Genomic DNA, 57,671 nt, shown 5'->3' on the forward strand with positions numbered 1-57,671 from the left:
AAAACAAAACAAAACAAAACAAAACAAAACAAAACAAAACAAAACAAAACAAAACAATAATCAGATAATTAAAATTCGCTAACAATAAGGTGCTCAGCCCTAATCAATAAGAGCTTTACCGACAATACGTAAAATACCCCACCACTCCAAAACGGTCACACACGAATAGGCAGCACACTTGCCATTAATACTTAGTTGCTCAGTAACTCATAGACCACCCTCTTGCTGCTATAGCTTATGTTTATATTATTCAGCATAGTTTAATTTTATTCAATATTTTCTATGATAAGCTTTGTAAATTTTAGCCAATTTATTTTGATAATGCATAAAAATAAATTATCAAAAGCTTGCGTTGCATCGTCGCAATTAGCTTTCGTATAAGATGCAATATCTTGAGATTTTGTTCTGGACAATGGGGAGTACCTTAATTATCCACGTACAGCGCAAAAATCACCCGATTCGGCACTTCCATCTGCATTACCTCCAACGCACTCGCAGTTCGGCATGTAAGAATATTGGAATATAACGAATAATTGATATTTATCACGCTTTCGTTAATTAATAAATTTATTTGATTTGCAAATCAATAAAAGCACCTATCCCTATCAGGGTACACGCTAGAATCCGGCGCATAAAATATAGTATGCTGCTTGCCACTTTAGGAGTGCACCACCGTCCAATCCGTACACCTTGGGCTAAACAACGGTGCATCTCACAGGATTCCAAAATGTCTTTGACGGAGGAGCCTCAATGACGGATGTCGTTGCAACCAACCAGACCATTATCGTCGTCGGCGGCGGTATCAGTGGCATGACCACTGCACTCGAAGCAGCCGAAACGGGTAAGCAGGTCATTTTGCTAGAAAAACGCCCTTACTTAGGGGGACGTGTTTCCCAGCTTTACAAATACTTCCCTAAAATGTGTCACCCGACCTGCGGTCAAGAAATCAATCAACGCCGCATTAAGATGAACAAAAATCTCACGGTGATTACGCAGGCGGAAGTTTCCAACATCAGCGGTGAAAAGGGCGATTACACGGTTTCCGTGACCATTACCCCGCGTTACGTCAATAGCAATTGCACCGCTTGCGGCGACTGCGCCAAGGCTGCCACGACTGAATTTGACGACGAATTCAACTACAACCTCGGCAAGCGCAAGAGCGTTTACCTGCCTAACGCAATGGCATTCCCGCAGCAATACGTGATTGACCAGCGCATCATTGGCACTGCCGAAGCCGACGCTGCCAAAGCTGCCTGCAAATACGGCGCAATCGAGCTGGATCAGCAAGTCGAAACCCTCGACCTGAAAGCCGGTGCGGTGGTGTTTGCGACAGGTTGGAAGCCTTACGACGCGAACAAGATTCAGCCTTACGGCTACGACCGTTTTGCCAACGTCATTACCAACGTCGAATTTGAACGCTTGATGGATCCACATGGCCCCACCAACGGCAAATTGCTGCGCCCTTCCGACGGTAAAGAAGCGAAAAACATCGCCTTCATTCAGTGCGCGGGTTCGCGGGATAAAAACCATCTGGCGCATTGCTCACGCATTTGCTGCATGGCCTCCCTCAAGCAAACCAACTACGTGCAAGAAAAGTTTGGTGACGACGGCAAATCCACGATTTACTACATCGACATGCGGGCGATTGACCGGTTTGACGATTTCTACCAAAACGTGCAAGCCAACCCGAACGTCAGCTTCATCAAGTCCAAAGTCGCCAAGATTGAGGAAGACAAAGCGACCGGCAACCCTGTCCTGCACGGCGTGAATACCGAAGGCTACCACCGTTACGCCAACCAACACGATCTCGTGGTATTGGCAACCGGCATGGAACCCAGCGTGGATTTCAAAGGTTTCCCGATCAAGATTCTGGTCAACGATGAAGGCTTCATCGAACATGACGACAGCAACGGCGGCATTTTTGCGGCTGGGGTTGCCTCCGATGCGCTGGACGTAAACCGCGCAGTTCAACACGCCACGGCTGCGGCCTTGCGTGCGGTGCAAGTCGTCAATCAGGTAGCAGGAGCATAAGATGAAAATTGGTGGTTATCTGTGTACGGGTTGCGGCATTGGCGACCGTCTTGACACTAAATCCCTCGAATCAGTAGCCGTGCGCGAAGGTCGGATTGGCTTCTGCAAGACCCACGACTTCCTGTGCAGTCAGGCAGGCGTGGACATGATCAAAGCCGACATGGCAGCGGAAGGCGACGACAAAGTAACCAAAGCGGTCATTATGGCGTGTTCGCGCCGTGCCAAAACCGAAAGTTTCAACTTCGGGGCAGTGCCAACCGCGCGCGTCAACTTGCGTGAAGGTGTCATCTGGATTCGTCCTGAAGGCAGCGAACACGACGAAACCACGCAGGAAATGGCAGCCGACTACATCCGCATGGGTTGCGCCGAAGTCAAAGCGATGCAACAAGCCGATGCCAGCGGTGAGCAAGGCAAAAACAACCACATTATGGTGGTCGGCGGCGGCATTACCGGCATGACGGCGGCACTCGAAGCCTCCAAAGCCGGTTACTACGCCAGCATTATCGAAAAATCCGACCGTTTGGGCGGCGTGATGGGGCAACTCAAGCAACGCCAGCCGGAACATTCCCCGTTCCAAAACCCGCAAGATACCGGCGTTGCCGCGTTAATTGCAGCGGTGGAAGCGGATGACAAAATCACGGTTTACCTGAATTCTACCATTGCCAAAACAGCGGGTGCACCGGGTCGTTTCGAGGTGGATATTGCCTCTACCGTAGGCGCAGGCACGCACGCTGAGTTTGGCGCGATTGTGCAAGCCACCGGCTTCACCCCTTACGATGCTAACAACCTGCCAGAATTCAGCTACGGCAAATCGCCGAACGTTGTGACCCAACTGGAACTGGAAGCACTGGCTCGCGCCGCAGGCGATGGCCCAATCAAACGTGCTGACGGCAAAGTGGTCGAAAACGTGGTATTCGTGCAATGCGCGGGTCAACGCAGTACCAAGGAAGGGCATTTGTCCTACTGTTCGGGTCATTGCTGCGCTACCAGCATCAAGCAGGCGATGTATTTCAAAGACAGTAACCCTGACATTGAAACCACCGTATTGTTTGACGACATCCGTACACCGGGTGTAGGCGGCGAAAACTTCTACCGCAGTGCGCAAGACAAGTTTGTGACTTTCCGCAAAGGCAAAGTTTCCACGGTTGACGTGAAGGGCAATGAGCTGCAAGTCAATTTCAAGGATTTGATCCTTGACGAAGACGCGCAGATGGGTGCTGATCTGGTGGTATTGGCGACGGGTATGTTACCCAACTCCGGTACTGACATCGACACCATGAAGGACAAGGATGCCAACGGCGAAGTGAAAGTTTCCGTCGAATCCATCCTCAACCTGAACTACCGCCAAGGGCCGGATATGCCGCAATTGGTGAACGGTTTCACCGATTCGCATTTCATCTGCTTCCCGTATGAAACCCGCCGCACGGGTATCTACAGTGCAGGCCCGGTACGCCGCCCAATGGATGCCGCGCAAGCGCAAACCGACGCGATGGGCGCGGTGATGAAAGCGATTCAAGCGATTGAAAACTCCGCGATTGGTCGCGCTGCCCACCCACGTTCCGGTGACTTGAGCTTCCCGTCATTCCGTAAAGAAGGTTGTACCCAGTGCAAACGCTGCACGGTGGAATGCCCGTTCGGTGCGATTGACGAAGACGAAAAAGGCTACCCGAAATACAACGAAGCGCGTTGCCGCCGTTGCGGGACGTGCATGGGTGCTTGCCCGGTACAGGTTATTTCCTTCAAGAACTATTCCATCGAAACCGTCGGGGCGCAATTGAAAGCTGTCGACGTGCCAGATGAGTTCCAAGAAAAGCCGCGTATTTTAGTACTGGCGTGTGAAAACGATGCCTACCCCGCCCTCGACATGGCAGCGATGAAACGCAACGAATCCAGCGCGTTTATCCGCGTGATTCCAGTGCGTTGCCTCGGTTCGACCAACACCATCTGGATCAAAGATGCACTGGGTAGCGGCTACGACGGCGTGGTGATGATGGGCTGCAAAAAAGGCGCAGATTATCAGTGCCATTTTGTCAAAGGCTCGGAAATGGCGCATGTTAGGATGGCGAAAATCGGCGACACCCTGTCTACCATGAACCTCGAAGCCGATCGCGTCGCGGTGCATGAAGTCGCCATTACCGACATCGACCGCGCACCCAAACTGCTGGATGAGATGGTTGAAGTGATTAACCGTGTCGGCCTCAGCCCGTTCAAGTTCTAAGGAGGATGCTGGAATGACTACTGCTGTCAATCAAGCGATGGTTGAAAAATACAAAGGCAACTTCCTCAAAGAAGTGACGGATAACGTCGAGGAAGGCAACTGGGTCAAAATGTGTATGCAATGTGGCGTATGTTCCGGTTCGTGCCCGCTGGGGCCGCACTGGGATCACCCGCCGCAAGAACTATTCATGATGATCCGCGCCAACAAGCGTGAGGAAGTGCTGTCGTCCACCTCGATGTGGATGTGTACCTCGTGCTACAACTGCGTGGCACGTTGCCCGCGTGGTCTGCCGATTACGCACATCATGCACGGCTTGGCGCACTACGGTAAGCGCATGGGCATGAAACCCAAGAACCAGCCGACGGAAAAATTCGGGCAAATGTTCTGGGACAACCTGATCAAGAAAGGTCGTGTCAACGAGCTGAAACTGGGTCTGGGCTTGTACTTCAAAGACGGTTTCGCCGAAGGCGTGAAAGTGTCGATGGGCAAGCAAAAACTGGGTATGAACATGATGAAAGCCAAGCGTATGTCACCGATGGAAATTCTCGGTGGGCATGGCGTTAGCGATCTTTCTGGCTTCCACGCCATGCTGAAAAAAGCCGAAGAGCTGGAAGCAGCACGTGTCGGCGCAAACACTGACGCGAAATGAGGAGGATGAGGTAACAATGGCAAAGCATGAATATTCTTACTACCCCGGCTGTTCTTCCCAGAAGGGAGCATCGTCTTCCAACCTGGAAAAGTCGGTGGAAACCCTGTGCGAAGAGCTGGACATCAAGCTGAATCCAATCCCGGATTGGAACTGCTGCGGCGCATCCATCGGTTATGCTGGCGGTGGCGAATTGCCACGTATGACGCTTTCCGCGCGTAACTTGGCCTTGTCCGAAAAGCATCACCCGGATCAGGACGTGGTAGCCACTTGCGCGGCTTGCTGGCTGAATACCCGCGAAGTGCAGGAACGCTTGAACCACAACCCGACCCTGAAAGCCGAAACCAATATTGCGCTGCAATCGGTGAAGCTGGAATACAAGGGCAACAAAAAAGTCCGCCACATGGTGGAAGTGTTGATCGAAGACATCGGCTACGATGTGCTGGGTTCCAAGGTTAAAAAGCCGCTGGAAGGTCTGAAAATCGCCGGTTACGTCGGTTGCCAAACCAACCGTCCGTTCGGGATTGCCGGTGAATCGTTCGAGAACCCGATGTATCTGGACAAGATGGTCGAAACCCTCGGTGCGGAAGCCCTCACCAAGTACGACAAAAAAGTCGCTTGCTGTAGCGGTGCGCTGATGTTCTCCGAACCCGAAAAAGGTCAGGCATTGGTCAAGGACATCATCGAATCCGCTTACGACAGCGGCGCGAACATGATTGTGACCCCTTGCCCACTGTGCCAAGCCAACGTTGAAATCTACCAAGATGACATCAATGCGCGTTACAAGACCAATTTCGATATGCCGGTCATGTACTACAGCCAGTTGATGGACGTGGCATTCGGGCGTTCCGCATTGGATGCAGCACTGAATGGCAATATCATCCAGTCCAAGAAACTGCGTGAAATTGCTGACAAATAAGCGATAACTAACCGTTTATCGCACGTTTAGGGAAAAGGGGGCATAATGCCCCTTTTTTCTTGCCAAGGAATTGATAAACATGAAAACCACCACATTATTAACGCTGGCTGTGGCACTCTCCGGCAGCGTTTTTATGGCAGCATGTTCGGACAAAACTGCCACGACGAGTACCACTGGCACTTCTTCCCCACAAGCAACGGATATTAAAATGGTCGATTTAGTTAAAACGGATGTAAAAGTAGGCGACGGCGCAGAAGCTACCGCTGGCAAGATGGTTTCTGTGCATTACACCGGCTGGTTGTATGACGAAGCCGCTGCTGACAAACACGGCAAGAAATTTGACAGCTCCCGTGATCGTGGGCAGCCTTTCCAATTCCCACTGGCTGGTGGTCAAGTGATCAAAGGCTGGGATGAAGGCGTACACGGCATGAAAATCGGCGGGCAACGCACCCTGATTATCCCACCTGAAATGGGCTACGGGGCACGTGGCGCGGGCGGCGTGATTCCACCGAACGCCACACTGGTATTTGACGTTGAGCTGCTCGGCGTTCAGTGATTTAGCAAAAAGGGGGCTTAAAGCCCCCTTTTTTTAATCCACCACGACTTCGTAGAACACTTCACCGCTGGAACCTGCTTTGAGCTTGCCAGTGAACGACCAATCCAATGCTGTGCCGTTTTGGGTCGGCGTGCAAGCCGTCAGTTCTGGCGGGGTTGTGCCGCAACCCTGCCCTGCACCACCAAGCTGGGTGAACGCTGGAACAGTGTCGTTGACCACCAGTTCGTCCAGTTCGCCATTACCGATATTTTCGTAGGCAATGGTGTAACGCAGGGTTTCACCCGGCAACGCTACACTGCCGTCGATATCGCGCGTGGTATTCCAGACAGACTTTTGCAATGACAGTTTGCCTTCACCACCCACTGGCTCAGACGATGTGCCGGAGGAGGTTTTGGTGATATCGGTGCGGGTTTGTTCTACTACAGCAAGTCCGCTACTACCGTCACCAAACACAAAGCTGCTGGTGATGTCGAGCGTGTGGCTTGCGCCGGAAGTGGCATTCGCCGGGGCAAGCACTTTTGCCAACAGACACAACTTGTCACCTGCGGTCACGTTGATACTGCCAGTAATCACCGTATCAGCGTTATCCAGTTGCGCATCACAGTTGTTGTCGAGCAATAAGCTAACACCCCATTCCAACCCTGTGGGTTTAGCCGTTTCCGCCAAACTGAAGCTGACGCTACCGTCGGTTTTGGCCTGGAAAATGTGCGGGTAAGCCACCGTGGTGTACGGCAAAATCACCTGTGTATTTTCCAGCGTGAACGTCGGCAGTTTGGCATCCCCGAAATCCTGATCCGTTACATCCGCATTTGTGACTGTTACGGTCAGGGTGTTATCCGTGGTGGAAACATAACCATTCGGGTCATTAACCTCTGGCGGGCAAACGGTCGGTGCCTGGTGGTTTTCCTTGGCGGCTTCGTACAACACATAATTGTCCGCCGCAGCGGGTTGTACGTTGTCGAAGTGGTAACTGCCATCTGCCCCGGTTTTGGTGCTGCGGCAACTGCCTGCGGCGGTATCCTGCAAGACAATGGTCACATCCTTGATACCTTTCTCCGCTGCATCGTTAATGCCGTTGACATTGGTATCGTTATAGACCTTGCCCGACAGGGTAAAACCGCTATCGCCAATGGTGATGGCGTAATCCTCCACCTCACCGTCCTGAGCTGTACCGGTTGGCACGCTGGTGCTGGCAGTGCCGGTGGCAATGCTGCTATCCGTGGTCAGACGCAGGCGCAGGTAACTGTTGCCCGGTGTGGTATCGGCTGGCAGGTTGTTCCAGGTCAACGCTACGATCTTGTTGCTTGCGCCAGTGGGAACATTGACCGTTGCGGCCTCGCTGGTATCGAATACGCCATTGCGATTGAAGTCGAGCCAGCCGACCAGTCGCGCCGGGCTGCCGCTGGTGTTGTTGACCGTAACGTTGAGGCTGTAGTCTTGCGCACCGTTTGCCAGTACTGGGAAATTGGCAATGCCGTCTTCATCATCGCTTCCGGCAGTATCATCACCCGTGCCATCCGCCCCACCGTTGGCAGTGTTCTGGCTCTGGTTTTCCTTGTCAGGGGCAGTCGTCCCCAAATACGCCTTGGGTGTCATTGCCAACCAATGGCTGGCATCGCCGTAGCTGGCAGGAGCGTCGCCAAAGTCTTCCTGAACAATGTCCATCCCGATAAAACTGAGTAGTTCCGTACCCGCGTCATCACCGAAATCATCATCACCGACGATGACCACCACATGCTTGATACGGGCTGAGGTGGCACTATCCACAAAACCAACCCAACGGCTGGATTGGTTGCCACAGGCGGTATCTGTACCGGGCGTGGTACTGCCGCACAGATTCTGGTTCACGGCGGTGGTTGTCGTGCCGTTATGCAGGTCAGTGGGTGTAACCGGAATATCACCACCGATCCGGTTGCCGCTGCTATCCAGTAAGCGCAGCCAGGCAGGGCGGGCATAACCATCGGTACGGGTTTCCAGATCGCCGAACCATGCGCCGAAACTTTTCACCGGCGTTGCAAAGGTAAATCTCACCGCATTGGGGGTCTGGTTGTCACCACCGGTATCCGTCCAGAAAGCGGGTTGGGTTACAGTGTCATACAAGCTGGCAGGGCGTGGAGCAACATCCTGCATGGTGGCAGCAGTGCTCAGGGAAGCCCCCGATGTATGCTCACTGCCAAGGCAGGGTGACGCTGGCTGGATATTGACACGGGTGACATCCACCGCCACCCCATAGGTAGAAAATAACGCCGGTTCTGAGGCCGCCAGACTGCGGGCAGTGGTTCCCAGCCAAGGCACAATCTTGCCGGAGGTCGGCAACCCGGCAGCACTGCGCCAGGTATCATCCAACGTATCGGTTTCATTGCGTGAAGCTACGCCAGTACCGGATACCTCTTTACTGATATAAGGGCTGATGGCAGCATCGGTTGCACCGCCACCGCCCGGTGTACAGGTGAATATATCGAAACCGAAATCCACGGTCGTGGTGTTACCGGCAGTCACCGTGACACCGGTACGGGGATGGCTAGTACCGATCAACGCACCCACGGGCAGGTCAGAATCTGTAGTATCCACATTGACCCGGTAAGTGCCGGGATCAAGGTCGGGGAAGGTATACGTGCCGTTGGCAGCCGTTTCCACAGTGGTCACCAAAGTGTCATCCGTGACATCGGCGGGCGTGCCATTATCGCGGTACAAAGACACGGTAATCAGGCCAATGCCGGGTTCTGCCCCGTTTTGAAGGTTGGACTGGTCATCATCGCGGAACACCGTGCCGCTGAGCGTGCCTTTGGCAATGACGGTGAGCGCGTAATCTTCCACCTCACCGTCGGAAGCTGCCGTCGTTGCACCCAAGCCTGACGTTGATGACCAGCGGAAACGGGCGTAGGTTTGCGCCGTTGTCGTATTGGACGGAACGTTGACATTGAAGGCAATAATACCCGCTGCTGCATCGGTATCGCTTGCGCCATTATCCAGAAGGTCGGTGGCAACCTGTTCACCGGCATCGGCAAAGTCGCCATCACCATTCCAGTCGAGCCAGCCTTGCAGATAAGCACTTGCACCATTAACTGTCGCGGTAATCGTGGTGGCCTGACCTTGTGTCAACGTGGGTAAAGTAATGCCATCGTCTGCATCACCAGTAGCATCCACATTCTGCAAGGCATCTTGTTCCGTTGTTGCTCCAGCCCCTAGGTAAACCACCGAGCTGTCACTGATATAGTGTACTGGGCCACCGGAAGCCTGAAGTGTTTGGTAATCACCCGTAGCAGGGCCTGTGCCTGCGTTATCCGGTGCATCACCGAAATCACACCCTACATTCGCACCAACAGCGTAAGCGACAAAGTCGTCAGATCTGATATTGCTGGAGGTCAGCGTTAACTGTGAAACCAGATTGCTGCCTTGACCGACCAGCACCCCATGCTCACGGTTCGTGCCCCATAAGGTTTGCTTCATGACTGTGCCTGTAGCCGCAATGTAAGCCAACGCAGCTTCTCCACTGGTCAATGGTTTCATGACGAAATCAGCCGGGCTTGCCCCGCCATTGAGGGTGAGGGTTAGTCTGGGATCGTAAGCCACAGAAACATTGTGACCTATATCAGTGATATAAAGGACGATTTCTTTGGCTGGAATTGGCGTTGAAAAATTCAGCGTCAAATTCATATCGCCTGTCTTGTCCCATCGGCGTGAACCTGACAGTGAACGGGTAAGGTTCTGTGCATCATAAAATGAAGCAGAGACGGCTGTAGCACTCCAACTGTTATTGGTTGTGACTGAAACGGTACTATTGCTGCCGCCTGGCCAAACAAAATTTGCGCCATTGGCAGCACCGTGTGTCGAAACCCTGCAAGCACTAGAGCCAGAGGCAACGGCACTCCCTACCGTTAATGGGTAGTCTTCCACCTCGCCATCGTTGGCGGCTGTTGTTGCATCCAGATCAGATGTTGTTGACCAGCGGAAGCGTGCGAAGGTTTGGCTGGTTGTAGCATAGGTTGGAACACTGACTGCAAACCGAATGACACCTGTTGTGCTATCCAGATCACTTGCCCCGTTGTCTTGAAGATTCGGTGCAATTTTTTCATTGGTATCAAAGTCACCGTCACCATTCCAGTCAATCCAGCCTTGCAGGTAGCCACCAGCACCTGCCACGGTGGCAGTGATGGTGGCACTTTGCCCTTGAACCAACGTGGGAAACGTTACGCCGTCTTCATCATCCGTGCCGTTGCTATCATCACCATCCGCATTGACAGAATATTGTGGGGTGACTTCATCATCAGGCACTACCGTACCAAGGTAAATACCGGCAACAAGGGTATGGAATGGCGCACCATAACCAGCCGGGGCATCGCCATAATCCCTCGGCTGCGGGCTAAAGCCGAAGTTCTGATCCTGCAAGGTGGTATTGGCAGTGATCGTCACGCCTGTTTGTTGCCCACTCGTGCTGGCTCCTGAAGGATTGGCTGTCGGCGTTGCACCAGCCGGAATATCACTGTCAGCCAAATCGACTGCGATCTTATAGTTCACATCTACCGGAATATTGTTGAAAGCATATGCCCCATTGGCATCCGTGTAGACCGTTGCAACAATAGCATCACTGCTGTTGGTTAGATTGACCGCAATGTTCGCTGGCAGGGTTATATCCGTTCCGGCGTTGTACGCATGATTGCCATTCATGTCGCGGTACAATGTACCCGTGACTGCCCCACTAGGGATGGTACAGGGTGCAAGCACCAAATCATCGAGTGCCAAGTCGTTACCTTGCCCGCCACTGATATTGTTGCGAATGCGGAAGGTAATTTGTGTCGCCGCCCCCGAGTTAATCATGCCACCGTATTCATTCCAGGTCGGGCGTTCTGTCGGGGCGATATTCCCACTGGCTATAATTGGTACAAAGTCGGCGTCTATACCCGTGCGTTTTGCCTCAAAAATGATGTTGGGTTTTATATTTGTACCACTGGTGTCAAACGCTGGCGTTATCAGGTTCATTGCCCAAGAACTGAAACCGTAGTTGGTATCCGGGGTGACCGCGAGTGTTTCCTGATAGAACACGTCTGGGCTAATGGATGCGTTGACGATCATTACGCCGCCATTGCTTTGCATGGAACGGTCACCGATACCATGCCATGCGGGTACTGCATTGACACCGGAAGCCCCGCCGCCGACACCGTATTCGCGTACCGCCTTGTTGACGATGGTGTAAAGCCCGTTGTCCGGTTGCCATGCAGCACCATTGAAGTCATGGTAAGTAAAACCCGCCGGAACCTGTGCAATGCCAGCCCCTAGGCTCGTTCCGGGCGTATTGGACGATACCGTACCGAAATTACCCAGCGTGAACAGGTTGGTTCCAAGTGTGCCACCCTCTGCCTGACAAGTACGCCCCGTTGCCGCAATATTGTCCGGTGTAACAAAGGCGAAGTTCTGATCGGTAAGCGTTACCCCTGCCGTTGCTGTCACGGTTTTGACATAGCTATCTTTGGAAAACCAGACATACCCCGGTGGAATATCCGCATCCGTGGTATCAACCCGGATTTTGTAAGTACCGGCAAGTAGATTGTTGAAAGTAAAGAGTCCGGCTGCGTCGGTCTGTGCTGTCGCCACCACTTCGCCTGAATCAGGCACATTGTCATTGTTGGCATCATTGAACAACAACACACTGATATTGGTTGGCAGGGTTGTTTCTCCGGCATCGAAAACAGCATCGAAATCACCATCCCGATACAGCGTGCCGGAAATGTTCGCGGTGGCAACGATTGTTAGCGCGTAATCTTCCACCTCACCATCAGCCGCCACCGTGGTGGCATCCATGCTCATCGTACTCGACCAACGAAAACGGGCATACGTCTGGTTACTGGTTGCACCAGCCGGAACCGCCACATTGAAGGCAATGGTACCAGCCGTATTGTTGGTATCACCCACCAGGTTGTCCTGAATATTGGTTGCCACCTGTTCACCGGCATCGGCAAAGTCACCGTCACCATTCCAATCAATCCAGCCTTGCAAGTAGCCGCCAGCACCTGCCACGGTAGCGGTAATGGTGGCGGTTTGCCCTTGGGTGAGCGTTGGAATAGTGACACCATCCTCTTCCGCACCATCGGCATCGGCTGCGACAGAGTTTTGATCGGCTGTTTCCGCATCCGGTTGGGTTGCCCCAAGATAGAAAGTTGTGCTGTTGCTCAGGGTAGCCATTGTCAGACCACTGACAGGCGTTAATGCTGATGGCGTGGAACCACCGGAAGCCAGTTTGCGCATGTAATGCCCCTGACTTGCCGGGTAGCCTGCCTTAATATCACCATAGTCAAAGCTGGAGAATATGCCAAAGGCCAAGGCTTCCTTGCCGCCTGCTTTCATATCAACCGCAATGTTGGAAACATCCCGCGAGAATGCCAATAACGTACCGCCACCTGCGTCAGGATCATTGTTCATGAACAACGTTTTACCGGCGTTGGTAAACTGGGCGCTGAGTGCACCGAATGCTTCAATCGGTTGCCATGCCGAACCGTCGGTTATCCAGGTCGCGGACTCGTTAGAATGCCCGGAGTCTTCAGCTTCAGCCGTCACAATGTCTGCCGGAATGCTGACGCCATTCAAACTGGCTGAAAATGAAACGGTATAAGTAGGATCTTGGCTATCCGTAACATTGGTCAAACCAATCGGATTCACACCGCTATACAAATCATCCAATGTATCGCCCCCCCAGTTGCCGGTATTGTAGGGCGCAATGGCAGCGGTAATGGTGTTGATTTGGGCATTGATTTGCAGGCCGTTTGCCAATGTCCAGCTTTTATTGATGGTATCGCCGGGGTTGAACTGGGTCACAGCACCGCACGACCAATCCAGCCAGAAAATGTCATTTTTGTATAAACCCGTACCACTGGTAGCATAACCGGAGCCAGACCCGGCAGCCTCCGTCGGGCAATTCACAATGACTGGCGCAGCAACCGTGAGGGCATAATCTTCTACCTCACCGTCAGAAGCCAATACCGTACTGTTCAGCCCTTGCGTTGTTGACCAGCGAAAACGTGCATACGTTTGGTTTGTAGTCGCATTAGCAGGCACTGTAACCGGAATATTGATAATACCGGTTGTACCTGCACCATATTGCAGGTTAGTAGCTACCTGCTCGCCACTGTCGGCAAAATCACCGTCACCGTTCCAGTCAATCCAGCCTTGCAGGTAGCCGCTGTTAGCACTGGCTTGCGTAACATTGACAGCAATCGTGGCATTTTGCCCTTGTATCAGGCTTGAAAACGTTACGCCATCCTCATCGTCCGTGCCGTTGAGGTCATCACCCGTCGCATTGACCGAATATTGAGGCACGGCTTCCGTATCAGGGGCTACCGCACCAAGGCGAATCCCAGCAACAACGGTATGGGATGGCGCACCGTAGCCAATAGGAGCATCACCATAGTCGGCAGGGGCTGAAACAGTAGCGGTATAATCTTCAACCTCGCCCGTTGTAGCAACACTCGTCGGTGTGTTGCACTGCCCTGTTGCACCACATACCCGAAAACGTGCAAAGGTCGTTCCCCCCGCAGCGTTGGCAGGCACACTGACACTCAGATTGGTCGTACCAACTGCAACCGACAGGTCATTGGCAACCTGCTCACCCGCATCCAGAAAATCGCCATCCTGATTCCAGTCAAACCAAGCACTCAAACGTCCGCTGGCAGACTGTATATTTACCGGAACAGAAGTTGTCTGACCTGCCGTCAGAGAAGCAGGCATGGTTACACCATTTTCGTCATCAGTGCCGTTACTGTCATCCCCCAAAGCATCACTGCTGGCAAGGATGACCGCATCAGCATCGACGCTTGCGCCTAAACGGACACCACTAATGGTATGAGTAGGCGTACCATAAGAAGCAGGCGCATCAGAAGCGTCGGCGTTATCGGAAGAAACTGTAAACGCTGGTGCCCAACCACCCCACGGTTTTAACGAACTTGCACCTGCTGACTGAATGGTATAACTACTGGCTATACCATTACGAAATTGTGCCGATGCACTCATGCCATCCGGTTCTGTTGTCACCCAAGTAGGTTCTTCATTGTCGTACCGGCCTCCTGAGTTGTTTGTAACCGCTGATTGAACCTGAGCATAGCCACTCATAGTCAGAAATCCTCCAGCACTGACCGGCTGCCCTAAAGAGGAAACACCAACAACTAATAGTCCGTCATTCGCATCGTTAGGCGCTTGTCCTGCATCAAACGAACCACTCAAAGTAAAATTACCAGCTAAACCCACCCCATTTCCATTAGCTTGTGGAACTGCGGAGCGGACAATGCCTGAATCCCCCTGATCAGCATTGCTGAAGACAAATGCCATCAGCAGGGCGTCATCACCTGCATTTTTCGGATTTGGTACATCAGGGAGTGAAATGGATACATTACCTGAGGATGCCCCCCCCAAGAGCGCATTGATTTCATTTTCATAAAGTGCAATGTGGTAGCTATCTGCATTGAAGAGTGTGGAGTTTGGGATGGCGACGCCAGAAGAATTCAGCAGGCTACCTTCCATCCAACTAAAACGCAGGTCACCGCTGGGTATTCCACCAACCGTCAAAGCATTTTTCTTATCTATGCTGCCAGCACTACCGATCACACGGGCAGTAATCTGCTGATTGGCAGCAGCCACTCGCGGGAAATTATCACTCAAACCAATACCGCCATTGGTCAAGTTACAAACATCACCCGCTTGGTCGCAGTGATCACGCTCGAATGCAGCAAAGATGAATAAAATCCGATTTTTACCCGCGGGGATATTGAATGAACTGACGGATGGCATACCAGTAACACCCGCACCACTAGCAGTGACACTGGTAGAATTCAATACATTGACCTGTGCCGCACCCGCAGGTATGACAAGCCCCAACAGAGTAACCAACACCATAAGCCTGACAGCAGACAAGCCTGTTTTTAGCTGAAGAAAGAGACGTTGCAACACAAATCCCCCTGAGATCATTATGATTTGTTATTTTTAATTATTTATTCAACCCGAATCCCGAAGGTCAGCGTCGCGCTATACCCCGCATTCAGCGTCCCCATCGCACCGATAATTGCCCCACGCCCGCCGTTGCTGATGGGTGCAACTAACGCCCCTTGGCTCAACTGTGGCAAACCACCTGCCGTGATGAATGCGGTATACGCCGGTGTAGCATCCTGAATGCGCACATTGCGGATACTTTCCGCCCCGGTATTGGTCGCGGTCAGACGGTAAATCGCACATTGCCCCGGTTCCACCGCAAAGCCACTGAAGCTGAACGCCGTATCGGGTGTGCCATCGCAATTGGTATCCGTTGCCTGTTCCTTGCGAATCGCCACGTCAGAACGGTTAGTGGTCGTGGTATCAGTGGCGGAAGTGCTATCTGCCCCGCCGTTCCAGCTTGCGGTAAGCGTGCTGACATTCATTGCCCCCATCGGCAAGGTCGCTGCTGCATGTACCTTGGCAAAAATCAGCCGGGTCTCGCCCACCGCCAGATTTGCCAATGTGGATAAGCGTACATCACCACCACTTAATACCCCATTAGCGTCAGTATCCTCATACAAGACGGTTTGCCAACCGGCACTGCCATCGGTATGGCTAAAGGTAATGTTAGCCTGTGCCTGATTGCCCTGGTTCACCACCCAATGCGAATACACAATAATCCCGCCCGGCAATACTTGCCCCTCATTATCAGGGAACAGCACCACATCGGTCACTTCACCCACCATCACCGCATCCAGCTTGATGTCGCTTGCCCCTGTGACTGGCGACACCACGCGGAAATACAACGCAGCCGACATTACCCCCGCATCCGCCGGAATACTCACATCCGCATACACCAACTTGCCAGTATTCGCTGCCATGCTGCCCGTATTAGCCAAGGTATTGCCCTGGTCATCGCTGAAGTTCACCACCCACCCCGCAGGCAGGTTAATCGCGGCAAACGTCGGATCCGTACTGACCCCCAGATCAAAATTGTCCGCCGCACTGCTGGTATTGTTCACATACAAGGTAAAGCGCGTGGTAGTACCCGGCATCGCACTGTTGGTGGTAACCGGGGTGGCTTCTGGCCCAGCGCCCGCACCCGTGACACCCGCCATACCCAACGCGGCGTGGTTGGTCAGGTCGACCCCACCCGCGCTCGCCAAGATGGTCAGTTGGTTAACCACCGGGTTGGCTTTGGCATTATCCTTGAAAGACGTTGCCAACAACGTCACCTCAAGGTTAGCCCCACTCGCCCCCACGGGCAGAAACGCTTTCACCACCACCTCATACACTGTACCAGTGGCGCGTTCACCGGTATCAGGAATGCCATTCCCGTTAGTATCCAGCAGCGGCGTAAACCCGTCCGCATGGAACAACTGGAAGACTGTCCCCGCCGGGAAACTGCTGCCACTCAGTGCGAGGTCGAAACTGTCCGCACCATTGCCGGTATTCCAGATGAAATCGTGGAACACCGCCGTGCTGCCAGTCATGCTGCCTGCCACTGGCTCCAGCGTGCCATCCACATTGCTACTGGCACTACCGTTCGCCACTACCCCAACGGTTTGGGTCACATCAAAGCGGACGGCGTTACTCAGGTAACGGTCTGAGGTATTCGTACCATCGTGGAATTCGTATTCTGCGGTATTAATCAGGGTTGATACCGGCAAACCGTTGGCAATGCGGACTTCAAAACGCACTTCCCCGCGTGAATCCGGCACAACGTCTGTCAGGATAGCCGTCACCTGATTACGGGTATCCGTATCGGCATCCTTTTGTGCTTCAGGAATACCGACACAACTGCTGTCATACGCGCAATAACGGATAGTCTGCAACGAACCTTGCGCATCGGTCGGGTTAGCATCCGTCAATACGGTCGCACCGCTTTCACTCCAACGCGCACTATTGGCAACGTATTCCATTCCCGCTGGCAACGCATCTATCAATACCACATTGCTGGCTGGCACAAGACTCCGGTTATGGTAACGCAAGGTAACGGTGTAGGTGCCACTGCCCGCGATACCGGCATGGGCGCTAAGGGCTTTGGTCACATCCATAATGGCCTGATCCGTCACGACCACCGTATCCTGATTGCTGGCCTGTGTGGTCGGGGTGAAATGGCTACTGCCCGTCAGACTGAATTCACCGGCATTGCTGTTAGCCACACTGCCCGGCAGCGTGGCAATCGCCACAAACGCAAAACTCTCACCCGCTTTCAATACCGGGGTATCGCTAATCGGGCTGGCAAGGTCATCGGCTTGCCCGTCCTGATTGGCATCGGCATAGAAACTAACCGTGCTGAAATCAAAATCATCACCCGTCACTTGCGCGGCGCTTAAGGTGTAAGTGTCCGTGTTGTTACCCGTGTTGGTCAGCACATGCGGGAACTCCACCGTGCCACCGGCACTGCCAAGCTTGCTTTGCGACTGGGTCAATTCAAGACCCGCAACCGGCTGCACCAGCGTTTCCACCATATTGGAAGTCACGCTGTAGACGGTGCCAGTCTCATCCTTGAAGGTGGCACTCGCTTGATTGCGGATCACTGTATCGGCGGCTGTCAACGCCCAGGACAGGGACGGCGACAACAATACCAGCCACAGGCTAAGGAGAACGGCATTAAGGCTTGCCGGATGCTGCTGTTTCATGCTCAGAACCCTTGTTAGTGTTGTTATTATTATTGTCATCACAGCCTTCAGGCAGCGGTTTATTCTCACTGTACAGTTGCTCACGTTCCACCATCGTGAGGGGTTTACAATTTTTATCCTTGTCATCTTGCAGCCAACTGAATAAGGCTTCATCCGCTTTCATTTGCAGGCCGAGATACGCCCCGTTGGCATAGCGCCCTTGTGGATCAAGGTCATTATCATCAAACCCTGCAAGGTTATACCCAGCCCCCAGGCGCAGGTTTTCAACCAGATTGACGTGTACCCCAGCCCCTGCGGTATAGCGGGTCGTATCACCACTGCCTAACAAACCGACCTGCCCATTCAGCCCGACACGTTCGGAAATGTCTGTCTGTACATGGGCTGCGGCTAACAGTGCTTCTGAATCACGGCTGCTTGACCCTGCCTGTAACTGCTGGAACTTGGCTCCTACATGCCCAGATACGTCAGTCTCATCATTCAGGCGATAATGCTGATGGGTGGACAAGAGGTGAGTATCCTCATCCTTGGCATCATCCTTTTTCCATTTATAAGCATACAGGGCGTTATAAGGGCCACCGTCTTTGGGGCGGTGTGCGGCTGCCAGTGTCAGGGTGTTATTGAGCTGATCCTCGCCCGTGGTTTTGTTTTTCTGATAGCGCACTTCGTCACCCACCATCACGGTCAGGTCTTCGCCCGCACGGGTCACGTAGGCACCATTCGCACCGTAGTAGGTTTCGTTATCGCTTTGCCGGGTTTCCACCCGCAGTAACTTTTTAGCGGCCTTGTCACGGGTGTCCTGAATCGCTACCGACGCGGCAATGCTGTCTTCCTTGGTTGAGCCTTCCTGATAGTTGAGGAACTCGACCGTGGGGGTCACGGTCAGGTTATCTTCAACCTCCAGGTTGGCTTTCGCACCATTGGCAGTGACTACATCTTCACCGTTAATGTCACCTTCGATGCGGTATTCGGAATACAGCTCGGTCGATGGCAAGACTTCGGTTTTCACCCCGGCGACCAGGGTATTCTGGGTATCCACCGTGCCTGCCAGCGTACCACCTGCCAAGCGATCCGCATTTTCCATGCGGATGTAGGCTTTGGTCTTGTCACCCACCTGCATATCAGCACCAACAGCGGTACGCTGGCGTGCGCCATCACCGATTTCACGTTCGTGTTCGGCTTTGATACTGCCCTTTTTGCCAAGGATCTCGACCGGGCGTTCTGCACCGACCAGCAAGGTATTGACGGTATCAGTGCTGATGCCATCCGTTTGTTCAATCCGGCGAGTACCAGCTTTCAGCTTCCAGTCATCCACTTTGGTAGTAGCACTGAGTTCGGCGGAACGGCGGCTGGCGTCGGTACTGAGGGCTTGGCTATCCACCAGCTCCACTTTTGCGGTGGTATCTTTACTGACCTTCTGCTCGTGGGTCAGCTTGATTTCACGCCGGTCTGCCTGTACGCCGCTGCTACTGTTGGTGAAACCCGCATCGGCTTGCGCCGCGACCAGTTCAGTACGGCTGCCCGCGTCCCATTGGTGCGTCGCCTGTACCCGCACGGCCTTGCCTTCCGGGTCGCTGTCGTTGTGTTCCATCTGGGCAATACCGGCTTGCACGGTCGTCTGCTGGTCTTTGTACTCTGCATGTACCCCGCTGACCTGGTAGCCGTCGGTGCTATGTTCATCACGGGTGTGGCTGACGCCAACACTCAGTGCGTCCGTCACTTTGTGGTCAGCACGGATACCTGCCACCAGATAATCTTCGGTTGCCACTTCCTTGTCATAGGAAATGCGTACCGATACCGGATTGAGATTCTCATCCAGTGACGGAATGACGCGATGGAACGTGATATTCCCCGTCACTTCGTCAATGGAGTAATCGCGGAAACGTTCCAGCTTTTCCACCTTCACCAGCAAACCTGAGTTGGCACGGTCACGGGTGATAATTTCGACGATTTCGGAATTGCGCACCACCGGTACACCTTGCAGTTTATGGAACAGTGCCGTGCCATTGCCCGGTAATTCTTCGGAAGCACGCGGGTTGTCCTGGCTCGCCGCAAACGCTTGCACACGGGTTTTGCCATCGTCATACACCGCATTGGCACCGGTCAGCGTCCGCTGTATTTTCGCAATATCGGCGGGGGAACTGTTATTGTCGGTGACATAATCGCCCCACATGACACTGTGGCGGTCTTTTTCCAGCTTGGCGTACAGTGGGCTACGGCTTTGTGCTTCATAACCCCGGATGGAAGAATCGCCGTACACCTGATAATAGGCTTCCGGGTCAATGTCACGCAGCAATTCGGCATCCGCGTCTTTCTGGTTGTCGTAAGAAAGGGTCAGGTGCATGTCGCCCTTGACGCGCCCTTTCATGAACAAGGCAGCACGCCCATCGACTTCCACCCCGTCACTCTCTGCCACTTGTTGCAGCACTACACTGTCATAGCCCCCCTTGCCATACCCTTGGTGAGCGCGGATGTCGAGCAAACCGACCGCCACCAACGGGCGCATTTCAGCCACTTGTGCCACATCCACTTCGCTTTGCAAGGTGCCGGTAGATGCCCGCAACTTGACTTGCCCGGTCTGGCTACCACTGCGCAGGTGGACAATGCGTTCGCCATTGGTGACTTTTACCTGATGACCCGGAACCTTGTCCTGAATGTCGGCTTCCAGCCATTCACCCTCACTGCTTTCCAGGGTGAGGAAATACGTACCCTTGGCGGGGTAGCCGTTCTTGTCCACAATCTGGATTTTTACGGGTACGGCAGAGCGCCCCCGGTCAGCCGTGAGGGTGTTTTCCACCGTCATTTTCACTGCGACACCTGCTGAAGGGCGTTTGAAAGTCTTTTCGGCAATGGTGCGCTCGTTACCGAAGTTATCCTTGACCGCGATTTTGACCTGGTTTTCACCTTCATCCAGTTCCACGCCGTACCAGGCCATGACTTGCGCTTGCTCTTTCTTGTTGACGATTTGTTCGCCCAAATGGCTGGCGTCTACCGCTTTACCATTAATGTACAAAGTGGGGGTGATGTCGGCGGGTGTGACCAGCATAAAACGCCCGTCAATACTGGTATCACCCAGTGGCCACAGCCAGGTACCCGACTTGGCTTGTGCATGGGTAATGGCACGCACCACTTCTTTGGGAACCGGTACTGCCGCTTCGGCGGCTTGCTCGGCTTCCTCAGCCTTGCTTGCCGCGAAGGATTGTTGGTGCTCCTTGGCCTTACGCTGGTAAGCCTCCATCAGACCGTTGGAAATATCACCGTTTTGCGCAGCTTCCGCCTGGTTTGCCAGATGACGCAGACTGTTGACATTGCTGGGGTCGAGATTGTCAATTTCATTGTGCCAACCCTGCTCACTGCTGCGGCTACGCGCAATAATGCGTTCGGCAACGGCATTCTGCTCTGCTGCAATCTCACTGGCGCAGACAGTTTTTGTCGAGGCTTGAGCGTGTTTTTCTACCGGTTCTTCGTAAATCAGGTTGATTTCAACCCGGCGATTTTTCGCCATACCCTCTGGGGTGTCATTGCTGGCGACGGGCTGGCTTTCACCTTTGCCATCCACGCTGATTTCCGTTTGCACACCGAGGTTTTTCAACACGTATTCAGCAGCTTCGTGAGCGCGTGCCTGAGACAGCCCCGGATTATCCTTGAATTTAGCCTTGGTTTCCGGTTTCAGACGCTGGTTATCGGTATGCCCGACGAAACCAAAACGTGCATTGTGTTTATCTTTGCTCAGCACCAGTAGCTGGCGCAGCTTTTCCAGGTATTCCGGTGGGATATGGGCTTTACCTGAATCAAAATGCAGCGGCGGAATGACATTGGGAAGGGTACGGGTTGTCCATTCACGAGCCACACCTGCTACCGGCTGCTCCGTGCATTTTTCTACCGTTTTAGGTTTAGCTTCCGGGCATTGTGCGGTGAAATCCGCCCGCTGGAATTCCCCCGGCATCAGGTCAACGAAACGGCTGTCCGGGTCACCGGCCTGGGCGTGATCAACCACTTTCAACACCACACCTTCCGGCAAGGTGTGCGGGTCAACCTTGAGAACATGCAAACCGGGTTTTAGCCCATACAGGCTGAATTGCCCATCAGGGTCAGTGACCACATACGTTCCGTCTTCCATGTACAGGCGCACATCCGCTAATGGCCAACCACTGGCCTGACGTTGTTGGTCAAGTGCTTGCTTGGCATCACCGATTTTACAGCCTGCTTCCACCGCAATCCGCCCGAACAGAATGGCACGGTCAGACAATACCCCTTCCTGTTTGATGCTGACCTGGGCTTTGACCAGTGGAGACTGGATGGGTAGACCCGTCAGGGTGCTACCCGTGCTGAAAGCGGTATTAATGCCCTCACTACTCACCCCCAAAGCGGTGACTTGGGTGATGTAAGTGAGTGTCCATTCAGCCTTTGCCGGGAATTGCCCCAAACGGAAAGCCAGCGCCGTACCCTTGGGGGCGCTCTCCAGCGTCAGGCTCGGATCCTGTGCCACTTCACCATTGAGTTTGGTCGTACCGCTAAGGTATTTGAAACCATAAGGAAGCTGGTCTTTGATGTACGCGGCATACAAATCCTGTTCAGACAAATTGCGCACCTTGATGGTGTAGGACAACAAGTCCCCAATCGCTGCGGTGGTTTTGGATACCGTTTTTTCAATAGCAAGCTGCCCGGTAATGCCCTTCTGGTCCAAGGGGATGTCGATATTCATGCCAGCGTTTTCGCGGGTATCCAGAATAAAAATACCGGCTGAACCCGTACTCTCGGTAGGCGTTGCGGCATAACCGTTCAAACCATAAGAAGGGTTAACCACATTGCGCCCGGGGAAGTTACCGGGTGGATTAACCGAAGGCATGACGTAAGTAACGGGCGGATTGACCTTCAGGTAATACTTGCCTGCGGCAATAGCGGTGAACGTGTAACGTCCATTGGCGTCAGTGCGGGTACTCGCCACGGTAGCGTTGGTAGTCGCATCCACTAACAGCACTTCCGCATCAGGGATACGTTCCAGATTGGCAGAATCAAATACCATCCCGCTAATCCTTCCCGGCAAATTTGGCAGTGTTTCATCATCGGGAATTAAGGTATTACAGTTGTTCGCACTTTGAAAATCCGGTGTGCCATCACCATTGGCATCCAATACCGTTTGGATTTGCACCGTCGTTTGCTGTTCTGGCTGCTTAATCACTTGCAGGGTAAAGCCAAACTTGCCACTTTGGTTAGGCTTCAGGGCGCTCGCAGGCAGGAGTATCCCGACTTTCTCGACTTTACTGCTGCCATCCCACTGATCATGACTAATCCATGCGCCACCCGGTAACGCCAGCACGGGCATCGCTTGCACCGGTACTGCAAAAAACTCGCTGCCTTGTGCCAGATTGACGTAGGAAGAGAGGCTGGTTTCAAACAGCACACCACTCATGGCAATACCGTTGACGGTGATACTGCGCTCGCTGGGTGGTTCGTTACCGATATTGGTAAAACCAATTTCATGAGAAACTTTCTTACCTTTATCCAACGGGATAACACAATCTACATCCGTTTTATGGCTAATACGAATCAGCGCACCGGAAGTGATGGTCACATTATCAACCCCTTCTTTTTTGACAGCGGTATCAATATTCGAGATGGAAGAAAGTTTGACGGCGTATTGATCCCCGACCGCAGCATTCGTGGATACAGTACCCACAATCACTACCCGAATGGATTGACCGGGTTGCAGTAATTCTGTCAGGCTGATCTCAGGCTCGCCCAGATTCACCTGACCATCGCCATTTTGGTCTAAAAAAATGCGTAAATCGCCCAGATCACCATTGTCACCGGATAGATTTTCAACCAATAAATTGTACTTGTCGGCAACGTTACCGGTATTCACAATGGTATGCGGGAAATAAACCGGTTGCCCGCCCACCGCAGGTTGCGTGGTTTCCTCGGTTTGCTCGTGTGCAAGGTAACGCCCCACGACCAGTGTCGCGTAATTGGACAGTAGATTAATCACCTTGCCTGTTTCAGTATCGAAATAGGAGGCTTCGGCCTGGTTGATGATACGAGTTCCCTGCGAGGTAGCCGCTTGCACTGGCAAGCCGAGTACACTACTCAGTATCAGGAACAAAAAAATGCTAACAATGCGTGACATGGAAGCCTCTCTGATTTTTATTATGAATTTTGTTATGGGCTTTTTGTCATATCGGCTAACTGCTATCCCTGCATTTAGCCACGTAATCTATTGCTTGAAGCCTTCCCCGACCAGCGGGGAAGGCTCTGCAACTAACGGAGCGGTTGACCCGCCGGTTTATTGAACCTTGGTGCTGAACCGGACAGTCGCTTGTTGACCCGGCTGTAAATCCCCACCCAATTGGCTGGCAGGTACGGAACCTGTACCAACATAGAAGGCAATGTCACTACCAACGATTTCACCTTCGTTGGTCACAGCAGCCGGTGCACAACCCAGATTCAAGCAGTACTTGAGGCTATTGACTTCATACGTGCTGTAGGCCGGAACCTTATCGCGGATAATCACGTTTTTCGCCAAAGCGTCACCTTGGTTTTCGGACTGAATCTGCCAGATGGCACATTCGGTTGGTGCTACTTCAGTGGTCAGATTCGCCTGGAACGTGCCTTCAGGCGTACCGTCACAGTTGGCATCAATGGCGACTTGCTTATCCAGACGCACCTGACCGAGGATCACGATGGAGACATCTTCCACAGAAGTCGATGGCCCTGTGCCGATATTGGTTGCATAGAGCGTCAAGACATCGGTCTGCCCCGGTGCGGCACTGGAAGGTGCGAACACGGTTGGTGTCAGGTCAAACTTCTCACCCGGATTCATGGTCACCTCAGGGTTGCCATCATTATCCGCGTCGGTAACAGGAATATTCACCACATTACCAGCCACATCCACACCCTTGATCACATCACCGGGTTGCAACTCAGCCAGCGTTTTATCGGGAATACCATCACCATTAGTATCCACTTTAACGGTATTACCCCATGACTCGCCACTTAGGGAGTTAGCCGATGTCAGCTCCAGCGTTTCAGTGGTGTTACCCGTATTTTCCAGCGTATTGATGTAGTTCACGGAACCACCCGGCTGAATTTGGTTACTACCCGGCGGGGTCAGTTCCACTTGTGCCAGATTTTCCACATCAATAGCGTCCAACATAATGTCAGAAGCACCACTGTTAGCCGAGGTGATGCTGATGAAGACCGGTTGATCACCATCACCATCGAGATTGGCATCCATAATATCCGGTGTGCCGTCGCCATTATTGTCTGCCAGGTAGTCAGCCAAGGCATACGCGGGGTCATTAGGAATGGTGACAACGGCTACGTATTGGTTGGTTGCTGCATTCCCCAAAGAACCGGCAGGTAACAGCGCCGTACTGGTCAACGGGCTACCGGTAGGGTTGCCACTGGCATCGGCCTTGTAGAACAGTGCACTCCAACCCGTCGGCAAACCACCGACCGTTGTACCATTCCAACTGCTACCAATGCTGAACTGGAAGGAGTCGGAAGAGCCGGAACCATTGTCGATATACAATGGAATCTTGACTGTGCTACCTACGGTGGCTGCCATTGCCTGGCGAGTACCGGGGTTTGTGCCATGATTGATATTGTAAGGTGCTGTCCCCAGTGCGTCTTCATTTGCCGATGTACCGGCGCTGCCTGTATTGTCGAACAAGTCAACGCCTGCTGCGGAGATAGCCTGCAATTGCAGTGTGGTCGTATCGCTAACGGTTGTTGGCGCAGTCGCTGATGTAGCAGTCAAAGTCACTATTCCGCCGTTGGCGGCATTGGTTGGCAACTGGGCTTTAACCACAATACGGGCAGTATCGCCCGATTCCAGCATCCCGGTATCGACACCACCTTTGGAGTTGGTGTCCACCAGTTGCACCGTGCCGCTTGCATTCCAGTAAGTAAACACTGTCCCAGGCGGGAAGCTGCTGCCACTGGTCGTCAGTTCAAACGTATCGCGACCCGTGCCATTATTGGTGACATCCACAGAGAACCATACCGCAGAACCCGGCGGCGCAGTGGTTACCAACTGTACGTCATCGAGCGTATTATCATCCAGACCATCGTTATGCGGGGCCGACTTGGCATTATCACCGGTATCGTCCGTTACAACCCCATAAAGCTGTGGCAAAACCGTTTGCACCGGGTTGGAAGGCACAATCACTGGCGGTGTTATTGCATTGCCATCCTGATCCGCTTTCAGGAAGCCGGTATTCTTCACAATGTCGCCTGCCGACCCCGGAATGCTGTTATTGTTGAAAGTCAGCGGATCATAAGCAACCCTGAAGGTCACACTGATGGTTGCCCCCGGTGCCAACGCAGCATCTTTTGCGTAAATACCCGGCAATATATCGACCATATCACCGTCTTTGTTCAAGTCAGCACCCGCAGTCGCTTCACTAAGGCTCTGACTAACCGGCAACGTATCACCATTGCCCGTCAACAAACCCGCCGCACTGGCAGAAACGAAACTGGTCTGCCCAGGGAGCGCATCGAAAATTTCAACATCCTGAGCAACCTGATTGCCGGTGTTGGTAACAGTTAAGGTATAGGCAATTTGGTTATTAGCCGCATCCAGCACCGCCGACTTGGTATGGTTCAGTACCGCATCATTGGCAACCGTGATCAACGTATGGTTGGTATTGTTCGCACTGTCGTAGCCACCACTACTGGTTAAATCCACAACGCTGCCATTGCTGGTCGTTGCTGTCAGTTTTGCATACAACTTATTACCAGCAGTTGCCGTTGCAGGGACTTTTACGGCCATGACCAATGCCACACTCTGACCACCAGTCAGTGTCACCGTACCACCAGCAGCCACCATCGTTTCACCGGCATCCGCCAGACCGTTCCCGTTGCTGTCGATGAACAACTGGATGCTGTCAGCAGTCAAGTCATCGCCGGTAATGTCTGCCACATTCAGCGTATAGGTATCTTTACCGTTACCGTTGTTGGTCAGGGTGTGTTGGGAGTAAACCATCTGACCGGCAGCAGCCGTTTTGGTGGTATCGACACCCAGTTCAGCCGCGTAGACCTGTTTGACCGTAATAACCGCTTCGTTGGATTGGGCACTGTACGTGTTACCGTTTTCGTCTTCATACGTCACAGTTGCCAAGTTTTTAATCTGTGTGCCAGCAGCCGTCGCTGCAATGACCGGGGACGCGTGCAGCATAATGCCACCTGCCAGCAACGCTGTTGCACAAGCGCCTGCCAGCTTATTCATCTGTAAAGGTTTCATGAATGACTCTCTTATTTAATTATTTTGTTTGAGATTATTGTTATTGCTTGGGGTTTGGGGTTTGGGGTTGGTTTGTTGCTACTTAACCAAAGTACGGTAAGTAAAGAGCTGGGTATCTCCTGTTGATAAAGGTTGTTTTAACATCCAGCGCACATGGGTGTATTCGCTAGGGGGAATGATTTTTTCCACTTTCTTACCTTGTTCATTGACGACAAGGCGTTTGACTGGCTCGTTCTCGAAAGTTTTGCCACCGTCAATACTCACGGTGAAATCAGCATCAGCTTGGGTGAGGGCTGTGTTGTCCATGTATTGGGTGGAACTGGGTACTGGCCCTGTGACCGCAATGCCTTTCAGGGGCGTCTTACCTGCGTTTTTGTATTCCATACGGTATTCGACAACCTGACCGGGTTCGACTTCGTTAGTCGCTTGCGCCATTTCCTTACCATCCTCACTCACAGTGATCAGGTAAGCCTGCATCGTGCTTTGCAACGGCGAGTTGCCGGATTCTGCGTGAACGGTGACAAGACTGCCCAAAGCAATGGAGCAGCCCAGAATAGTAGCCAACAGTGTTTTCTTAGAAAACATAGTGTTAATCCCTCTTATTATTGTAATCAATCTATAGCATACTTGACCTCATATGCTTGGACTTCATTATCAATAAACTCAGGGACTAGCGACAGCCTTACCCAGATAAATGGCTATACAGCCTATCGGTTAATCTTATGTATCAGCGAAGCGGATTTCACGGACATCCCACTCATCGTTACTGGCAGTCAACACCAAACAAGATGGCCCACCATGGTTGCGGGTCAGCCCTGCTGCACCAGGGTTCACTACCCACGGCAATGCACTTTTATCCTGCACCATTTTATGGGTATGCCCGTAAACAATTACGCGTGCATCAGGGTGTTGCGCCCGTAAGGAATCGTGACAAGGGGTGTGATGCCCGTGTTCATGCCCGTGTTCGATACAAATTTTCCCACCCGGCAACTCCAATTCACTTTTGGATGGCAGGGGAAAATCAATCATGCAACGCGGTTCATTGTTACCCGCTACTGCAATCACCATTGCACTTTTGGGCTGCATCGCCGCGAGTACATTTTCCCCGCAAATATCACCTGCATGAATGGCGTAATCACACTCGCGAATAATCTCAACAATACGCGGATCAAGATGCCCGTGTGTATCGGAAATAATAGCTACAGAAACAGTCATTGTTATCACCCTAAAACAGAGATTTTGCTGAATTGTCGCAAAAGCAAAAACCCGGCACAAGGCCGGGTCTTTGGAATGCTTGGTTAAGCCGAAGGCTTATTACCAGCGACCACCGCGTGAACCACCGCCGTTGCCACCGCCAAAACCACCACCGCTACGATTGTTATCGCGTGGCGCTTGTGGTTTTGCTTCGTTAACTTTCATACCGCGACCGCCCATATCCGCACCATTCAAGCCATCGATAGCTTTTTGAGCTTCGCTGCTGCTGGACATTTCTACGAATGCAAAGCCTTTGTTTTGCCCGGTATCACGGTCAGTGATAACGCTAACAGAAGTAACTTCGCCGTATTGAGCGAATTTATCTTGCAGACTTTGTTGAGTAACAGAATAAGGCAAATTGCCAACGTAAAGCTTAGTAGCCATGAGAACCTCCTTAAGGTTTTCGTAAACCGTTCAAGAGGATGTAGACAGGATGCCCGCAGACTCGATAGAAACGATGTAAAATGAAGCCTTAAGTATACAGGTTTTCTGGCGGGTGGATAGCCCGCCAATCAGATAAAACCGAAATAAGTCAGAAATTCGTGTGACTTGCTTAGTTTTTTGCTAAGCCTCATCCATACCACTGTTTAAAGCTGCTTGACGCTCCTCTTCAGCGCGTTTCAAGTGCAATTCGACAGCGGCTTTGTGACGCAGCTCAATAATGTCTTTACGTTCTTCCCAACGTTTTTCGAGAACGTTTTCGTGTGTAGGAATCGTTTGCTCATCAAACAACACTTGGCGTAACAAACGGAAGGCAAATTTCTGCAAAATCACATCATCTTGGAAAGCGGTTCGATCTTCGTCACTGAGAATATAAACTTTGGCAAAAGCAGGGCTTTCCACAAAACGGCGGAAACGGTCAATATCGAAACTGGCCATGAAATACAACTGGAAACTCAACGGGTCGGGCTTGCCTATTGCAGGCCCTGCTGATTTCTTCTTCAGCATCAACTGCATCCATTCACGATTGATTTCATCGTATTCCGGCACGCCTTGCTGCTGGCGGTAGTCCTTCACCGTAATAAACTGCTCACTTTTCCAACCTTGGCAATGAGATTCCTGATTACGGAAATAATATTGCACATCTTCAGCAGAACCTTGCGCACGGTGCGACAATAACCCCAAACCATAATAACGACAGGCGGCGGGGCGGTCTGCGTAAACACTACAGCCCTCTTCACGTACAAACAAACACGCTTTGGTTTCGTCAGTACGTAATTTGACACCGGGCGTACCGTGTCCATCTGTCTCAAACGGTACGGTGTGTTTATCGAGAAACTCGCTGGAAGTCATCCCCAACCGTTTTTTGAGGCGCAGAATATCATAAGGTGCAAGGGTTACATCTGCTGCTTTGCAGCAAATATTGAAGCAAGAAACGCCGGGGTGGCAGTTAAACTGAATTACGGTGTCATCCGTCAGCAGTTCGGGGACGAGGGAGCTTTGGAATTCCTCAGGAATATCGAGTTTTTCAGCCATGATCTTTCGTTACCGGGGTATGTACTATTAATGAAACAGTATAAAAAGAACGCCCCTGTTGTGCAAACAGGGGCGCTAGTTGTGGGGGCGTTAAGGTTTACAGCTCAAATGCTGGTAATTTTTTATCCAGCAATTCATGTTTCAGCGTCACGTATTTAGGCATACCGTTTTCGTATGGCGGGTAATCTTCACCTTCGATCAGCGGCTGTAAATATTCACGGCATGCATCGGTGATACCGTAGCCATCCTCACTGATGTACTCCAGCGGCATCATTTTTTCGACATTAGCAATATCTTTCAACTCACCTGAACCAATGTGCCAAGTGTACGGATTGTTCGAGGTACGGATAACCGCTGGCATGACAGAATTTTTGCCTTCCAACGCTAACTCAACGGCTGCTTTTCCGAGTGCATAGGCCTGTTCCACATCAGACTTAGAGGACAAGTGACGTGCTGCACGTTGCAAGTAGTCAGCAACTGCCCAGTGGAATTTATAACCCAGTGCATCTTTGATCATATTGGCAACCACAGGTGCTGCACCGCCCAATTGCGCATGACCGAACGAATCACGAGTCCCCTGCTCTGCCAAGAACGTACCGTCTGGATAATGGCAACCTTCGGACACCACGATGCTGCAATAGCCGTATTGCTTAACTTTTGCATCGACAGTCGCGAGGAATTTTTCCTGATTGAATTCAACTTCAGGGAACAAGATAACAACCGGAATATCGTTGCTGGCATCGGCTGCCAAACCACCTGCTGCTGCAATCCAACCTGCATGGCGACCCATGACTTCCAGCACGAAAATCTTGGTGGAAGTCGCGCACATGGAAGCGACATCATAACTCGCTTCACGCGTAGACACCGCAATGTACTTAGCAACCGAACCAAAACCAGGGCAATTGTCAGTCACAGGCAAATCGTTATCCACGGTTTTGGGGACGTGGATTGCTTGAATTGGGAAACCCATAGCATCCGCCAATTGGGAAACTTTCAGGCAAGTATCCGCCGAGTCTCCGCCACCATTGTAGAAGAAGTAACCGATATTGTGCGCTTTGAATACCTCGATCAAACGGTCATATTCGCGCTTGTTCTTTTCCAAGCTTTTCATTTTATAACGGCACGAACCGAATGCACCGGATGGGGTATGCCGCAATGCCGCAACATCTGCATCGGAAATTTTGCTGGTATCGATCAAGTTTTCCAGCAATGCGCCGATAATACCGTTTTGACCCGCGTATACCGTGCCGATTTTGTCGCTGTGCTGGCGGGCGGTTTCAATCACACCACAAGCCGAAGCATTGATAACGGCGGTAACACCACCGGATTGTGCGTAAAAAGCATTCTTAACGGTCATCACTCAAACTCCTCTATGCAATCTCTCAAACTAACGTGTGGGTATCTATTTCATTACGCTTTGGGAAAATTCTGTTGGCGCTCGCTCTCATGGTCTGCCTGCAAACGCAGCAGGAAGAGCACGCAGTCGCCTAAATCGGTGTATTCCTCAATGCCGGTATTGAATTGTTCTTTGGCAGAGTAGAAAAATTGTGAACGGTAGCGGCTCTCGCCGGTTTTGGCGACGAGGAAAGTGCAACCGTTATGTTCCCAATACATGGCGGGACAAGCGGTGACGTCACGATCTGCTTTAGAAAGCCGCAGTTCGACTTCGACTTCCTCTGCCACGATGCCGCCGTTGCGCCAACGTTCATTAATGCTTTGCTGGATAATGGATTTTTCGAGGTCGGTCAGATCAGGAACTGCCATAACATGCTGCCTCTGTTATTTAATGAATAGTGGTATTACCAAAGTCAGTCGGTGCGCCGGACTCAATGCCATGCAGCAATTCATCTTTGCTGGCATCGCGGATCGCAATGACTTTGACGTGAAAGGTCATGGTTTGCCCAGCAAACGGGTGATTGCCGTCCAGGGTAACAGAATCCTCGGTGACACTGGTCACTCGGAAGGTTTTAATTTCGCCATTTTCGGATTGAAATTGTGCTTCCGCACCGATTTTGCGGTACGGCGGTGGTACATGCTCAATGTCTTGCACCAAAATAAGGTCAGCATCGGCTTCACCCCAAGCACCATCAACTGCCGGAACATCAACAGACACTTCATCACCCACACGGCAACCAACCAAGGCTTTTTCCACCACGTCATACAAGCGATTATGACGCATGAACACCATGCTCAAGGGCAAATCCACTTGCTCCATAATCTCGCCATGACGGTCAGCGATGCGGTAAGTGAACTGGACTACCTTGCCAGCAGCCACTTTTTCGGGAGATGCAGTCATTGTTGCTCCTAAAATCTTGCTCCCTTCACCCCTTGCGGGGGAAGGGCTGGGGATAGGGGTTTTTCTTAACCCAATGCCGCGAAAATATTGTCGCGGATAGCGTCAACCGAACCCACGCCTTCAATACGGATATAACGCGGGGCATTGGCTTCGCCCGAAGCAGCCCACGCAGAGTAATAGCCGATCAGTGGTGCGGTTTGCGCATGATACACTTCCAGACGCTTCAGTACGGTTTCTTCCGCATCGTCAGCGCGTTGAATCAGGTCTTCGCCGGTTTCGTCGTCTTTGCCTTCAACTTTTGGCGGATTGAATACAACGTGGTAAGTACGCCCGGATGCCACATGAACCCGACGACCGCTCATGCGACGCACGATTTCAGCATCTTCAACCGCGATTTCAACCACTGCATCAATATCAACACCTTGGGTTTTCAGGGATTCAGCTTGCGCCAAAGTACGTGGGAAACCGTCAAATAAGAAACCATTGGCACAATCGGCTTCAGCCGTGCGCTCTTTAACCAGACCGAGAATGATATCGTCAGAAACCAGACCGCCTGCATCCATGACTTTTTTGGCCGCGATGCCCATTTCCGTGCCTGCTTTTACCGCAGCACGTAGCATGTCGCCCGTGGAAATTTGTGGGATGTTGTATTTTTCTTTGATGAACCCGGCTTGTGTGCCTTTGCCCGCACCAGGGCCGCCTAACAGAATAACTTTCATGTGGTGAACTCCTCTCTCCAGATTTACTACCGTAGATAACAATCAGGGCATCATGAGATGCCCTGATTTGGCCTAAACCCGATAGTAAGGTTTAGAGCTGTGATCAAGCAACCCCTTAGTGGGCAGCAGGCTTGAACAGCTTGGACTTATCAACCAAGTCTTTGTGAGCGCGTTTGAACACAGTCCACTGCTTAGTTTCTTTGTCGTAAACAGAGTTTACGAAGCAATGCCAGTTTTCTTCATCCACATAGTTGTGGTCCATGCGATAGTAGAAACCAGGGTAACGGCTTTCTTGACGGAATTGGATGTGCTTCATGTGCGCCTCAGCCGTCAGGATACGGTGATAGTTTTCCCATGCGCGGAGCAATTCGTGCAGGTCTTTTGCACGCATTTTCATCGCATCTTCTTTCAACATACCCAGTTTTTCTTCCGCTACTGCCAACATGTGACCGTTGGTAGTGTAGTAAGTCGCAACACCTGCAACATACTCGTCCATGATTTTCTGGAGACGGAACTGCAACATACGTGGAGTGATGTAGTGTGGGTTTACATCAATCGCTGTGGTGTAGTCTTTGTGTTCCAAGAAAGTACGGACTGGGCGGTAGATTTCTTCAACTAACGTTTCAACCGGGGTATCCAGTGTTGGTGTCCAGTCTTTGTTGTCCATAACGAACTTAACCATAGACTGTGCAGCCATACGGCCTTCAGTGTGTGAACCGGAAGAGAACTTGTGACCAGAAGCACCAACGCCGTCACCCGCAGTGAACAGGCCGCGTACAGTGGTCATACCACGGTAGCCCCAGTTCCAGCCTTGTGGCAGGTGAGCTGGGATCTTGTCTGCTTCAGGATGCTCTTCAGTAGTAGGAGCGCCAACGTCTTCAGGACCGGAAGCCCAGATACCGCAGCAGCCTGAGTGTGAACCCAGCAGGTACGGTTCGGTAGGCATCAGTTCGGAGTTTTTCTTTTCTGGTTCGATGTTTTCACCAACCCAGATACCGCACTGACCGATACACATGTCGAGGAAGTCTTCCCACGCTTCTGCTTCCAAGTGCTTTACTTCACGAGGAGACAGGGTTTCGCGCAGTTTGCCCAGAGCGGTAACGGTATCCATGTAGATTGGACCACGACCTTCTTTCATTTCCTTGAGCATCAAGTGGTTACGCAAGCAAGATGCTGGAACCGCTGCTTGACCATACGGAGGATAGTCGTTCAGCAATTCTTTGTTCTTGGTCATGTAGACTTCGCCATAGGCGTTAGTCGCTTGAGCTTTGAACAGCAGGAACCATGCACCAACCGGACCGTAGCCGTCTTTGAAACGGGCTGGAACGAAACGGTTTTCCATCATGGTCAGTTCTGCACCGGCTTCAGCAGCCATGGTGTAGGTGGAACCTGCGTTCCATACTGGATACCATGCACGACCTTGGCCTTCACCAACGGAACGTGGACGGAAGATGTTTACGCAACCACCGGCTACCAACAGGCAAGCCTTGAATTTGTAAACGTATACTTTGTCTTCACGAGTAGAGAAGCCAACAGCACCGGCAACGCGGTTCTTGTCGTTAGCATCATTGACCAGCTTAACGATGAAAACACGTTCCTGAATGTTGTCAGAACCCAGTGCTTTCTTGGCAGCTTCAGCAACGATCCACTTGTAGGATTCGCCGTTGATCATGATCTGCCATTTACCGGAACGAACAGGGTCGCCGCCGTCTTTCAACAGCTTGCCGCCTTCTTTCGGCCAAGTAGCACCGTCAAAACGTTCGCCGTTAACCGTTTTCCAGATTGGGAGACCCCATTCTTCAAACAAATGCACGGAATCGTCAACGTTACGACCCAAGTCGTAAGCCAAGTCGTCACGGGTAATACCCATCAGGTCGTTGGAGACCATGCGAGCGTAGTCCGCTGGGTCTTGGTGTGGACCGATGTAAGTGTTGATCGCTGACAAACCTTGTGCAACTGCGCCAGAACGATCCATTGCTGCTTTGTCAACCAACTTAACGGTGATGTCAACGCCAGCGTCTTTCGCTGCGCCGATCCAAGGCATGATTTCATACGCCGCGCCACACGCAGCCATACCGCCACCGATGATCAGGATGTCCACTTCTTCTTGGACAACTTCTGGATTACCAAATGTACCTGCCATTTGTGTTTCCTCAATGCTTAAATGTTAATAACGAAGCGTAATTACTTGCAGATCAGTTCAGCCGGATTACCAGCGCGGTAGCCACCCATGACATCTTTAGTCAGCAGTGCTTTACCGATGTTAGCCAGATCAGCTTTCGGCTTGCCGCCGTAGCAGTCAATGGAACCTTCTGGGGTAGTACGGATTGGGAATTTGAAACGCTTCATTACACCGTTACGGAACTTGATAGACCACATGATGGAGTCTTGACCGCGCAAAGGCTGTACAGAACCACCGAGTGGTACAACGTCAGCATAGTGACGTGCTTCAATGGCGTTGGAAGGGCAGATTTTAACGCAGGAATAGCATTCCCAGCATTGATCCGGCTCTTGGTTATACGCTTTCATCGCGTGACCTGTGGCAGAACCGTCAACGTCCAGCTTCATCAGGTTATGCGGGCAGATGTACATGCAAGCGGTGCGGTCGCCGCCCTTGCAGCCATCACATTTGTCAGTACGTACAAACGTAGGCATTGTGTAACTCCTTCAAATTAATTGTATTGCTACATACGGTCACAGAACTCAACCAGTGAAGCCTGTTGCCCTTTCCTCAAAGCTCAGACTGCACCAGAGATACTTTAAACAGACTTAGCTGTTCTCACTTTGATAATAATCGATCAGGATCTGGGCGACTTCAGGGCGCGAAAACTCTTTTGGTGGTGCAATGCCCTGACCCAGCATTTCACGAACTTTAGTGCCAGAAAGCAGGACAAAATCTTCCTTCTGATGATCGGGTGCTTCGCACATCATCACAACCTTATCCAACTTCTTGGAGTAAGCCGTATGGTCTGCACGGAAAATTTCGATCTTAAGCGCATCCTTAGGCACTTCATTATCGAAAATTTCCTGAGCATCAAATGCACCGTAATGATCGCCAACACCGGCATGGTCACGACCAATAATGAAATGCGTCGCCCCCATGTTTTGGCGGAATACGGCATGTAATACCGCTTCTTTTGGTCCTGCGTACAACATGTCGAAACCGTAACCCGTTACCATCGCGCTGTTTGGCGGGAAGTACAGCTCAACCATCTTGCGGATGGCAGCATCACGTACTGGAGCGGGGATGTCCCCCTTCTTCAGCTTGCCCAGTAGCATGTGGATGACCAAACCATCACAGCCGAGGCGATCCATAGCCATGTGGCACAGTTCTTCGTGCGCTAGGTGCATCGGATTACGGGTCTGGAAGGCAACGACTTTCTTCCAACCGCGCTCGGTGATTTCGTTGCGGATTTCAACCGCAGTACGGAAAGTGTCAGGGAATTCGCTCTGAAAGTAGGAAAAGTTCAGTACCTTGATCGGCCCTGACAGGCAAAACTTGCCTTGGGAATTGAACGTATCCGCGCCGATGTGCGCTTCACCTTCAGCAGGACGATAAATCTGCTGGGTCATGGTGGCCATTTCTGCATCGGTGAATGCTTCGACAGCTTCGACATCCATGACGGCCAGTACCGGATGGCCTTCCACGTTGGGGTCTCTCAAGGCAATGCGATCACCCGCTTTGATGCTGCCAGCATCTTCAACCAGGTTCAGCACTGGCGTTGGCCAAAACAAGCCAGACGTGGTGTGCATATTGCTCGCGACTGACAGCGCATCGGCCTTGTTCATATAGCCAGTGAGCGGGTTGAAGTAACCACCACCGAGCATCACAGCATTTGCTGCTGTCGCAGAGCTGACGACGATTGAAGCAAGACCTTCTGCTTCTTTCTGGAGCGCTTCGTTTTCAGCACTGTCATATACGAATAATGGATTCAGTTCCTCAGAACCATGAGGCTTGATCATGCCAATCTCCCGTAAGTGTGGTACTCGCCAAATCTTGTGTAGATTTTCAAGTGACCAACACCAATTCTATCTAGCATAGAAAAATTTCATTAGCCACTTGCTTGAAATTTTGAACCACGCACACTCTATACAATTTTAGTGCATAAACCAATGGGTTTGTTTCTTCGATATGATAAGCAAAATCTATTAACAACACCTCTAAATGCTTATATTTAAAGAATATTATTACATTATAATATAGCAATACGCTTACATTGAATTAGTTGATTTTATTACTAGGTTATTCGCAATTACCTGAATATACGTCAGGTTTTGGCTTTTGCGAGCCGTTGCAGCCACACATCCAGCCCTTGTGCATTCAGGGTAGCATCGACCCGCAGTAATTCACGAATATCCCCTTCGGGAAGGTTAACACCATGTTCAGCTATCTCTTCAAGCCAGGTCAAAAAAATCTGCTCTTTGAGCGTATCAACGCGCCCTTCTGGTGCATTTTTCAGGGTTAACGCTAGGTTACTCAAAGCTTCGATGCTGGCACGTAGTTTGGGGAATAAAACAGCGACATCCGTAACCTGCCCGTAATGCGTTAGCAGCATCGCGGCGGGTTGTAACGCCTCCAATTTATCGAGGCTCTGTTGCCACTCGTTGGGTGAAAATGCCACAGGTGTTGTCGGGGCAAAGATCCATGCGCCCTTAGCCGTCGCAAACTCGCGGTAACAAATGCCGAACGTATCGCCGGTGAAACAATAGCGGCTGCTTGCATCAAAAATACAACCGTGGTGATTGGCGTGTCCCGGTGTGTCGTAAAACGTCAAGCGTCGCCCATTCAGTTCCACCACATAGCCATCGTCGGTGGCAGCGATAACACGCTCAGCAGGCACAGGCACTAATTTGCCATAATCTTTAGCAAAACCTTCCGCACCGTACACAGCCGTAGCACCTGCTTGTAATTTGGAAGGATCAATCATGTGCGGTGCGCCTTTGGGATGCACAATCATCGTCGCATTCGGGCAACGCGCCATCAGCTCACCTGCCCCACCTGCGTGATCCAAATGCACATGGGTAGGGATGACATAGCGCACATTGTCAGCACTCAAACCCAGCTCTACCAACACCGCCATCAATCTGGGAATGGTGTGATAAGTGCCGGTATCGACAAACGCCACCGCATCCCCTTCGCGGATCAGATAACAGGCTGCCATCTGAGCACGGTAAAGGTCGGTATCAATACAATAAACACCGTGACCCAAGTCTTCGTAGCGTGTCGCCATGCCCTTTCCTCCAAGAAATTACTGTTGCAGTGCAGCAGTATAAACTGAAATACGCGGAATTTGTCACGTGAGGTAGCAATTTGCGTATAATCGGGATACCTTACCATCACAGTCAGATAAAAGGAGGCGGCTATGGCACGCACCCCATCCACCATGTTAGAGCTTGGCACAGATGCTCCTGATTTCACGCTATTAGAGCCAGCTAGTGGCAATCTTATCGCCAAACAAGATTTTTCGGGCAAACCGTTATTGGTTGCCTTCATTTGTAACCATTGCCCTTATGTGATTTTGATCCGTGACGTGTTCGCGCAACTGGCAAAAGATTATCAGGAACGCGGTGTCGCCGTGGTCGCCATCAATGCTAACGATGTCGCCAATTACCCCGATGACAGCCCCGAAAAAATGATCGAAGCTGTACACGCACACGGTTACACCTTCCCGTATTTGTATGACGACACGCAAGAGGTGGCGAAAGCCTATAAGGCAGCTTGCACCCCTGACATTTTCCTCTTCGACGCACACCATCAGTTGTTTTATCGTGGGCAATTTGACGATGCCCGCCCGCAAGGGGATGTACCCGTGACCGGCAATGATTTGCGCCATGCACTGGATCGGTTACTGGACAACATGTACCCTCCCGATGAGCAAAAACCCTCACTGGGCTGCAATATCAAATGGAAAGCAGGCAACGAACCGAACTATTAGTGCGGAGTAAACGTTGATGATGAAAGCGCATACACCTGCGGATATTCTCGATTTTTGGTACACTCCACCACTACCAGAGCATTGGTTTGCCTCAACACCTGCGCTGGATGCCGACATCCACCAACGCTTTGGTGCATTGTGGGAACAAGCCGCCGCCGGGGAACTTGACGCCTGGCAAGCTTCACCCGAAGGCTGCTTGGCGCTCTGCATTGTATTGGATCAATTCCCCCTCAACATGTTTCGCGGGGAAACGCGTAGCTTTTCTACCGAGCAACATGCTGTTGCCGTTACCAAACACGCAGTGCAGCAGGGTTTCGACCAATTATTGCCGCCAGAACGGCGCATTTTTCTCTACATGCCACTGATGCACAGCGAACACCTAGTTGATCAGGATGAATCTGTGCGCTTGTTTGAGATCGCAGGGCTAGAGGCAAATGCGCGTTTCGCCCGCCATCATCGCGAAATCGTGCGCCAGTTTGGGCGCTTTCCGCACCGCAACACAGCATTAGGACGCGAAAGCACAGCGGAAGAACAGGCGTATTTAGCATCCAAAGAAGCATTTACGGGCTGAAATCGCTCCCAGCCTTGCAGTAAATTAGCCTAGCGCCACACTTGGGAATATAATCCCCGCTTGAACTTACACACAGCGGATACTCCCCCATGAAACGCCCTGAACTGCTTGCCCCAGCGGGTACACTCAAATCCATGCGCCACGCCTTCGCCTACGGTGCGGATGCGGTCTACGCCGGACAACCGCGCTACTCGCTGCGGGTGCGCAATAACGAATTTAAAAACGACAACCTCGCACTCGGTATTGCCGAAGCGCATTCATTGGGCAAGCAATTTTTCGTCGCGGCGAACATTTCCCCGCACAACAGCAAAATCAAAACCTTTATGGAAGATCTTGCGCCCGTGATTGCGATGAATCCCGACGCGCTGATCATGGCAGACCCCGGCTTGATCATGTTGGTACGCGAAAAATGGCCAGAAATGCCCATCCACCTTTCCGTGCAAGCCAATACGGTGAACTACGCCACTGTGAAATTCTGGCAAAGCCTCGGCTTGACCCGCGTGATTTTGTCGCGGGAATTATCGCTGGATGAAATCGCCGAAATCCGCCAAGAGTGCCCGGATATGGAGTTGGAAGTCTTCGTCCACGGCGCATTGTGCATTGCCTATTCCGGGCGTTGCCTGCTCTCTGGCTATTTCAACCACCGCGACCCGAATCAAGGCACTTGCACCAATGCCTGCCGCTGGGAATACAAAACCACCGAAGCCGTCGAAGCAGCGGAAGGCAAATTCGTCCCTAAAGAAGCCGTGTTGTCGATGGATGTGTTTAACCAAGCGCAAAGCATGGGCAGTTGCGGCAATCAGGAACGCCATCCACTCGCGGATAAGGTGTATTTCCTCGAAGAAACCAACCGCCCCGGCGAACTCATGCCCGTCATGGAAGACGAACACGGCACGTACATCATGAATTCCAAGGATTTACGCGCTGTTGAACACGTCCAAAAACTCACCGAAATTGGCGTAGATTGCCTGAAAATCGAAGGGCGCACCAAATCGCATTACTACGTGGCGCGTACTGCACAAACCTACAAACAAGCCATTGATGACGCAATGGCAGGGCGCAGCTTCGACCCCAAATTGCTGGGCGTGTTGGAAAATCTCGCGAATCGCGGTTACACCGACGGCTTTTACGAACGCCACCATACTCACGACTACCAAAACTACATGCAAGGCGCATCAATGGGGCATCAGCAGCAATTCGTTGCCGAAGCCATGCGTGTTGACCGTGAACATGGCTGGATCGAGTTGGATGTGAAAAATCGTTTCAGCGTGGGGGATCGGCTGGAAATGGTGTTACCGGAAGGCAACCGCGAACTGGTACTGGAATGCATGGAAAACATGGATGGTATTCCCGTCACCACCGCGCCGGGGAGCGGTCACAAAATGCGTATTCCGCTGCCCCAAGGCGTGGATAGCGATATGATTTTGGTCAGCCGGTTTTTGTAATATTGCAGGCAACGGGAGAGCAGCCGTTCATGTGTCGTGCTGCTCTATCGTCGTCCCTTCCTCCTGATCCAACTGCACCTGCTCCAACGCCCGCCCGCGTAAGATCGCACGCCCATGCCGCCGTTCCACCCCTTGAACACTGAATTCAAACCCGTAAATGCGTCGCCACACCAAATGCCCCTGACGATTACGGGTAGGTTTCATGCTTTCCAGCGACACGGTTTGATCCAAAAGCTGCACATCAATCTCACGACATGCCCTCTCAGCCGCCGCGACCGCACGTTCACGTGCATTCATCGAGTCGATCCAAAACCAAACACCTAGCCCTAACAACCCCAATAACAGCAAATTTTCCATTTTTGTCCTTGAAAATAGTAGAATGCACCCATTATTACGGAAATCTGCTAACGGATACACAGTAAAGAGCTTTTATGGACACACCTAAACTCGCCCAAAAACCTACCACCATCACCTTCATTGGTGCTGGCAACATGGCTCGCAGCTTAATTGTTGGCCTATTACAAGATCAAGCGAATGTCGTGCTGCGCGTTGCTGACCCTGATCAACATCAATTGGATGCCATCCGTAAACATTGGCCAGATGTCACAACCACCACGGAGAATATTGAAGCCATGCAAGGCGCTGATGTTGTGGTACTCGCCGTCAAACCACAAATCATGCGTGAGGTAGCAGAAAATCTCGCCAGTTCTGCGCAACTGAATCGACCATTATTTGTATCCATCGCTGCGGGTATTCGCGAAGAACCCCTTAACCGCTGGCTGGGTGGCAACCAAGCTATCGTGCGCTGTATGCCAAATACCCCGGCACTGGTACAAGCAGGAGCAACCGGCCTGTACGCAAACCTACAAGTGTCTGACCTACAACGCAGTACAGCAGAAAGTCTGCTACGTGCTGTCGGCATTACCCTCTGGTTCGACGAAGAAGCCAAGCTAGATGCTGTTACTGCCATTTCTGGTAGTGGCCCTGCTTATTTCTTCTTAGTCATGGAAGCTATGCAAGTAGCAGCCGAACAATTGGGACTGCGTGCCGAAGATGCACACTTGCTGATTGTACAAACCGCGCTAGGAGCTGCTAAATTGGCGCTGGAAAGTGACGACATGCCCAGTGAATTACGCAAAAAAGTAACATCCAAAGGTGGCACGACCGAAGCAGCCTTGAAAGTATTAACCACAGGCGGCTTACACGACCTGTTTGCACAAGCCTTACAAGCAGCAGAAAGCCGTTCACGCGAGTTGGCAGCCGCTAACAGCTAAATCACATAAACAGGGGATAGTTGCTCATGGAAGCACTTCAAAATATCGGCATTTTTTTGACCGAAGTTTTATTTTCATTCTACATTGGGGCAATACTGATACGCTTTCTACTAGCGTTATCAAGGGCTAATTTTTACAACCCACTGTCACAATCTTTAGTGAAAATCACCAACCCAGCGTTAGTCCCCCTACGACGGATGGTTCCTGCCATTGGTAAACTGGATACTGCCGCGATTGTACTTGCGCTAGGATTGAAAATTATTCAAACACTACTACTCGTTGCCTTACAAGGTAGTGAAGTCAGTTTGCCAGTGGTGTTCGTGTATGCCGTCATTGATCTCTTACGCACGGTAATCTATATCTACCTTTTCGCTTTGGTCATTCAAGCAGTACTCAGTTGGGTAGGCAATAGTCACGGCAATCCACTAACCGACATCTTGCACAGTCTAACCGAGCCACTACTGCGCCCCGTGCGCCAGTTTGTACCCGTTATGGGCATGATCGACTTCGCACCCATGGTAGCAATACTGCTACTGTATATTGTGCTAATTATCTTGCAATCCTTTGGGTTATAAGACGTGTCTGAGTTCTACCGCTGGGAAAATACGGCATTGCATCTGTTTGTGCGGGTGCAACCGAAAGCAAGCCGGGATGAATTTGCGGAAGTGCAAGAAAATAGGATTCGCATAAGAATCACAGCTCCGCCAGTAGATGGCAAAGCAAATGCACATTTGCAAAAGTTTATTGCAAAAGCCTGCAGAGTGGCTAAATCAAATGTGCAAATCAAAAGCGGGGAAACTAGCAGAAACAAACACTTATGCGTCGAATCTCCAGTTTACTTACCGGCAGGAGTCGAAAAGGTAGGCTAACAGAAAATCTATCAGCCTACCCACAGCGAAATAGTTATCGCTTAACAGGCATTAACGGTAGCCGCCGCCGCCGCCGAAACCACCACGGTCGCCGCCACGGCCACCACGGTCGCCGCCGCGATCACCACCACGACTACCACCGCCGAAGCCGCCACGATCACCGCCGCCACCAAAACCACCGCGATCACCGCCGCCACCAAAACCACCGCGATCACCGCCGCCACCAAAACCACCGCGATCACCACCGCGACCGCCGCCGCCGCCACCAAAACCACCACGACCACCACCGTCACGTGGGCGATCTTCGCGTGGTTTTGCTTCATTAACTTTAATGTTACGGCCTTGAACGGCTTGCTCGTTCAAACCTTGAATGGCTGCATTGCCTTCAGCAGCATCTGGCATGTCAACAAAACCGAAGCCCTTGGATTGCCCCGTCATTTTGTCTTTGATCATGCTGACGCTGGTTACTTCGCCATAAGCGGAGAACAGGTCACGCAAGTCGTTTTCGGTAATTTTATAGGGCAGGTTGCCAACGTAAATATTCACTGTTTGTCATCTCATAAATAGCGTGTGCTGCTTGGGAATTTACGTTATAGATAATCAGTCACACCAAATTACCTGATAACGATCGACCACTGTGGTTCGATAGGTTATGCACTGTGAAACCTGCAAGTAAAAACGTGGCATCGAAAAAGCAAGGCTCACGAAACTTTCAAGTATCAGGCAAGTTATTTGCAGTGTACCCCAGTTTTTCGCTGCGGGTAACAAAAATCGGATAATTGTCCGGTTAATTTTTAATGTCAACCAAAGTCCCTGAAAGATAAGCATTTAAGAAGCTATCAAAATCCATTTTTTCATCGTTCTCAAGGGCTTGCTGACGAATTAATGAAGTTGCAGCAAGCTGCTGAAGCTCTTGAGTCAACGACGGTGCAAGTTCACGCTTCAGAAAGTAGTCACGATGTTCTAAGGATTTTCGCCGGGCAAACTCAAAAAAACTTTCTTGATTGGCAAGCATCTCTTCCAACATGCGTGCGGAAGGTGTTATATTAGGGTTATAGGCAAGCTGAAGCTGGCTCTCCAAACAGTCCGTGTAACATTCTTCGTTATGTACCGCATTCAACATTTCAGCCACAGGACGCATCGCTTGCAGTAACGCTTTGGCTTGATCACGCAACAGCACACTATTACCCAAACAACTCAAACGCACCTCAGGGTCACGCCCACGATGAGCCGTCAGCATCTGATTCAGATTGATTGCCTGAAACTCCTCAGCGGAGACCAGCGGGCTTTCCTGCAACAAACAAAAGTGCATGAATACCTCAAGAAAAAAAAGCTGCCGACGGGTCAGCCCTGCCGGGTGGAAAGCGTTCACGTCAATCGAACGCAACTCCACGTAGGCAATACCACGCCGCTCTAATGCATCGGTCGGTTTCTCAAAACCTTGCAGAGGCTGCTTGGGTCGTACTGTGCTGTAGTATTCGTTTTCGATTTGCAGAATATTGGCATTCAACTGACGGTATTGACCGTCAACCTTCACACCAATATCAACGTATTCAGGGTGGGGGGTCGCAATAGCATGGCGCAAGCTGCTGATATACGTATCCAGCGTATTGTAGCAAACATTAACCCCTGTTTTGTTTTCCTTACTGTTGGTGTAACCAATGTTACCCATGCGTAGCGAAGTACCGAAAGGCTCGTAGAGCGTGTATTCATTAAATTCCTCCATGCCTTCAGGAGCAGCTCGGCCACCAAGGAAACTTTTACAAATCGCAGGAGATGTCCCAAATAAGTAAATAATCAGCCAACCATAGCGTTGTAAGTTCCGTACTAAAGCCATGTATTGTGCATCGCGAAACGCACGCAACTCGCCAGCCCCCCCCTGAACCTGCTGCCACGGTTGCCAAAACGCATCATCAATGGAGTAGTTGAAATGGATACCAGCAATCACCTGCATCGCCTTACCATAACGCCATGCCAGCCCCTCGCGGTAAATGTGCTTCATGCGCCCAGCGTTAGAACGCCCATACTCTGCAATCCGAATATCATTATCACCAGCCAACACACAAGGCATACTGGTTGTCCACAACAGTTCGTTGTCGAGTTGCTGGTAAACAAAGGTTTCAATATTGAGTAAAAAATCTAATGCCTGAGCAGCACGCTCTTGTGGTGGCGTAATCAGCTCCAATAAGGATTCAGAATAATCGGTAGTAATCCAAGGATGCGTGAGTGCTGCTCCTAAGACCGCTGGATGATCACGTTGTGACAATCGGCTATCAGTCGTGACACGCAGGCTTTCTTTTTCAAGCCCAGTTCGGGCATTGCGTAAGTATGAATGCAGTTGATTGGTGTCAATCTCACGCAAACGTTGTTCCAGCAGGTGATACACAGAGGTCTCCCAATTGAAGCGAAATATTGATTACAGCATAGAATGAAGATAATACAAATTTCCTTGGCCTATTGAGACCAACGTGGCGGTGGACTAAACCAACCACACTCAACTAAACCTAGACAAAACCCTAGGCTATACCCCTTTATGCGCGAAGAAGTTGGTTAAAAATTGCATTACATTGCAATTAGTGATAGTTTTTTAGCTGCAAACTGTCGCATCAAAGCAATAACTAATATCGTAGGAAGGGTGATATGTCCCTGTATGTTCTTCGTTTTTTACTTCCCCCAAGTAAAGCACTCGCTATCGCAACAGGCTTATGTGCTTTAGCACTGGCTAGCCCAGCCTCTGCTAATCGGATAACCCTAGTCGCAACCATGAACAATCAATCGGTGCTCTCACCTGCCCATTGGTTTATTTTTAATATAGGTGATCAACAACAGGAACCTGTCGCAGAATTGCCTCGGCACAGTGGCACTGTGTACCTGCCAGCAGGCAAATACCGTGCTGAAGTCAAACAAAATCAGCGCATCAAACACACTGAATTTCGCGTAGAGTCTAATGTCGACAAAACAGTTACGATTGCTTTGGACGAATGAATCCTTAACAAACAGACCGCAAAAGCGGCCTGTTTAAAAAGTACTAACGTTTTTCAAGCAGGTATATAGTGCTTGAATGGCTCAACATCGATGGAATCACCGAACTGCTCTTTCGCATAATTGATGGCATACTTACGCTCGCGGAAGAAACGCTCTTCCCCAATATGCTTCGCCAAGCCAGAACGCTGGAATGCCTCGTATACCCGCAACTTCGTCCGCGCAATATAAAACTCGATACCAGCAAACTTGAGGCGGTCTGCTAGCTTTTCAAGCATTTCTTCTCCGGTCGAATCCACTTGGTCGATGGATTCCATATCCAAAATCAGAACTTTCAAATTAGGTTTTTGCGCAACGTTATTCAGCAACTTACCTTCCAAATAACCGGTATTTGCAAAATACAAATCCCCGTCAAAACGGTAAACCGCTACGGTATCACTGGTTTTCAAACCATGAGCCGCTGCATCACGCATTGAACCATCCTCATGACGCGCGACCTCCACTAAATTTGGACTCATGGTGCGGTACAAGAATAAGCCCAATGACAATACCACGCCCAACAAAATACCCTTATCCAAATGCGGTGCAAACGCCAAGGTTGCAATAAACGTCACCACTGCGACCACGCCATCGTGCGGCTCGACTTTCCAAGCGTGCTTAATCGGCGCAACTTTAATCAAGTTCACCACTGCCATAATAATCACCGCAGCCAAAGTCGCTTGCGGCAAGTGATACAGCAACGGCGTCAAGAACAATAACGTCAGCGCCACCAGCAAACCTGTGACCACTGAGGAGAACCCCGTCATTGCCCCTGATGCAAAGTTCACCGCAGAACGGGAGAACGACCCAGATACTGCGTAGCCGCTGGAGAAACCCGACACGATATTTGACAAACCTTGCCCAACCAATTCTTGATTCGCTGATAAACGCTGACGGGTTTGGGATGCCATGGCTTTAGCGATAGAAATTGCCTCAACGAAACCAATCAAACCAATAATAGCCGCCGTCACCATCATGGAACTTAAGGTTTTGAAATCCAAACTAACATTCGGCATTGAAAACGTTGGCAAACCTTCCGGGATAGTGCCAATAACACTACCGCCCATCCCTTTGTAATCCACGGCCCAAGACAATACGGTAGTAATCACCACCGTAATCAAGACCCCAGGCAAACGCGGCGCATATTTTTTCAAAACCATCAATGTGGTCAGCGCAAATGCACCAATCATCAATGTCGTCATCTTGGTGTCAGTTAGTGCTGCCAAGGTTGCCCACCAAAACTCATACGCATGTTCAAACTGATCAGCCTTCACATCCAAGCCAAAAATCTTCGGCAACTGCGAAGTCGCAATGATCAACGCCCCCGCATTGGTAAACCCAACCACCACCGGATGAGACAAAAAGTCGACTAACACCCCCAAACGTAACAAGCCCAGCGACATCTGGAAAATACCAATCATCACCGCCAACATAGCGGAATAAGCAATCATGGTTTCTGGGCCCATTGCCGCATACGGCTGCATCGCCGCCGCTGACATCAAGGACACCACCGCTACTGGTCCAGTGCCTAATTGCCGCGAAGAACCAAAAATCGCCGCCACCATGACCGGTAAAAAGGAAGCATACAAGCCAATATAAGGCGGTAAACCCGCCAATTGCGCATACGCCATTGATTGTGGAATCAACACCAACGCCACGGTCAAACCCGCCATGGCATCGGCTTTCAATACCGTAGGACTTTTTAACTCGCCGATCCAATCTTTGTATGGCGTGAAACGGTCCTTCCAGTCGCTTAACAGCGACACTAGCCAGCTACCCATGTTGATGCTTACCTCCAACCTAATTCCGATGCATTACCTAAAAAGAAACCAGCGACACTGCCGCTGGTTCATTAGAATATAAGATTGTACTTCTATTACCACAAATCCCATAGCGAAGGGATTCAATACTAAAGAGCCATTACGCTAGAATTTCTCAATACTATTCAACCGTCACCGACTTCGCCAAATTGCGCGGCTTGTCCACATCCGTGCCTTTCAACACTGCCACGTGGTAGGACAGCAATTGCAATGGAATCGTGTACACAATCGGCGCAAGCATTTCAGGGACGTGTGGCATTTCCAGCACATGCAAATTATCTGCTGCCACAATATGCGCCTCACGGTCGGCAAATACATACAACTCACCACCGCGCGAACGCACTTCTTCCAAGTTGGACTTTAGTTTCTCCAACAAAGCCGTATTGGGTGCTACCGTGACAATCGGCATCTCGCTGTCGACCAACGCGAGTGGCCCATGCTTAAGTTCACCGGCAGGATAGGCTTCTGCATGAATATAGGAAATTTCCTTGAGCTTGAGCGCCCCTTCCATTGCAATCGGGTAGAGTTCACCACGCCCCAAGAACAGCGCATGGTTTTTCTCGATGAAACGTTCTGCCAGTGTTTCGATTTTCGGGTTCAAATCCAGCACTTGCTCGATCAGCGCGGGTAATTTGCGTAAATCCGCCACCATCTGCGCGACCTTGGCTTTATCCGCCCCCTTGGCTTGCATCAGCAATACCATCAGCAATTGCAACGCCACCAATTGCGTCGTAAAGGCTTTGGTCGATGCCACGCCGATTTCCGGCCCCGCCATTGTCATCAGCGCCATATCGGATTCGCGAGTCAAGGAACTTTCCGCCACGTTGCAAATGGTCAGTGTTGCCAATGCACCGTGGTTTTCCTTGATCTTTTCTAGTGCCGCCAAGGTATCAGCAGTTTCGCCCGACTGTGAAATCGTCACGAACAGCATATTCTTACGCGGCGGCTGACGACGGTAACGGTATTCACTGGCAACTTCCACATTACATGGAATATCGGTATTCGCCTCAATCCAATAACGCCCCACCAAACCCGCGTGGTAACTCGTGCCACACGCCAGAATTTGAATCTCCTCCACTTGCGCCAGTCGTTCCAACGCATCTGACACACCCAGCAAGGCAGGCAAGACATGATCGCCCGCCAAACGGTTTTCCAATGTACCTGTCACTGATTGCGGCTGCTCGAAGATTTCCTTGAGCATGAAATGACGGTAGTCGCCCAATTCCGCCGAACACATCGATGCATTCGACTCACGCACCGGACGCACCACGCGCTCGCCATTCACATCAAAAATGTCGATCTTCTTGCGGGTAATCCGTGCCACATCGCCATTTTCCAAATAAATAAAACGGCTGGTCACAGGCAACAAAGCTTGAATATCCGAACCAATGAAGTTCTCACCAATCCCCAAACCCAGCACCAACGGGCTGCCTTGGCGTGCCACGATCAGTGTATCCGGCTCATCTGGCGAAATCACTGCCATAGCATACGCACCGTGCAATTCGCAACGGGCTGCCATGACCGCATCCAACATGCTCACACCTTGACGGCGGAAGATGTCGATCAAATGCGCAATCACCTCAGTATCAGTATCCGAATCGAAACGGTAGCCGTCGTCTTGCAAACGTTTACGCAGTTCAACATGGTTTTCGATAATGCCGTTATGCACCAAGCCGACCCATTCACCGCTGAAATGCGGGTGGGCATTGCGTTCGGCAGGCACGCCGTGCGTTGCCCAGCGGGTATGTGCAATACCCAATTTACCGTCAATCGGTTCGCCGTCGAGACGCTCCATCAGTGCTGCCACCTTGCCCACCGCACGGCTACGTACCAAATCACCCTCGGCACGTACTACTGCCACACCGGCAGAGTCATAACCACGGTATTCCAGACGGCGTAAGCCTTCCAATAAAATTTCCACCACCGGACGTTGCGCAACTGCGCCGACAATACCACACATTATTTTTTCTCCTTCACTGGACGCTGCCAGCCTTTCAAGGTCATTTGTTTGGCGCGGGACAAGGTGAGTTCACCTACCGGAGCGTCTTTGGTAATGGTTGAACCAGCGCCAATCGTAGCGCCGTCACCAATGCTTACGGGGGCAACCAATTGAGAGCAAGAACCAACGAATACCCCATCACCAATCACGGTTTTGTGTTTGTTGGCACCGTCGTAGTTACACGTAATCGTGCCTGCACCAATATTCACGTTGTCGCCCATCTCGGTATCGCCGATGTAGCTCAGGTGGTTAACCTTGCTGCCTTTACCGATGATGGCTTTTTTGGTTTCGACGAAATTGCCGATCTTGGCCTTTGCAGCAAGAACTGTGCCGGGACGCAACCGCGCAAACGGGCCAATGTCGCAATTTTCTGCAATCACTGCTGATTCGATCACCGAATGTGCTTTGATGTGCGTATTGTCGCCAATTTCAGCATCCTGAATCACGCAACCGGCTTCCACCGTGACGTTATTGCCGAACTTGACCTTGCCAATCAACACCACATTCACATCCAAAAAGACATCTTGCCCAGTTTCGACCGTGCCGCGAATATCCAAGCGGGCGGGATCCGCGACGGTCACGCCTTCCAACATCAGCTTTTCCACTTGACGTTGTTGGCAAGCGCGTTCCAAACGTGCCAATTGCACCCGATTGTTCGCGCCTTCGACCTCAACCGGATCAGCACACAGTACCGTATTCACACTGCCGCCTTCAGCGACTGCCAAACCGACGCAATCGGTAAGGTAATATTCGCCTTGTGCATTTTGCGGGGTCAGTTGCTGCAACCATCGCTTCAAATCACTACCACGTGCAGCAATGAACCCCGTATTCACCTCACGAATCTGGCGTTGGGCATCATCGGCATCTTTTTCCTCAACAATCGCCTGCACTTGCCCCGCTGCATCGCGCACAATGCGCCCATAGCCTTTAGGGTCTACCAATTCAGTGGTCAGAACACATAAGGCATGATCTCGTAAACCTTGTGCCAGACATTGCAAGGTTGAGGAGCGGATCAACGGCACATCCCCGTAAGCAATCAACACCACGTCATCATTGTCGACCAAGTGAATGGCTTGGCTAACCGCGTGCCCGGTACCTTTTTGCTGCGACTGCAATGCCCAATTCAGGTTCTCACCCTGAATGTGTTCACGAACCAATTCGCCTCCATGCCCATACACAATCGCCATGTGACATGCCGCTTCACAATGTTGTAGCACTGAGCAAGCCTCCACAACATGTTGCAACATGGGTTTTCCCGCAATCGGGTGGAGAACTTTTGGCAAAGAAGAGCGCATCCGAGTGCCTTGACCCGCTGCGAGGATAATCGGAAAAATATTCATTGGGGATTTGCCCATCAGTAAAATTATTGTCGTAAATAATAGTCAAGTCGCGGGTGTTACTTACGTGATGCCCATCACATCCAGCTCATCAAAGTTTTTTACCGAGCGGTGTTGCACGGTATCCGTTGGCTGGTGTTCACGCACCAAGCAACAGGTTTGCAACCCTGCTTGCGCGGCGGCATCCAACTCTTCCGCAATATCGGAGAGAAATAAAATCTCGCCTGCGGGTAAACCAATCGCTTCAACAATAGTTTGATAAGACTTGACCTCACGCTTATGACCGACCGCCGTATCAAAATGACCACTGAACAACGGGGTTAAGTCACCCGCATCAGAGTAACCTAACAAGAGCTTTTGCGCATACACTGAACCCGACGAATAGACATACAATTTCAGACCAAGCTCATGCCAGTGCAATAAATTGCGCACAGCATCTTCATACACATGTCCGGTAAAAACACCATTACGGTAGCCTTCCTCCCACATCAACCCCTGAATTGACTTCAATGGAGCAATTTTCTTGTCTTCCGCAATCCATTGGCGCAATTGCGCAATCGCATCCGCCAACGACAGCACTGCGTTGCCCGTTTCCATCCGTACCTCATCTATCAGCTTTGCTACCGAGGAATCTTGGCGATGCGCCACCACGAATGCCTGCATCTGCTGATCAGCATAGGGAAACAGCACGTCTTTCACAAACGATAAACTAGTGGTCGTGCCTTCAATGTCGGTGAGTATCGCCTTAATCATGCTCAATTCTCCAAACGCGGAAAACGCCCGGCAATGTCATTACCCGTAAAATTCGCCACCCAACCTTCGGGATTCGTGAACAAACGGATTGCTTTGAAACGCGGATTCGGCCCCATATCAAACCAATGCGTTGCCCCGGCGGGTACACTGATCAAATCCCCCTTTTCACACAAAACCGTGTACACCTTGTCGCCCAAATGCAGGTAGAACAAGCCCTGTCCATCCACAAAAAAACGCACTTCGTATTCAGTATGGGTATGTTCATTCAAGAATTTCTGACGAAACATGGCTTTATCGGGATGATCTGGAGTCAAACTGATCACATCCACGCTCTGAAAGCCATTTTCAGCCATTAAACGGTCGATATCAGCGCGATAAGCAGCAATCACCTCCTCTTGCGTCGCACTATCCGGCAACGGGGCATTGGCTTCCCAACGTTCAAAGCGCACACCATGTGTTTGCAATAACGTACTGATGGTGGCGTAATCGGTATACGTTTCAGCGGATTGCGGGTTGTTATCCGCGTAAATGTTCAATTCACTCATGGTTTCTCACCTATCTAACAGCATTTGCCGATAAACACATTCAAACAAAAACTCTAACGCCTCAATATGGCGCAGCGCATCCGCCACCGTCGCACCCCACGTATACAAGCCATGCCCACGAATTAAATAGCCCACGGTATGCGGGTTTGCATCAAAATAAGCATCCACGACCGCCGCCAACGCGGGAATATCTTGGCTATTGGGAAAAACGGGGATTAGTAGGTGGCTATCGTGCGTATCGACAGCAGGAAAGGCTTTTTGCACTTCATAGCCGTCGCATACCACCTGATCCAAACGCATCGACAGCACCGTTGCATTGACCGAATGCGTATGCAATACACAACCTATTGCAGGGTCACGCCGATACATCACGGTATGTAAGCCCGTTTCAGCAGAGGGGCGCTTGCCTTCATCCAAAGCATTGCCTTGTAAATCGGCTCGCAAAAACCCACCATCATCCAGCTTACCTTTATGCTGTCCCGAACTGGTAATGAGGATTTCTGCATCACCCAACCGGGCAGAAAAATTACTACTAGTGGCTGGAACCCAGCCACGCGAATGAAAAAATTGCCCCGCCGCAATCAATTCGGTACGCAAGCGCGATAACATCTCAGACATAGGATCACTCGTAGCACAAAGCGTAGCATTTTCGCAGTATTACACCCGTTTGTCAGACGATTTACAAAAAGTTCCACAAAACGTCAAAAAACTCTTTACATTAGCAAATGCTAATATTAGAATTATCTCATACTGAACTTACACATAAATCACTTTGCTAGGAAACTTAAACATGAAATTACAAGCTATCGCTTTCGCTGCCCTGATCGCTATCTCTGGCGCTGCTTCTGCTGAATTCTTCGACGGCTTCGACAACGGTTCTGGCGTTGCTAACACTGCTGGTCAAGGCACTGGTTCTACTGCTGCTGATGCTACCGGTTACGGCAAAGGCAACGGCGACGCAAACGGCTGGGGTCGTGGTAAAGGCGACGCAGACGGTGAAGTTGATTTCGCTATCACCTTCAAAGGCAAAGGCCGTACTAATATGGATACTGACATGGCCGCTAACGGCAAAGGCAACGGCGATTGGTACGGTGCTGGCAACGGTTACGGCTACGGTGATGGCAACGGTAATGCTTACGGCACTGGCAACTCTTCCAAAGCTGGCTACAATGTACCGGTAATGGCTCCTGCAATGCCAATGGCTGCACCACAAGCACCTGCTGCTGCAAAATAATTCTCAAGGTGGGAATCACATGTCCCACTGACAGTCCTAGCAAGGGCATCATTCTTCGGGATGGTGTCCTTGCTTTCGTTACTGCACAAAAAAGCCCGGTTTATCCGGGCTTTTTTATTTCAAGCCAACAATAAGTTTAATCCCACTTCAACGCCCCACCTGTCTGGTATTCGGTCACGCGGGTTTCAAAGAAGTTCTTCTCTTTGCGCATATTAGACTGCTCATCCAACCAGGGCAGTGCATTTTGCGCACCGGGAAATGGTTCAGCCATGCCCAACTGACGCGCACGCCGGTTCGCAATAAAGCGGAACTGTTCATGATGGTCTTGCTGGCTGTAGCCCAAAATCGGGGTCGGTAGGATGTACTTGGAATAGTTGATTTCGGCTGCTTCCGCCTCATCCCACATATCGCGCACCGCTTGCGGGTCGAGTGTCACGTTTTCTTCCTGCATGATTTGGCGCACCACGCGGATACCGAAGGAAGCGTGCAAGACTTCATCGCGCATAATGTATTGGAATTGCTCACCTGTGCCTTTCATCATGCCACGCCGTTGCAGCGCAAAAATTGGCGAGAAACCGTTGTAGAACCAGCAACCTTCAAAAATCCCCGCAAAGAACGTGTATGACATCACGAAACTGTGCAAGTCATCGCGGTTTTTCAAGTCAATGTCGTGGCGCAAGGCATCGTTTAAGCGACGGTTCGCTAATTGGATTTTCGCGTTGATTTCCGGTACGACGCGGTAACGGTTATAGATTTCCACCTGATCCAAGCCGATGGTTTCGATGCAATGCTGGTATGTCCAAGTATGCAGGGCTTCTTCATAGACTTGGCGAGCTTGGTAGATTTGCAATTCCGGCGCGGTCATTTTTTCCATTACCGCCAAGCCAATATTGCGCATCGCGAGAATATCGGAAGTGGTCAAATAGGCGAGGACGTTTTCGTACACATGGCGCTCGGCGGGGCTGAGGTTGTGATGGTAGTCATGCACATCCTGCGCCATATTGATGTCGAGGGGTGTCCAGTGGTTTTTATTGGCGTTGAGGAAAAATTCCCATGCCCACGGGTATTTGAACGGGGCAAGTTGGTTGATGTCGCCACTGCCATTGATCACGCGCTTGTCAGCGCTGCTGATCGGCTGTTGAGGTTTGAAAGGCTCTGGTGCAGACGGCTGGCGGGTAGGGCTGACCGTTGGAGCGGCTTCTACAGCTCTGTGAGAAGCCGCCTCTGTTACCGTCGTTGCAAACGTCGCCGACTCCGCTGGCGATTTAATTGCGACTTGGGTTTTTGCACTGAGCTCACTTTCATCTACCTCCACAGTAGGTTCTTCAACAAACACTTCGTCAAGACTAAAAGTCGGTTGGTAGCCGTTCGTGCGTGGCACGGGCGCGGCAAGTGGGTTATCCCAATTAAGCGTCATGATTTTACTCTCCTAAATGCTGAATGCCAACTAAACCCATCTAATTCCCTTATTTTGGGTAGATGAATCTACTAATATATTTGCCGTTACACCGGAGCGAACAGAGTTGTGGAGGATAGTTTCGCTTGCAGCGTCTGACAGCCTTCCACACCTTTCTTGAGCCAATTCAAGGTAACGCCGCGATATGTCGATACCGATGGATTTACGATTCAGGCTTTGCGCCGCTACGAGGGTTGTGCCTGTCCCGCAAAACGGGTCGAGCACGATACCCCCTTCAGGGCAGGTTGCCAATAGCGGGATACGGCACAAATCCACCGGATAGGGCGCGAAGTGTGTTTCTCGGTTTTGGGTATCTTCGGGGAGGATGTCCCACACATCACTGGGTTTGCTGCCATTGGGGTGGTATTTAAGGAAATAGAAACCCTTGTCACGTAATTCTTTGGCACGACCTGAGAGTTTTTCACTGTCCGAATGGGTGGTGCGTTGCTGCCCACGAATCACCATTCTGAAATCTGCTAAACGACCAGCACGGACTTCTCCCAGCATAGTGTCGAGCGCGGTAAATGCTGCGGCTTTTTCAGTAGCAGAAAGTGCGGTGGAAAGCTCCAATTGACGCTTATAACGCACGCCTGATACACCCGTCGCAGACACAATTGCGCCGTTGACCACTTTGGTTTCACGCGGTTTGGAACGAATAGCGTCAGCGTTGTAGTAGTAACCTTTAGCCTGTTGGACAAAATGAAAGACATTTTCATGCGTATTGGCGAGGCGGTCTTTGCTGTTATCCATACCGCCTTTCAGCTTGTTCCAGATAACTTCGTTGCGCAGAATCCAGCCTTGATTATCCACCAACTCAAAGACAACTCGCCAAGGGATACCGACCAACCCTTTATCGCTATAGCTATCGCCGAGATTTAGCCAGAAAGAACCTTCCGGCTTCAACACCCGCTTGATTTCGGCACAGATAGCAACCAGATTTTTCACGTAATCGCGGTAATCGGCTTCTTGACCGATACCACCATTTTCGTATTCGCGTTTGCCCCAGTAGGGGGGAGATGTCATCACGCAGTCGATGCTGGCAGATGCTAGCCCACATAAAACGTGCAAAGCATCACCATGAAAAAGCAAAGAAACAACCGACGCATTCATTTCGTATAGTGCAACCCCATCCCTGTCATGATGGGAAAAAATCCCATCGCCAACTGATAGCTGCTGAGTTAAAGTCAGAGGTCGCATCATTACTTTCATAAGCTACTGGCACGCTTCGCATTCTGGATCAAGCAACGAACACGCCTTCGGTGCTTCCGACCCCACCGATACCAAATTCGCCGCCCGCTTAATCCCCGCCACGCTATTCGCTGCCGAAGAATCATCCGAGCTAGTCTTTTCCGCGCCCGTCGCCCCCAAAGTACGCAGGTAATAGGTGGTTTTCAGCCCACGCACCCACGCCAGTTTGTACAAATTATCCAACTTCGTGCCATTCGGCTCTTTCATGTACAGGTTGAGCGATTGCCCCTGATCGATCCATTTCTGGCGGCGGCTGGCGGCTTCGACCAACCAACGTGCGTCGATTTCAAACGCGGTGGCGTACTTGGCTTTGAGCGCGTCCGGCACGCGGTCGAGCGGTTGCAGCGAGCCATCGAAGTATTTGAGGTCGTTGATCATCACCTCATCCCACATGCCGAGTGCTTTCAAATCCTGCACCAGATACGGGTTGATGACGGTGAATTCGCCCGACAAATTGGATTTGACGAACAGGTTCTGGTAAGTCGGCTCGATGGACTGCGACACACCGCAAATGTTGGAAATGGTCGCGGTCGGCGCAATCGCCATCACGTTGGAATTGCGCATTCCCTGTGCTTTGACTTGGTTGCGCAATGCATCCCAATCCAGCGTTTGGGTGTGGTCAACGATGAAATATTCGCCGCGTTCTTCGCCCAGCAATTCCAGCGAGTCGATGGGCAGAATGCCTTTGCTCCACAGCGAGCCGTTATAACTGGGATATTTGCCGCGTTCTGCCGCGAGGTTGCTGGAGGCACGAATCGCGAAATACGACACCGCTTCCATGCTTTGATCGGCGAATTCGACCGCTTCAGTGGTAGCGTAAGCGAGGTTCATTTTGTACAGCGCGTCTTGGAATCCCATGATCCCCATGCCGACCGGACGGTGGCGCAGGTTGGATTTCCGCGCTTGCGGCACGCTGTAGTAATTGTAGTCGATGACGTTATCCAGCATTCGCATCGCGGTGGTCACGGTGCGTTCCAGTTTCGCCACATCCAGCTTGCCGTCGTTGACGTGCGCGGTCAGGTTGACTGAGCCAAGATTACATACTGCAATTTCGCTGTCATTGGTGTGCAAGGTAATTTCAGTACACAAGTTGCTGGAATGCACCACACCCATGTGTTGATTGGTATAGCGCACATTACACGGGTCTTTGAAGGTAATCCACGGATGCCCGGTTTCAAAGATCATCCCCAACATTTTGCGCCACAAT

At 51.3% G+C, this 57,671-nt stretch carries 41 protein-coding genes (1 of these 41 only partly in view); 13 read left to right on the forward strand and 28 right to left on the reverse strand.

From position 1 onward, the window contains the following. The first annotated feature begins 750 nt into the window (after positions 1-750). The 5 genes from BLV87_RS01980 (at position 751) to BLV87_RS02000 (ending at position 6,370) form a co-directional block, all read left to right on the forward strand. Positions 751-2,031 (forward strand): CoB--CoM heterodisulfide reductase iron-sulfur subunit A family protein, encoded by a 1,281-nt coding sequence (locus tag BLV87_RS01980; protein WP_093064860.1) that lies wholly within the window; start codon positions 751-753, stop codon positions 2,029-2,031. Position 2,032: 1 nt separating this feature from the next. Further along, the gene (locus tag BLV87_RS01985) at positions 2,033-4,249 is read left to right on the forward strand and encodes a hydrogenase iron-sulfur subunit (protein WP_093064862.1); all 2,217 of its coding nucleotides are present in this window, start codon (positions 2,033-2,035) and stop codon (positions 4,247-4,249) included. 13 nt (positions 4,250-4,262) lie between these two features. Then, positions 4,263-4,898 (forward strand): 4Fe-4S dicluster domain-containing protein, encoded by a 636-nt coding sequence (locus BLV87_RS01990; RefSeq protein ID WP_093064864.1) that lies wholly within the window; start codon positions 4,263-4,265, stop codon positions 4,896-4,898. 16 nt (positions 4,899-4,914) lie between these two features. Continuing rightward, a complete protein-coding gene (locus BLV87_RS01995) occupies positions 4,915-5,814 on the forward strand; it encodes a CoB--CoM heterodisulfide reductase iron-sulfur subunit B family protein (RefSeq protein ID WP_093064866.1) in 900 nt (299 codons plus the stop codon). A 79-nt stretch (positions 5,815-5,893) separates the two neighbouring features. After that, the gene (locus BLV87_RS02000; RefSeq protein WP_245706878.1) at positions 5,894-6,370 is read left to right on the forward strand and encodes an FKBP-type peptidyl-prolyl cis-trans isomerase; all 477 of its coding nucleotides are present in this window, start codon (positions 5,894-5,896) and stop codon (positions 6,368-6,370) included. Positions 6,371-6,403: 33 nt separating this feature from the next. On the opposite strand, the gene BLV87_RS02005 is transcribed toward BLV87_RS02000, so the two are convergent. The 16 genes from BLV87_RS02005 to BLV87_RS02085 all read right to left on the reverse strand — a co-directional run bounded on the left by BLV87_RS02005 (position 6,404) and on the right by BLV87_RS02085 (position 38,187). Next, positions 6,404-15,304 (reverse strand): CshA/CshB family fibrillar adhesin-related protein, encoded by an 8,901-nt coding sequence (locus BLV87_RS02005; protein ID WP_175517810.1) that lies wholly within the window; start codon positions 15,302-15,304, stop codon positions 6,404-6,406. A gap of 41 nt (positions 15,305-15,345) precedes the next feature. Continuing rightward, a complete protein-coding gene (locus BLV87_RS02010; protein ID WP_175517811.1) occupies positions 15,346-17,970 on the reverse strand; it encodes a DUF11 domain-containing protein in 2,625 nt (874 codons plus the stop codon). Further along, entirely contained in the window at positions 17,942-24,094 is a 6,153-nt protein-coding gene (locus BLV87_RS02015) for a carboxypeptidase regulatory-like domain-containing protein (protein WP_093064872.1), read from the reverse strand. Before BLV87_RS02015 ends, BLV87_RS02010 begins: the two co-directional genes overlap by 29 nt. Before the next feature lie 156 nt (positions 24,095-24,250). Continuing rightward, positions 24,251-27,211, reverse strand: a complete 2,961-nt coding sequence (locus BLV87_RS02025; protein WP_093064876.1) for a beta strand repeat-containing protein — start codon at positions 27,209-27,211, stop codon at positions 24,251-24,253. A gap of 78 nt (positions 27,212-27,289) precedes the next feature. After that, positions 27,290-27,796 carry a hypothetical protein gene (locus BLV87_RS02030; RefSeq protein ID WP_093064878.1) on the reverse strand — a complete coding sequence of 169 codons (507 nt, stop codon included), beginning with the start codon at positions 27,794-27,796 and terminating at the stop codon, positions 27,290-27,292. Positions 27,797-27,931: 135 nt separating this feature from the next. Next, positions 27,932-28,426: a metallophosphoesterase family protein gene (locus BLV87_RS02035; protein WP_093064880.1), complete on the reverse strand. Its 495-nt coding sequence runs from the start codon at positions 28,424-28,426 to the stop codon at positions 27,932-27,934. 99 nt (positions 28,427-28,525) lie between these two features. Further along, positions 28,526-28,849 (reverse strand): RNA recognition motif domain-containing protein, encoded by a 324-nt coding sequence (locus BLV87_RS02040; protein ID WP_093064882.1) that lies wholly within the window; start codon positions 28,847-28,849, stop codon positions 28,526-28,528. Between the two features lie 180 nt (positions 28,850-29,029). Beyond that, positions 29,030-29,941 carry a YkgJ family cysteine cluster protein gene (locus tag BLV87_RS02045; RefSeq protein ID WP_093064884.1) on the reverse strand — a complete coding sequence of 304 codons (912 nt, stop codon included), beginning with the start codon at positions 29,939-29,941 and terminating at the stop codon, positions 29,030-29,032. A 97-nt stretch (positions 29,942-30,038) separates the two neighbouring features. After that, entirely contained in the window at positions 30,039-31,298 is a 1,260-nt protein-coding gene (locus BLV87_RS02050) for a 6-phosphofructokinase (RefSeq protein WP_093064886.1), read from the reverse strand. 53 nt (positions 31,299-31,351) lie between these two features. Continuing rightward, complete coding sequence (locus BLV87_RS02055; protein WP_093064888.1) at positions 31,352-31,705, reverse strand: hypothetical protein; 354 nt, start codon at positions 31,703-31,705, stop codon at positions 31,352-31,354. A gap of 19 nt (positions 31,706-31,724) precedes the next feature. Further along, positions 31,725-32,237 carry an FKBP-type peptidyl-prolyl cis-trans isomerase gene (locus tag BLV87_RS02060; protein ID WP_093064890.1) on the reverse strand — a complete coding sequence of 171 codons (513 nt, stop codon included), beginning with the start codon at positions 32,235-32,237 and terminating at the stop codon, positions 31,725-31,727. Between the two features lie 65 nt (positions 32,238-32,302). Continuing rightward, the gene (gene adk / locus BLV87_RS02065) at positions 32,303-32,956 is read right to left on the reverse strand and encodes an adenylate kinase (protein ID WP_093064892.1); all 654 of its coding nucleotides are present in this window, start codon (positions 32,954-32,956) and stop codon (positions 32,303-32,305) included. A 115-nt stretch (positions 32,957-33,071) separates the two neighbouring features. Then, positions 33,072-35,099: an adenylyl-sulfate reductase subunit alpha gene (gene aprA, locus BLV87_RS02070; RefSeq protein ID WP_093064894.1), complete on the reverse strand. Its 2,028-nt coding sequence runs from the start codon at positions 35,097-35,099 to the stop codon at positions 33,072-33,074. Between the two features lie 41 nt (positions 35,100-35,140). Continuing rightward, positions 35,141-35,611 carry an adenylyl-sulfate reductase subunit beta gene (gene aprB, locus BLV87_RS02075; protein WP_093064896.1) on the reverse strand — a complete coding sequence of 157 codons (471 nt, stop codon included), beginning with the start codon at positions 35,609-35,611 and terminating at the stop codon, positions 35,141-35,143. Positions 35,612-35,725: 114 nt separating this feature from the next. Next, positions 35,726-36,919 (reverse strand): sulfate adenylyltransferase, encoded by a 1,194-nt coding sequence (gene sat / locus BLV87_RS02080; RefSeq protein WP_093064898.1) that lies wholly within the window; start codon positions 36,917-36,919, stop codon positions 35,726-35,728. 305 nt (positions 36,920-37,224) lie between these two features. Beyond that, on the reverse strand, positions 37,225-38,187 hold the full coding sequence (locus tag BLV87_RS02085; protein WP_093064900.1) for an MBL fold metallo-hydrolase: 963 nt from the start codon (positions 38,185-38,187) through the stop codon (positions 37,225-37,227). A gap of 132 nt (positions 38,188-38,319) precedes the next feature. On the opposite strand from BLV87_RS02085, the gene BLV87_RS02090 reads away from it, so the two are divergent. The 3 genes from BLV87_RS02090 (at position 38,320) to trhP (ending at position 40,908) form a co-directional block, all read left to right on the forward strand. Then, positions 38,320-38,892 carry a thioredoxin family protein gene (locus BLV87_RS02090; RefSeq protein ID WP_093064902.1) on the forward strand — a complete coding sequence of 191 codons (573 nt, stop codon included), beginning with the start codon at positions 38,320-38,322 and terminating at the stop codon, positions 38,890-38,892. 16 nt (positions 38,893-38,908) lie between these two features. Then, positions 38,909-39,463, forward strand: coding sequence for a DUF924 family protein (locus BLV87_RS02095; RefSeq protein ID WP_245706879.1), 555 nt, complete (start codon positions 38,909-38,911; stop codon positions 39,461-39,463). Positions 39,464-39,552: 89 nt separating this feature from the next. Beyond that, positions 39,553-40,908: a prephenate-dependent tRNA uridine(34) hydroxylase TrhP gene (gene trhP, locus BLV87_RS02100; RefSeq protein ID WP_093064904.1), complete on the forward strand. Its 1,356-nt coding sequence runs from the start codon at positions 39,553-39,555 to the stop codon at positions 40,906-40,908. 27 nt (positions 40,909-40,935) lie between these two features. Here the strand turns inward: trhP and BLV87_RS02105 are convergent, their stop codons facing one another. Further along, positions 40,936-41,265, reverse strand: a complete 330-nt coding sequence (locus BLV87_RS02105; protein ID WP_093064906.1) for a DUF3301 domain-containing protein — start codon at positions 41,263-41,265, stop codon at positions 40,936-40,938. A gap of 74 nt (positions 41,266-41,339) precedes the next feature. Here BLV87_RS02105 and proC point away from each other — a divergent pair, with 74 nt between their 5' ends. Genes proC through BLV87_RS02120 form a run of 3 tightly spaced genes read left to right on the forward strand, consistent with a single transcriptional unit; the run spans position 41,340 to position 43,051 of the window. Then, the gene (gene proC / locus BLV87_RS02110; protein ID WP_093064908.1) at positions 41,340-42,182 is read left to right on the forward strand and encodes a pyrroline-5-carboxylate reductase; all 843 of its coding nucleotides are present in this window, start codon (positions 41,340-41,342) and stop codon (positions 42,180-42,182) included. A gap of 26 nt (positions 42,183-42,208) precedes the next feature. Beyond that, positions 42,209-42,757, forward strand: coding sequence for a YggT family protein (locus BLV87_RS02115; RefSeq protein WP_093064910.1), 549 nt, complete (start codon positions 42,209-42,211; stop codon positions 42,755-42,757). 3 nt (positions 42,758-42,760) lie between these two features. After that, positions 42,761-43,051 (forward strand): DUF167 family protein, encoded by a 291-nt coding sequence (locus BLV87_RS02120; protein WP_093064912.1) that lies wholly within the window; start codon positions 42,761-42,763, stop codon positions 43,049-43,051. 51 nt (positions 43,052-43,102) lie between these two features. On the opposite strand, the gene BLV87_RS02125 is transcribed toward BLV87_RS02120, so the two are convergent. Continuing rightward, the gene (locus tag BLV87_RS02125; RefSeq protein WP_093064914.1) at positions 43,103-43,597 is read right to left on the reverse strand and encodes an RNA recognition motif domain-containing protein; all 495 of its coding nucleotides are present in this window, start codon (positions 43,595-43,597) and stop codon (positions 43,103-43,105) included. A 241-nt stretch (positions 43,598-43,838) separates the two neighbouring features. Further along, positions 43,839-45,437 carry a glutamate--cysteine ligase gene (gshA, locus tag BLV87_RS02130; protein ID WP_093064916.1) on the reverse strand — a complete coding sequence of 533 codons (1,599 nt, stop codon included), beginning with the start codon at positions 45,435-45,437 and terminating at the stop codon, positions 43,839-43,841. 254 nt (positions 45,438-45,691) lie between these two features. Between gshA and BLV87_RS18985 the strand changes: the two genes are divergently transcribed. Continuing rightward, the gene (locus BLV87_RS18985) at positions 45,692-46,036 is read left to right on the forward strand and encodes a hypothetical protein (protein WP_139282106.1); all 345 of its coding nucleotides are present in this window, start codon (positions 45,692-45,694) and stop codon (positions 46,034-46,036) included. Between the two features lie 53 nt (positions 46,037-46,089). On the opposite strand, the gene BLV87_RS02140 is transcribed toward BLV87_RS18985, so the two are convergent. From BLV87_RS02140 to BLV87_RS02165, 6 genes are all read right to left on the reverse strand, one after another. Continuing rightward, positions 46,090-47,853 (reverse strand): SulP family inorganic anion transporter, encoded by a 1,764-nt coding sequence (locus BLV87_RS02140; RefSeq protein ID WP_093064920.1) that lies wholly within the window; start codon positions 47,851-47,853, stop codon positions 46,090-46,092. A 160-nt stretch (positions 47,854-48,013) separates the two neighbouring features. Next, positions 48,014-49,852: a glutamine--fructose-6-phosphate transaminase (isomerizing) gene (glmS, locus tag BLV87_RS02145; protein WP_093064922.1), complete on the reverse strand. Its 1,839-nt coding sequence runs from the start codon at positions 49,850-49,852 to the stop codon at positions 48,014-48,016. Beyond that, a complete protein-coding gene (gene glmU / locus BLV87_RS02150) occupies positions 49,852-51,231 on the reverse strand; it encodes a bifunctional UDP-N-acetylglucosamine diphosphorylase/glucosamine-1-phosphate N-acetyltransferase GlmU (protein WP_093064924.1) in 1,380 nt (459 codons plus the stop codon). Before glmU ends, glmS begins: the two co-directional genes overlap by 1 nt. A 60-nt stretch (positions 51,232-51,291) precedes the next feature. Continuing rightward, positions 51,292-51,981, reverse strand: a complete 690-nt coding sequence (gene mtnC / locus BLV87_RS02155; protein WP_093064926.1) for an acireductone synthase — start codon at positions 51,979-51,981, stop codon at positions 51,292-51,294. 2 nt (positions 51,982-51,983) lie between these two features. Next, positions 51,984-52,526 (reverse strand): 1,2-dihydroxy-3-keto-5-methylthiopentene dioxygenase, encoded by a 543-nt coding sequence (locus BLV87_RS02160; protein WP_093064929.1) that lies wholly within the window; start codon positions 52,524-52,526, stop codon positions 51,984-51,986. Between the two features lie 6 nt (positions 52,527-52,532). Continuing rightward, positions 52,533-53,144 (reverse strand): methylthioribulose 1-phosphate dehydratase, encoded by a 612-nt coding sequence (locus BLV87_RS02165; RefSeq protein ID WP_093064931.1) that lies wholly within the window; start codon positions 53,142-53,144, stop codon positions 52,533-52,535. Between the two features lie 172 nt (positions 53,145-53,316). Here BLV87_RS02165 and BLV87_RS02170 point away from each other — a divergent pair, with 172 nt between their 5' ends. Beyond that, positions 53,317-53,760 carry a sulfur globule family protein gene (locus tag BLV87_RS02170; protein WP_093064933.1) on the forward strand — a complete coding sequence of 148 codons (444 nt, stop codon included), beginning with the start codon at positions 53,317-53,319 and terminating at the stop codon, positions 53,758-53,760. Between the two features lie 136 nt (positions 53,761-53,896). Here the strand turns inward: BLV87_RS02170 and BLV87_RS02175 are convergent, their stop codons facing one another. From BLV87_RS02175 to BLV87_RS02185, 3 genes are all read right to left on the reverse strand, one after another. Next, on the reverse strand, positions 53,897-55,177 hold the full coding sequence (locus BLV87_RS02175) for a ribonucleotide-diphosphate reductase subunit beta (RefSeq protein ID WP_093064935.1): 1,281 nt from the start codon (positions 55,175-55,177) through the stop codon (positions 53,897-53,899). A gap of 30 nt (positions 55,178-55,207) precedes the next feature. Then, the gene (locus BLV87_RS02180; protein WP_245706885.1) at positions 55,208-56,239 is read right to left on the reverse strand and encodes a DNA-methyltransferase; all 1,032 of its coding nucleotides are present in this window, start codon (positions 56,237-56,239) and stop codon (positions 55,208-55,210) included. A 189-nt stretch (positions 56,240-56,428) separates the two neighbouring features. Then, positions 56,429-57,671, reverse strand: partial view of a ribonucleoside-diphosphate reductase subunit alpha gene (locus BLV87_RS02185; protein WP_093064939.1) — the final stretch only. It continues 2,582 nt past the right edge of the window; the window shows 1,243 of its 3,825 coding nt (coding positions 2,583-3,825); its start codon lies beyond the right edge, outside the window — the gene reads right to left on this strand; it ends in the stop codon at positions 56,429-56,431.

The sequence above is a fragment of the Thiothrix caldifontis genome (assembly GCF_900107695.1).
GTDB classification, from domain to species: Bacteria; Pseudomonadota; Gammaproteobacteria; order Thiotrichales; family Thiotrichaceae; genus Thiothrix; species Thiothrix caldifontis.

Bases quoted from the DNA above. Each gene is read 5' to 3' on its own strand.
- sat (WP_093064898.1), bottom strand. From the start codon at position 36,919: ATGATCAAGCCTCATGGTTCTGAGGAACTGAATCCATTATTCGTATAT.
- BLV87_RS02180 (WP_245706885.1), bottom strand. From the start codon at position 56,239: ATGACATCTCCCCCCTACTGGGGCAAACGCGAATACGAAAATGGTGGT.
- BLV87_RS02095 (WP_245706879.1), top strand. From the start codon at position 38,909: ATGATGAAAGCGCATACACCTGCGGATATTCTCGATTTTTGGTACACT.
- mtnC (WP_093064926.1), bottom strand. From the start codon at position 51,981: ATGATTAAGGCGATACTCACCGACATTGAAGGCACGACCACTAGTTTA.
- BLV87_RS02045 (WP_093064884.1), bottom strand. From the start codon at position 29,941: ATGGCTGAAAAACTCGATATTCCTGAGGAATTCCAAAGCTCCCTCGTC.
- BLV87_RS02000 (WP_245706878.1), top strand. From the start codon at position 5,894: ATGAAAACCACCACATTATTAACGCTGGCTGTGGCACTCTCCGGCAGC.
- BLV87_RS02060 (WP_093064890.1), bottom strand. From the start codon at position 32,237: ATGACTGCATCTCCCGAAAAAGTGGCTGCTGGCAAGGTAGTCCAGTTC.
- trhP (WP_093064904.1), top strand. From the start codon at position 39,553: ATGAAACGCCCTGAACTGCTTGCCCCAGCGGGTACACTCAAATCCATG.
- aprA (WP_093064894.1), bottom strand. From the start codon at position 35,099: ATGGCAGGTACATTTGGTAATCCAGAAGTTGTCCAAGAAGAAGTGGAC.
- BLV87_RS02175 (WP_093064935.1), bottom strand. From the start codon at position 55,177: ATGACGCTTAATTGGGATAACCCACTTGCCGCGCCCGTGCCACGCACG.
- BLV87_RS02105 (WP_093064906.1), bottom strand. From the start codon at position 41,265: ATGGAAAATTTGCTGTTATTGGGGTTGTTAGGGCTAGGTGTTTGGTTT.
- BLV87_RS01995 (WP_093064866.1), top strand. From the start codon at position 4,915: ATGGCAAAGCATGAATATTCTTACTACCCCGGCTGTTCTTCCCAGAAG.
- BLV87_RS02030 (WP_093064878.1), bottom strand. From the start codon at position 27,796: ATGTTTTCTAAGAAAACACTGTTGGCTACTATTCTGGGCTGCTCCATT.
- BLV87_RS02085 (WP_093064900.1), bottom strand. From the start codon at position 38,187: ATGGCGACACGCTACGAAGACTTGGGTCACGGTGTTTATTGTATTGAT.
- BLV87_RS02140 (WP_093064920.1), bottom strand. From the start codon at position 47,853: ATGGGTAGCTGGCTAGTGTCGCTGTTAAGCGACTGGAAGGACCGTTTC.
- BLV87_RS02015 (WP_093064872.1), bottom strand. From the start codon at position 24,094: ATGTCACGCATTGTTAGCATTTTTTTGTTCCTGATACTGAGTAGTGTA.
- BLV87_RS02160 (WP_093064929.1), bottom strand. From the start codon at position 52,526: ATGAGTGAATTGAACATTTACGCGGATAACAACCCGCAATCCGCTGAA.
- BLV87_RS02035 (WP_093064880.1), bottom strand. From the start codon at position 28,426: ATGACTGTTTCTGTAGCTATTATTTCCGATACACACGGGCATCTTGAT.
- BLV87_RS02055 (WP_093064888.1), bottom strand. From the start codon at position 31,705: ATGGCAGTTCCTGATCTGACCGACCTCGAAAAATCCATTATCCAGCAA.
- glmS (WP_093064922.1), bottom strand. From the start codon at position 49,852: ATGTGTGGTATTGTCGGCGCAGTTGCGCAACGTCCGGTGGTGGAAATT.
- aprB (WP_093064896.1), bottom strand. From the start codon at position 35,611: ATGCCTACGTTTGTACGTACTGACAAATGTGATGGCTGCAAGGGCGGC.
- BLV87_RS02165 (WP_093064931.1), bottom strand. From the start codon at position 53,144: ATGTCTGAGATGTTATCGCGCTTGCGTACCGAATTGATTGCGGCGGGG.
- BLV87_RS01990 (WP_093064864.1), top strand. From the start codon at position 4,263: ATGACTACTGCTGTCAATCAAGCGATGGTTGAAAAATACAAAGGCAAC.
- BLV87_RS02025 (WP_093064876.1), bottom strand. From the start codon at position 27,211: ATGAAACCTTTACAGATGAATAAGCTGGCAGGCGCTTGTGCAACAGCG.
- BLV87_RS18985 (WP_139282106.1), top strand. From the start codon at position 45,692: ATGTCCCTGTATGTTCTTCGTTTTTTACTTCCCCCAAGTAAAGCACTC.
- glmU (WP_093064924.1), bottom strand. From the start codon at position 51,231: ATGAATATTTTTCCGATTATCCTCGCAGCGGGTCAAGGCACTCGGATG.
- BLV87_RS02170 (WP_093064933.1), top strand. From the start codon at position 53,317: ATGAAATTACAAGCTATCGCTTTCGCTGCCCTGATCGCTATCTCTGGC.
- BLV87_RS01980 (WP_093064860.1), top strand. From the start codon at position 751: ATGACGGATGTCGTTGCAACCAACCAGACCATTATCGTCGTCGGCGGC.
- BLV87_RS01985 (WP_093064862.1), top strand. From the start codon at position 2,033: ATGAAAATTGGTGGTTATCTGTGTACGGGTTGCGGCATTGGCGACCGT.
- BLV87_RS02050 (WP_093064886.1), bottom strand. From the start codon at position 31,298: ATGACCGTTAAGAATGCTTTTTACGCACAATCCGGTGGTGTTACCGCC.
- BLV87_RS02115 (WP_093064910.1), top strand. From the start codon at position 42,209: ATGGAAGCACTTCAAAATATCGGCATTTTTTTGACCGAAGTTTTATTT.
- BLV87_RS02040 (WP_093064882.1), bottom strand. From the start codon at position 28,849: ATGGCTACTAAGCTTTACGTTGGCAATTTGCCTTATTCTGTTACTCAA.
- proC (WP_093064908.1), top strand. From the start codon at position 41,340: ATGGACACACCTAAACTCGCCCAAAAACCTACCACCATCACCTTCATT.
- adk (WP_093064892.1), bottom strand. From the start codon at position 32,956: ATGAAAGTTATTCTGTTAGGCGGCCCTGGTGCGGGCAAAGGCACACAA.
- BLV87_RS02010 (WP_175517811.1), bottom strand. From the start codon at position 17,970: ATGAAACAGCAGCATCCGGCAAGCCTTAATGCCGTTCTCCTTAGCCTG.
- BLV87_RS02090 (WP_093064902.1), top strand. From the start codon at position 38,320: ATGGCACGCACCCCATCCACCATGTTAGAGCTTGGCACAGATGCTCCT.